The organism is Bacteroidota bacterium (assembly GCA_018692315.1).
Lineage (GTDB): Bacteria > Bacteroidota > Bacteroidia > Bacteroidales > JABHKC01 > JABHKC01.
Genome location: JABHKC010000088.1, coordinates 1 through 57,671, shown reverse-complemented (window position 1 = coordinate 57,671; position 57,671 = coordinate 1). Strand labels below are relative to the sequence as shown.

General features: G+C 33.5%; 39 protein-coding genes (1 of these 39 running past the window's edge). 29 read left to right on the top strand and 10 right to left on the bottom strand.

The features are described from left to right. The 15 genes from HN894_07070 to HN894_07000 form a co-directional block, all read left to right on the top strand. Window positions 1–845: the 3' portion of a TonB-dependent receptor gene (locus HN894_07070; GenBank protein ID MBT7143084.1), read on the top strand. Its footprint begins 2,254 nt before the window's first position; the window shows 845 of its 3,099 coding nt (coding positions 2,255–3,099); its start codon lies off the left edge, out of view; the stop codon is at window positions 843–845. Between the two features lie 11 nt (window positions 846–856). Continuing rightward, a complete protein-coding gene (locus tag HN894_07065) occupies window positions 857–2,410 on the top strand; it encodes a RagB/SusD family nutrient uptake outer membrane protein (GenBank protein MBT7143083.1) in 1,554 nt (517 codons plus the stop codon). 259 nt (window positions 2,411–2,669) lie between these two features. Next, a complete protein-coding gene (locus HN894_07060; GenBank protein ID MBT7143082.1) occupies window positions 2,670–4,934 on the top strand; it encodes a beta-glucosidase in 2,265 nt (754 codons plus the stop codon). A 19-nt stretch (window positions 4,935–4,953) separates the two neighbouring features. After that, window positions 4,954–8,430: a hypothetical protein gene (locus HN894_07055; protein ID MBT7143081.1), complete on the top strand. Its 3,477-nt coding sequence runs from the start codon at window positions 4,954–4,956 to the stop codon at window positions 8,428–8,430. Continuing rightward, a complete protein-coding gene (locus HN894_07050) occupies window positions 8,420–9,304 on the top strand; it encodes a glycosyl hydrolase (GenBank protein ID MBT7143080.1) in 885 nt (294 codons plus the stop codon). The genes HN894_07055 and HN894_07050 overlap by 11 nt, the downstream gene beginning before the upstream one ends. Before the next feature lie 36 nt (window positions 9,305–9,340). Next, window positions 9,341–10,828: a glycoside hydrolase family 30 protein gene (locus HN894_07045; protein ID MBT7143079.1), complete on the top strand. Its 1,488-nt coding sequence runs from the start codon at window positions 9,341–9,343 to the stop codon at window positions 10,826–10,828. A gap of 53 nt (window positions 10,829–10,881) precedes the next feature. Next, window positions 10,882–12,327 (top strand): MFS transporter, encoded by a 1,446-nt coding sequence (locus HN894_07040; GenBank protein ID MBT7143078.1) that lies wholly within the window; start codon window positions 10,882–10,884, stop codon window positions 12,325–12,327. Between the two features lie 24 nt (window positions 12,328–12,351). Continuing rightward, window positions 12,352–14,172, top strand: coding sequence for an exo-beta-1,3-glucanase (locus HN894_07035; GenBank protein MBT7143077.1), 1,821 nt, complete (start codon window positions 12,352–12,354; stop codon window positions 14,170–14,172). 36 nt (window positions 14,173–14,208) lie between these two features. Continuing rightward, complete coding sequence (locus HN894_07030; GenBank protein MBT7143076.1) at window positions 14,209–15,684, top strand: MFS transporter; 1,476 nt, start codon at window positions 14,209–14,211, stop codon at window positions 15,682–15,684. 84 nt (window positions 15,685–15,768) lie between these two features. Continuing rightward, window positions 15,769–17,568 (top strand): T9SS type A sorting domain-containing protein, encoded by a 1,800-nt coding sequence (locus HN894_07025; GenBank protein MBT7143075.1) that lies wholly within the window; start codon window positions 15,769–15,771, stop codon window positions 17,566–17,568. 477 nt (window positions 17,569–18,045) lie between these two features. Next, window positions 18,046–19,167, top strand: a complete 1,122-nt coding sequence (locus HN894_07020; protein ID MBT7143074.1) for an HlyD family efflux transporter periplasmic adaptor subunit — start codon at window positions 18,046–18,048, stop codon at window positions 19,165–19,167. Between the two features lie 48 nt (window positions 19,168–19,215). Next, window positions 19,216–22,380, top strand: coding sequence for an efflux RND transporter permease subunit (locus HN894_07015; protein ID MBT7143073.1), 3,165 nt, complete (start codon window positions 19,216–19,218; stop codon window positions 22,378–22,380). Between the two features lie 25 nt (window positions 22,381–22,405). Next, on the top strand, window positions 22,406–23,251 hold the full coding sequence (locus HN894_07010) for a hypothetical protein (protein ID MBT7143072.1): 846 nt from the start codon (window positions 22,406–22,408) through the stop codon (window positions 23,249–23,251). A 91-nt stretch (window positions 23,252–23,342) separates the two neighbouring features. Next, a complete protein-coding gene (locus HN894_07005) occupies window positions 23,343–24,476 on the top strand; it encodes a DUF1016 family protein (protein ID MBT7143071.1) in 1,134 nt (377 codons plus the stop codon). 62 nt (window positions 24,477–24,538) lie between these two features. After that, complete coding sequence (locus HN894_07000; protein MBT7143070.1) at window positions 24,539–25,846, top strand: TolC family protein; 1,308 nt, start codon at window positions 24,539–24,541, stop codon at window positions 25,844–25,846. A 14-nt stretch (window positions 25,847–25,860) separates the two neighbouring features. Here HN894_07000 and HN894_06995 read toward each other — a convergent pair whose 3' ends face one another. Then, entirely contained in the window at window positions 25,861–27,012 is a 1,152-nt protein-coding gene (locus HN894_06995; protein ID MBT7143069.1) for a tetratricopeptide repeat protein, read from the bottom strand. Between the two features lie 382 nt (window positions 27,013–27,394). Here HN894_06995 and HN894_06990 point away from each other — a divergent pair, with 382 nt between their 5' ends. Further along, complete coding sequence (locus tag HN894_06990; protein ID MBT7143068.1) at window positions 27,395–27,811, top strand: hypothetical protein; 417 nt, start codon at window positions 27,395–27,397, stop codon at window positions 27,809–27,811. Between the two features lie 87 nt (window positions 27,812–27,898). Continuing rightward, window positions 27,899–33,676, top strand: coding sequence for a hypothetical protein (locus HN894_06985; protein MBT7143067.1), 5,778 nt, complete (start codon window positions 27,899–27,901; stop codon window positions 33,674–33,676). A gap of 74 nt (window positions 33,677–33,750) precedes the next feature. On the opposite strand, the gene HN894_06980 is transcribed toward HN894_06985, so the two are convergent. The 7 genes from HN894_06980 to HN894_06950 form a co-directional block, all read right to left on the bottom strand. After that, on the bottom strand, window positions 33,751–34,833 hold the full coding sequence (locus HN894_06980; protein MBT7143066.1) for a ketoacyl-ACP synthase III: 1,083 nt from the start codon (window positions 34,831–34,833) through the stop codon (window positions 33,751–33,753). A gap of 682 nt (window positions 34,834–35,515) precedes the next feature. Further along, window positions 35,516–35,875, bottom strand: a complete 360-nt coding sequence (locus HN894_06975; protein MBT7143065.1) for a hypothetical protein — start codon at window positions 35,873–35,875, stop codon at window positions 35,516–35,518. Window positions 35,876–35,885: 10 nt separating this feature from the next. Continuing rightward, on the bottom strand, window positions 35,886–36,701 hold the full coding sequence (gene pyrF / locus HN894_06970) for an orotidine-5'-phosphate decarboxylase (protein MBT7143064.1): 816 nt from the start codon (window positions 36,699–36,701) through the stop codon (window positions 35,886–35,888). A gap of 222 nt (window positions 36,702–36,923) precedes the next feature. Then, window positions 36,924–38,000 (bottom strand): peptide chain release factor 1, encoded by a 1,077-nt coding sequence (gene prfA / locus HN894_06965; protein MBT7143063.1) that lies wholly within the window; start codon window positions 37,998–38,000, stop codon window positions 36,924–36,926. Window positions 38,001–38,108: 108 nt separating this feature from the next. After that, complete coding sequence (locus HN894_06960) at window positions 38,109–39,281, bottom strand: phosphoribosylformylglycinamidine cyclo-ligase (protein MBT7143062.1); 1,173 nt, start codon at window positions 39,279–39,281, stop codon at window positions 38,109–38,111. Between the two features lie 122 nt (window positions 39,282–39,403). Next, complete coding sequence (locus HN894_06955; protein ID MBT7143061.1) at window positions 39,404–41,425, bottom strand: OmpA family protein; 2,022 nt, start codon at window positions 41,423–41,425, stop codon at window positions 39,404–39,406. 220 nt (window positions 41,426–41,645) lie between these two features. Next, window positions 41,646–42,257, bottom strand: a complete 612-nt coding sequence (locus HN894_06950; GenBank protein ID MBT7143060.1) for an NUDIX domain-containing protein — start codon at window positions 42,255–42,257, stop codon at window positions 41,646–41,648. A gap of 1 nt (window position 42,258) precedes the next feature. Here HN894_06950 and HN894_06945 point away from each other — a divergent pair, with 1 nt between their 5' ends. From HN894_06945 to HN894_06890, 12 genes are all read left to right on the top strand, one after another. Next, window positions 42,259–42,888: an orotate phosphoribosyltransferase gene (locus HN894_06945; GenBank protein ID MBT7143059.1), complete on the top strand. Its 630-nt coding sequence runs from the start codon at window positions 42,259–42,261 to the stop codon at window positions 42,886–42,888. 91 nt (window positions 42,889–42,979) lie between these two features. Next, complete coding sequence (locus HN894_06940; GenBank protein MBT7143058.1) at window positions 42,980–43,390, top strand: hypothetical protein; 411 nt, start codon at window positions 42,980–42,982, stop codon at window positions 43,388–43,390. Window positions 43,391–43,472: 82 nt separating this feature from the next. After that, window positions 43,473–44,504, top strand: a complete 1,032-nt coding sequence (gene galE / locus HN894_06935; GenBank protein ID MBT7143057.1) for a UDP-glucose 4-epimerase GalE — start codon at window positions 43,473–43,475, stop codon at window positions 44,502–44,504. Window positions 44,505–44,523: 19 nt separating this feature from the next. Next, on the top strand, window positions 44,524–45,579 hold the full coding sequence (rfbB, locus tag HN894_06930) for a dTDP-glucose 4,6-dehydratase (protein ID MBT7143056.1): 1,056 nt from the start codon (window positions 44,524–44,526) through the stop codon (window positions 45,577–45,579). A 111-nt stretch (window positions 45,580–45,690) separates the two neighbouring features. After that, window positions 45,691–46,665, top strand: coding sequence for a polyprenyl synthetase family protein (locus tag HN894_06925; GenBank protein MBT7143055.1), 975 nt, complete (start codon window positions 45,691–45,693; stop codon window positions 46,663–46,665). A 119-nt stretch (window positions 46,666–46,784) separates the two neighbouring features. Next, complete coding sequence (locus HN894_06920) at window positions 46,785–48,740, top strand: tetratricopeptide repeat protein (protein ID MBT7143054.1); 1,956 nt, start codon at window positions 46,785–46,787, stop codon at window positions 48,738–48,740. Window positions 48,741–48,804: 64 nt separating this feature from the next. Next, entirely contained in the window at window positions 48,805–49,836 is a 1,032-nt protein-coding gene (gene mnmH / locus HN894_06915; GenBank protein MBT7143053.1) for a tRNA 2-selenouridine(34) synthase MnmH, read from the top strand. Between the two features lie 638 nt (window positions 49,837–50,474). Continuing rightward, the gene (locus HN894_06910; GenBank protein ID MBT7143052.1) at window positions 50,475–52,349 is read left to right on the top strand and encodes a T9SS type A sorting domain-containing protein; all 1,875 of its coding nucleotides are present in this window, start codon (window positions 50,475–50,477) and stop codon (window positions 52,347–52,349) included. Window positions 52,350–52,499: 150 nt separating this feature from the next. Further along, a complete protein-coding gene (locus HN894_06905; protein ID MBT7143051.1) occupies window positions 52,500–52,856 on the top strand; it encodes a hypothetical protein in 357 nt (118 codons plus the stop codon). A 223-nt stretch (window positions 52,857–53,079) separates the two neighbouring features. Beyond that, window positions 53,080–53,544 (top strand): pyridoxamine 5'-phosphate oxidase family protein, encoded by a 465-nt coding sequence (locus HN894_06900; GenBank protein MBT7143050.1) that lies wholly within the window; start codon window positions 53,080–53,082, stop codon window positions 53,542–53,544. Window positions 53,545–53,668: 124 nt separating this feature from the next. Beyond that, window positions 53,669–54,688 carry a family 10 glycosylhydrolase gene (locus tag HN894_06895; protein MBT7143049.1) on the top strand — a complete coding sequence of 340 codons (1,020 nt, stop codon included), beginning with the start codon at window positions 53,669–53,671 and terminating at the stop codon, window positions 54,686–54,688. 56 nt (window positions 54,689–54,744) lie between these two features. Beyond that, window positions 54,745–55,866, top strand: a complete 1,122-nt coding sequence (locus HN894_06890; protein MBT7143048.1) for a hypothetical protein — start codon at window positions 54,745–54,747, stop codon at window positions 55,864–55,866. A gap of 264 nt (window positions 55,867–56,130) precedes the next feature. Here the strand turns inward: HN894_06890 and HN894_06885 are convergent, their stop codons facing one another. Both HN894_06885 and HN894_06880 read right to left on the bottom strand, forming a co-directional pair. After that, window positions 56,131–56,898, bottom strand: a complete 768-nt coding sequence (locus tag HN894_06885; GenBank protein MBT7143047.1) for a TIGR02757 family protein — start codon at window positions 56,896–56,898, stop codon at window positions 56,131–56,133. Window positions 56,899–56,920: 22 nt separating this feature from the next. Beyond that, window positions 56,921–57,457, bottom strand: coding sequence for a DUF1697 domain-containing protein (locus HN894_06880; protein ID MBT7143046.1), 537 nt, complete (start codon window positions 57,455–57,457; stop codon window positions 56,921–56,923). Window positions 57,458–57,671: the final 214 nt, after the last annotated feature.

Below are 57,671 nucleotides of genomic sequence, written 5' to 3'. Positions count from 1 at the left end.
TCGAAATGTCAGTTAATTGGAGGCATACCCTAAGTGATATGAAATATTCATTCGGAGTAAATGCAGCTTATAATAAAAATACAATGACCCATATTGGAAACTCTGAGGGAATTATTTGGGGAGCCGACTGGGCAGTTGCAGGAACAATTACCCGTGCCGAAGAAGGATTACCAATTTCGCATTTCTACGGATACCAAACAGACGGATTGTTCCAAAATGAAACAGAAGTTTACCAACACATAGGTACTAATGGTGAATTATTACAACCTCTTGCCGAGCCAGGCGATGTAAGATTCGTAGATGTAAATGGCGATAATGAAATCACACCTGACGACCGAACAATGATTGGAAATCCTACACCAGATTGGACTTTAGGCTTTAATGGTTCGCTCGATTACAAACAATTTGATATATCATTTCTGATATTCTCAGCCATTGGCCACGACATTTTTAATGGCTCACAAAGACAGGATTTATTCTATACGAACAGAACAACAGAAATTTTAGATAGCTGGACCGGCGAAGGAACTTCCGATGAAATACCAAGATATACATGGAGCGATGTTAATAATAATTACAGAGTATCAGATCTGTATATTGAGGATGGCACTTATGTTAGGCTTAAAAATCTGCAGATTGGATACAATTTGCCAAATAGCATTTTAAATAAAATTAAAGCCACAAACTGGCGCTTCTATATTTCTGGTGAAAATCTGATTACTATTACAGGATACTCCGGAGCAGATCCTGAAATAGGTGCACGAAGTTCATTTGATATAGGTATAGATAGAGGTATTTATCCACAAGCAAGAACTTTCCGTCTTGGAACAACTTTAACTTTCTAAAATAAACAGATATGAAAAAAATAAATATATATATAATAATATCAGTAATTCTAATCGCATTTTCAACCGGATGCAGTGAAGAGTTTTTAGAGCGTTACCCATTAGACAGAGAAGTATCTTCAAATTTCTATCAGACTGAAGAAGATGCTATGCAAGCATTGGTAGCTGTATATGATGTATTGGGTTTTCAATCAAGCCCTAATGTCTCATGGGCTCCATTGGTTACAATGGCTGACATTCTCTCTGACGATTCTTATGCAGGAGGTTCTGATGCCAACGATGGTATGGATGAAAATGAATTAAATACATTTAATATTCCTACTACTAATAAAATAGTTCATGCTATCTATATTAAAAACTATAATGGAATTTATAGAGCAAATCTCCTACTCGAAAAAATTGAAGATATAGTAGTTTCTGAAGAATTTAAAATACGAACCATTGCAGAGTGTAAATTTTTAAGAGCCTATTTCTATTTCGAACAAGTAAGGTTTTTCGAAAATATCCCATTGCTTACCGAAACCATTAAAGGACCATCGGAATATAGCCAGACGCAAAATACACCAACTGAGGTTTACAACCAAATTGCTGCCGATCTGGTTGATGCAATTAATGATTTGCCCGAATCAATACCAACTAATGAATCAGGCAGAGTTACAAAATGGGCTGCAGAAGCACTACTCGCCAGAGTATATTTATTTTACAATGGCGTATATAAAACAGATCTCGATGCCAACGGTACTACTATTGACAAAGCAGAAGTTCTACTATACCTTGAAGACCTTATCACCAATAGCACCCATGATTTATTCGAAAATTATGAAACAAATTTTAAACTTGCCGGTGAATTTGGTGAAGAATCAGTTTTTGAAATATCCCACGGCGATTCTTATGCCTGGTGGGATTGGGATTTTGTACGTGGAGGAGACGGCAATTTGTCGGCCCAAATGCAAGGCCCTCGTGTTTCAGGTTCAGAAAATTGGAACAGAGGATGGAGCTTCGGTACGGTGAGCCAGAAATTAGTTGATGATTTACAAGGAGACCCTCGTTTATATAAAACAGTTTTGTTTGAAGATAGTCTTGATGGAGATTTGGTTCCAGGATATCAACATACAGGTTATTTTTCAAAAAAATATAGCTCCGATGCTGAACACCAAAGCGCAGACGGACAATTAGAGCTAAACCGTACATGCAACCATAGAGTAATCAGATATTCTGATGTTTTACTTATGGCTGCCGAGCTTGGAAGTGCTAATGCTCAGCAATATCTTGATAAAGTAAGAGCAAGAGTCGGATTGGCAAGCGTATCTGCAACTATTGATAATATCTTGAATGAACGTAGGTTAGAGCTTTCGCTCGAAGGAATTCGCTATTTTGATTTGATACGTCAAGGAATGAATGTTGCAAGTCAGGAACTTACTGTTGGCATATATGGTTCTCAATATATTGGAGATCAAGTGCTTTTCGATGTAACATTCGATGCCGTAACAAAAGGATTTTTGCCAATTCCTCAAACCGAAATAGATTTATCCGGTGGATTATTTGTTCAGAATGAAGGTTACTAAAATATAAATTAAAATTCACTAAAATACCTGTTTTTAATTAGTTAATAATAAATTGAAATACCAAGTGAGATTATTTAAATCTTATAAATGTAAATGGGTTGGTTAATAACAAAAACTGTTTATATTCTTTTTAAGCAGTTTTTGTTTAATCACATAAAATCAGTAATGGCATACTGATTTAGTGATATATACAGGTGTTTTAGTGATTTTAATTTACCTCAAAATTTACCATATAGAATAAAAGAAAATAAAATTAAATATGGGAAGATATTTATCTTCAATAATATTTATGAGCGGGATTTTGCTTTTCGTCTCTTGTGGAAATGTGAAGAATGAAGGGAAAAACAAAATTGAGGAGCTTATTCAGCAAATGACCTTAGAAGAAAAGGTTGGTCAAATGACTAATATTGGTCTAACAGCGGTTTGTAAAGGACCGTTTTGGAGCAATGCTGATTCGCTTGAAATTGATATTGAAAAATTAAATAAATTGATTTTGAAGTATCATATTGGCTCAATTCAAAACAAAGGAAAATATCCGCCAACAAAAGAAGAATGGTACAATATTATTAGTCAAATTCAGGATTTTACCTTAGAAAAATCTCGATTAAAGATTCCAATATTATTTGGAAACGATGGAGTTCACGGTGCAAATTATACAGCTTCATCAACATTATTTCCGCATCAAATTGCATGTGCCGCAACTTGGAATGCAAAACATGCTGAAAAAATGGGCGAAATTACAGCCTACGAAATGAGAGCCTCATCTATCCCATGGAATTATGCACCGGTGCTCGATATTTCATTACAACCATTGTGGGGAAGAATATTTGAAACTTTTGGTGAAGATACTTATTTGACTACACAAATGACAAATTCTTTCATTAAAGGATCGCAAGGAAATAGTTTGTCAGACAATACAAAAGCCGCAGTATGTTTGAAACATTTTATTGGATATGGAAATCCCAACAATGGAAAAGATCGTGGGACTGCAAATATTGTTGAAAATGAACTTCGACAATATTATCTGCCTCCATTTGAGGAAGGAATTCGCTCTGGGGCAAAAACAATTATGATAAATTCCGGTTCCGTAAATGGAATTCCAGGTTTAGTCAATCATCATTTAATAACTGATTTGTTGAAAGGTGAATTAGAATTTCATGGTTTTGTAATTTCAGATTGGGACGATCTTACAAAATTAGTATATGCTCATAATGTAGCTAAAGATAATAAAGAAGCTGCGAAATTAGCAGTTTTGGCAGGTATGGATATGTGTATGGTTCCTTACAATGAAAGTTTTGCAATAGATATTGTTGAATTGGTCAAACAGGGCGAAATCCCAATTGAACGCATAGATGATGCTGTTCGTAGGATATTAAAAGTGAAATTTGAGTTAGGATTATTTGAAAAACCTTATACATCACCAGAACAATATCCTTTATTTGCTTCAGAAGAATTTTCAAATGCAAGCTACGAAGCTGCCAAAGAGTGTATTACCTTATTAAAAAATGAAAATGAAACTCTGCCAATCGACAAAACAAAAAAGATTCTAGTGTGCGGACCAACTGCAAACTCAATAAACTTCTTAAATGGTGCATGGTCAAGAACATGGAGTGGACAGGAGGAGAATTATAACGATACTAACAAAGCTACCATTCTAGATGCAATTATAGAAAAAGCTGGGAAAAATAATGTACACTATGGACAAGGAACAAGCTTTACTGAAGATATAAATATTGATAGCACAGTTTTTCTTTCGCAAGAATGCGATATAATAATAGCTTGTATTGGAGAAAAACCAGCTACCGAAAAACCAAGCGACATAGAGGAATTGGAGCTTTCAGAAGTGCAATTGAAATTAATAAAAAATCTTGCTGCCACAGGAAAACCAATTGTTTTGCTACTTCTTGAAGGAAGACCAAGAATCATTCGTGAAATTGAAGTTTTGTCTAAGGCAATTATAATGGCTTATTTGCCCGGACAAGAAGGTGGAAAAGCTATTGCAGATTTGCTTTTCGGCGATTGCAATCCAAGTGGCAGATTGCCATATACTTATCCCCGATATTCAGGTTCAATCTTGAAATATAATTATAAAGGAATGGATGCTATGGATAAAGAATTTAGTCTTGGCGGTTTTAATCCTCAATATGAATTTGGCGAAGGACTAAGTTATACAAGTTTTGAATATTCCGAACCTACTCTAAGCGATAGTATTTTTTCAAAAGGAGATACAATTACCATCGAAGTGGAGATTACAAATACAGGAGAAATTTTCGGAAAAGAAGTTATTCAGTTATACACTCGCGACCATTTTGCAACAATTTCTCCAGATATAAAACGATTAGCAAGATTTAAAAAAATTGGATTGAAAGCCGGAGAGTCAAAATCTATAAAATTCAAACTAAGTACTGATGATTTTGCATTTGTAGGGACAGATAATAAATGGATAACTGAACCGGGAGAATTTTCAATATTAATTGGTGGCAGACCTTCGGAATTACAAACAAAAAGTTTTTTCTTAAAATAATATTCGAAACAAAAAATTGATGAATAACAGAACAATATATTTAGGAGAGAATAAAATAAAAACTCAATCATCTGAAATATCAGGGCAATTTGTAGAAATTGAAAATGAGAAATTTTATAAAATTCAGAATTATCATGAGATGCCTGACTTTTTTATAAGCATTGTCAGCGATTCCGATTTATGGATGTTTATTTCAAGTAATGGATCATTATCTGCCGGCAGGAAAGACCGTAACAACGCACTTTTTCCTTATTATACGGTTGATAAAATTCATGATTACAAATGTATTACAGGAAGCAAATCTTGTTTTCTTATACATAAAAACGAAAAAACTTTCCTTTGGGAACCATTCACCAACGAGTCTCAAAAAACATACGATATTACTCGAAATTTATATAAAAACATTTATGGCAATAAAATAATTTTCGAAGAAATAAATTCCGATTTAGAAATTAGTTTCAGCTATAGCTGGAATAATAGCGAAAAGTTTGGCTTCGTAAAGAAATCTTCATTAGTAAATTTAAGCCAGACAAAAACCAAAATTGAATTTATTGATGGAATTACAAATATTCTCCCATTTGGGCTCGATTATTTATTCCAAAACGAATATAGCAACCTTTTGGATGCCTATAAAAAAAATGAACGAATTGAAGGTAGTACCCTGGCTCTGTTTATGTTAAGCTCAATTCCGGTGGATAAAGCAGAACCGAGCGAAGCTTTAAAACTAACAACCGTCTGGTCAACTGGTATTGCCAAAGACAGCAAAATTCTGGTTTCCGAAAAGCAAGTTAATAAATTTAGAAATGGATTTGATATTGAATCCGAATATGATGTGAGAGCTTCGAGAGGGGCATATTTTGTAAATTCTCATGTAGATTTGAATAAAAATGAAAATAGCGATTGGTTTACCATTGCAGAATTAAATCAAGGAAGCACCGATGTTGCTAATCTTAACAATTTCATAATTAAAACTAAAAAACCTACTGACTTTCTAATTGCTGATATTGAACAAGGAACCGAAAATCTCAAGAAAATGGTCTCGTTTGCAGATGGTTTTCAAATGACAAATACAGATTTGTCTTACGCCCGTCATTATTCGAACACCTTATATAATATTATGCGAGGTGGTGTTTTTGTCAACAATTATTCAGTAAAGAAAGACGATTTCGAACTTTATTTATTACAAATAAACAAACTAATCACAAAAGAATATCAATCCTGGATTAGCCATCTACCTGACGAAATATCGTATTCAAATTTAATAAACCTTGCTGAACAAACAGGTGATACTGACCTTATCAGAATAACAAACGAATATTTGCCTTTGACATTTAGCAGAAGACACGGCGACCCAAGTCGTCCTTGGAATTTGTTTTCTATAGAAACAAAAAAAGAAGATGGGCAAACAAAATATTATTACGAAGGCAATTGGAGAGATATTTTTCAAAATTGGGAAGCCCTCTGTTTTTCATACCCGCAATTTATTGAAGGCATAATCAGTAAGTTTTTAAATGCTTCAACCATTGATGGTTACAACCCGTATCGCATCATGCGTGATGGAATTGATTGGGAATCGCCACATCCTGACGATCCTTGGGCATACATTGGATACTGGGGCGATCATCAAATAATTTATCTCCAGAAATTATTAGAACTTTCAAACAATTTCCATCCGGGCAAATTAGATAATCTTTTAGTAAGCGAGATTTTTACTTATGCAAATGTCCCTTATAAAATAAAATCGTACAACGAAATTGTTCAGAATCCAAAAGATACTGTCGTTTTTGATGTAGAACTAAATAAGAAAATAAGAACTGAGGTTGAACTTCTTGGAGCGGATGCAAGTTTGTTGAAATACAAGTCTGGCGACAATATTTATAAAGTCAATCTTACTGAAAAAATCCTTGTTTCCTTATTGTCCAAGTTGAGCAATTTTATTCCCGAAGCAGGAATTTGGCTAAATACCCAACGCCCCGAATGGAACGATGCAAACAATGCACTTGTCGGAAACGGAACATCGATGGTTACACTTTATTACCTTAGAAGGTTCCTTAAATTTTGGCAAAAGAAATTTCAAGAAATATCATTTTCTGAAATCAGTATTTCTATTGAAGTAGAAACTTTGTTTACGAATATTTATAATTTCTTTTTAGAAAATGTAAATCTTATCAATACAGGATTTTCTGACAAAGACCGAAGAAAATTTGCAAACTATCTCGGAGAAGCACATACAAAATACAGAAACGAAATTTATAATTATTCGTTTTCCGGCGAAAAGAGCAACATAAAAGTAAAAGAGCTTTTGGATTTTACGAAGGTGAGCCTGAAATATATCGACCAATCAATAAAAATAAATAAACGTAAGGACGGATTGTATCATGCCTACAATTTAATTTCCATCAGGAAAAAAGAAATCTCCATTCGCAATCTTTACGAAATGCTCGAAGGTCAAGTTGCAGTTTTAAGTTCCGGTTTGCTTACAGCTAAAGAAAGTCTCGATGTATTAGATTCGTTGAAAAACAGTGCGATGTTTCGGGAAGATCAAAATAGCTATATGCTTTATCCTGACAGACAATTGCCACGTTTTATCAATAAAAATATTATTCCTAAGAAATTTGTTGAGGAATCGGCTTTGTTTACAAAACTTATAGCTGACAAAGAAACTTCAATCATAAAAGTTGATAAAGAAGGAGAATTTCATTTTAATGGCACTTTTAGAAATAGAGAAGTGTTAGAAGAAGTTTTAAACGGCTTAAGAGTTGGTAGCTATAGTCATCTTATTGAACTTGAAAAAGATAAGATTTTAGATATATATGAACAGATTTTCGATCATCAATCCTTTACAGGACGCTCCGGAACTTTTTATGGCTACGAAGGATTAGGATCTATTTATTGGCACATGGTTTCAAAACTTTTATTGGCAACTCAAGAAAATTATTTTGCTGCAAAATTCGAAGGTGCAAATGCAAATATTATCAATCATCTTCAAGATCATTATTACGAAATAAAAGCCGGAATCGGTGTTTACAAATCTCCGGATTTATATGGAGCTTTCCCAACCGATGCCTATTCTCATACTCCATCGAATACCGGAGTTAAGCAACCCGGACTCACAGGGCAAGTGAAAGAAGATATTATTTCGAAAATCGGAGAATTAGGCCTAAGAATAAAACAAGGGAAGATTTTCTTCGAACCTACATTGTTCAATCACGAAGAAATTTTAGATAGAAATCGTGTATTTGAATATTACAACATAAAAGGAGAAAACTGTAAAGTTGAATTGAGTAAAAATCACATTGCTTTTACATTTTGCCAAACTCCCATTGTTTATACTTTTTCAGATAAAGAAAATATTTCGGTTTCATTCAAGAATGGAAATACAAAATATTTCAATGGAAACTCCATCGATGAGCAAACCAGCGATTTAATTTTCAGCAGAACTGGCGAAGTAGAATTAGTTGAAGTAACATTAAATAATATAAAAAATGCTGGCTAACAGAGACAGAGTATTATCTCTAACAGGAGAAAATGTTTTAAATAAAACAAAGAGTGAGCTTATTGAAATGTTTCATAAGGCTTTAAAAACCAAAATGCACGGCCTGTGTTTCAGCCCCTATCTTGATGGACAAATGCCCGGAACACCATTGTCTGAAAAGCAAATCAGAAGAAGGTTAGAAATAATTAAACCTTACACAAAGTGGGTGCGTTCTTTTTCTTGTACCGAAGGAAACGAAATGATTCCTCGAATTGCTCATGAATATGGTTTGAAAACCTTTGTCGGTGCATGGTTAGGCAAGAATGAAAAAATAAATAAGCAAGAAATTGAAAACTTAATACACCTTGCTAAAGATGGCTTTGCAAATATTATTTCTGTAGGAAATGAAGTGATGTACCGTGGAGATTTGACGGAGGAAGAATTGTTAGAAGAAATATATAATGTAAAAAAAGAAGTTTCTGATATTCCTGTTGGATATGTTGATGCGTATTATGAATTTGAAAATCGGCCAAAAATCACCGAAGCTTGTGATCTTATTCTGGCAAATTGTTACCCATTTTGGGAGGGGTGCAGCCTCGAATATTCACTTCTCTACATGAAAGATATGTTTCGCAGAGCAGTAAAAGCAGGAAATGGCAAAAAGGTAATTATCAGTGAAACAGGCTGGCCAAACAAAGGCGAAAAGTTTTATGGTTCGGTACCATCCGAAGTAAATGCACTGAAATATTTTCTGAATACGCAGCAGTGGTCTGCCGAAGACGATATCGATATTTTCTATTTCTCATCTTTCGATGAATCGTGGAAAATTGATGACGAAGGAGATGTTGGTGCTTTTTGGGGGCTTTGGGATATTGCCGAAAAACTCAAATATTAATTTTTGTTGGAAGAAAAATGTAATAAAAGATATAAAATGAAATCAGTTGGAAATTTATTAATCGTAATACTCATCGTAGTTTATGGAGGATGCAGCATGAAACAAAAAAAACTATCGCTTGAAGTTTACGAAACATCAGCCAGCGGAAATAAACTTAAACAAATAACTGATTTCCCGGAGGAAGAGTCCAAAGAAATCATCAAAATATTTCCTGAAACAAAATTTCAAACTATCGAAGGCTTTGGTGGCTCATTTACCGAATCTTCTGCATATTTGCTAAATCAGCTAAGCGAAGAAAAACGAAATCAAATTATTGATGCATATTTTGGAACAAATGGAGCAAAATATTCTCTAACACGAACACATATAAATTCCTGCGATTTCTCTTTGAAGAATTATTCTTATGCACCTGTGGAAGGCGATAAAGATTTGCAGAATTTCTCAATTGATGAAGATCGTGATGATATAATCCCAATGATTAAACAAGCCATGGAGAAATCTGAAAATGGTTTCAAAATAATAGCATCGCCCTGGACGGCACCTCCTTGGATGAAGGACAACAAAAGTTGGGTTGGAGGAAAATTATTGCCGGAATATTACGATACCTGGGCTTTGTTTTTCTCGAAATATTTAACTGAATATAAAAAAGAAGGAATTGATATTTGGGGAGTAACTGTCGAAAACGAACCTCTCGGAAATGGCAACAATTGGGAAAGCATGCACTTTAATGCCGAAGAAATGGTCGATTTTGTAAAAAATCACCTTGGGCAAAAACTTGAAACAGATGGCCACGACACGAAAATTTTCGGTTACGATCAAAATCGTGGCGAGGAATTAGTCGAGTGGGCGAAGATTATGTTTGCAGACGAAGAATCTTCAAAATATTTCTACGGAACTGCCATACACTGGTATGCAAGCACAACCGATTGGTTTCCCGAATCCTTAAATTTTACTCACGAAATTGCTCCAAACAAACATATAATTCAATCGGAAGCATGTGTCGACTCGGAAGTTCCACATTGGAAAGAAGACGAATGGTACTGGAAAAAAGAAGCAACCGACTGGGGCTTGGATTGGGCTCCAGATAAAGACAAACATAAACATCCAAAATATGCTCCTGTGTATCGATATGCAAGAGATATTATTGGTTGTTTGAATAATTGGGTTGAAGGCTGGATAGACTGGAACATGGTTCTCGACAGACAAGGCGGACCAAACTGGTTTAAAAACTGGTGTGTTGCACCTGTAATTGTCGATCCGGAACTCGACGAAGTTTACTTCACGCCTCTATATTACACTATTGCTCATTTTAGCAAATTCATAAAACCAAATTCGGAAAGGATAGGTTTTGAAAATACCGACAAAGATTTGATGCTTACAGCAGTAAAAAATCCTGATGGATCAATTGTAGTTATTGTCTTAAATATGAGTCTGAAAGCCAAAAACTTTAAACTTTCAATTGAAGATAAGCAAGCTGAAGTAAAAATTAGTCCACAAGCAATTCAGACAATTGTGCTAAAGTAAATGTGAGAATGAAAGATGAGAACTCTGAAAATTTATATAATAATGACAATTAAATGACACCTTATAAAATTGCCAATGAAGATATTGTTCCTTTCGGTCAGAAAATAGCTTTCGGATCGGGACATCTGGCAAACCAACTTTTTCCGGCAGCATTAGGAGTATTTATGATAATCCTTGTTTTGGCTTTAAAAATGGATCCATTTCTTGCCGGATTATTGGCAGCAATTCCACGCTTGTTAGATGCACTTACAGATCCAATTATGGGATATATTTCCGACAATACCAGATCGAAATGGGGAAGACGCAAACCATATATTTTTCTGGGAAGCGTAATCACCGGAATTACTTTTATGTACATGTGGCAGTTGTATCCCGAAAATGGACAAAGCTATAATTTCTATTTCTTTTTGAGTTTATCAGTGGTTTTTTATATAGGATATACAATTTTTGCAACCCCTCTAATAGGTTTAGGTTACGAAATGAGCCCAGACTATAACGAACGTACCAGACTGATGGCAGTTTCGCAATGGATGGGACAAATTGCATGGATGATTGCTCCTTGGTTTTGGGTAATAATTTACGACCAATCTCTGTACGACACTGCTCCCGAAGGTGCCAGGAATCTTTCAATTTGGGTTGGAGGCTTGTGCATGCTTCTCGGAATAATGCCTGCTCTATTTTGCAAAGAGCTTATTCCACCGGCTTCCAAACAAAATTCAAAAATGTCGTGGAAAGATCTAACTGAGAACACTAAAGGGTTTGTTAAAGGAATAAAACAGACCTTCGTAAGTAAACCTTTTTTACGTTTGTGTGGAGCTACCTTTTTTGTGTTTAATGGTTTTCAAACAATTGCACAATTTGCCTTCTTTATTATTATTTTTTACCTGTTTAACGGCGATACCGAAGCTGCCGGACATTGGCCTGCTTGGTTTGGTACTGTTAGTGCAATTGCAACTGCTTTTTTAGTGATTCCAATAATTACCTTTCTTTCTGAAAAAATTGGTAAAAAGAATGCTTTTCTTGTTGCTACAATTATTTCAATTATAGGATATGCCTTAAAATGGTGGGGTTTTAGTCCTGATAACCCATATTTGATGTTTCTCCCGATTCCTCTAATTTCTTTCGGAATTGGTGGATTGTTTACTTTGATGATGTCTATGACAGCCGATGTTTGCGACCTCGATGAACTAAATAATGGAACACGGCGAGAAGGCACTTTTGGAGCAGTTTACTGGTGGATGGTTAAATTGGGAACTGCTGTAGCATTACTTACCAGCGGAGCAGTTTTAAATTTAGTTGGTTTTGATAAAGATGTAACAGTTCAAACGGTTGAAACGATTACAAACCTCAGAATTGCCGACATTGTAATTCCGATATTCACTGGTTTGATGGCAGTAATCATGATGTGGAAATATGATGTTACCGAGAAAAAAGCTCGAGAAATTAGAGCAGCATTAATTGAACGTAGAGGGAAAGTAAAACATCAAGGTAAAAAATAATTGAGGACAATAAATCTACCGAAAATGAGAACATTTACGAAAGCAATATTATTATATTTTACAATAATTTTCACAAACAGTTGTATGAACAAGCAACAAAAATCAATAGAAATAGGAGCAGCAGACATTTTAGGAAATCCTGATTACCCGGCAATTTCATACGGAGGTTATAGACAAAACACACGAGAAATAGTTCCCTCTGTAGCTGAGCTGAAAGAAGATATGAAAATCTTATCTGCAATAGGGATAAAGCTGATACGAACATACAATTCTCAACAATTTTTGCAAGTTTCCAATCTGTTGGAAGCAATTAGTCAATTAAAAAATGAGGATTCAGATTTTGAAATGTTTGTTATGTTAGGAACCTGGATAGAATGCAAGGGAGCATGGACCGAAAATCGCAATCATTCTTTGGGAAATTTGAAAAATAATAATGCTGAAATTCAAGCTGCCGTAAAAATGGCAAACGAATACCCTGATATTGTCAAGATTATTGCAGTAGGAAACGAAGCTATGGTCAAATGGGCAGTTCAATATTTTGTGCAAGCCAAAATTATCCTTCATTGGGTCGAATATTTGCAAAATTTAAAAATGAATGGAAATTTACCTGCAAATATTTGGATTACAAGTTCTGACAATTATGAATCCTGGGGAGGCCGCGACAAAAGTTATCATACCGAAGACTTATCTAAATTGATAAATGCAGTCGATTATGTGTCACTCCACACGTATCCATTTCACGACAGCCACTACAATCCAACTTTTTGGATGGTTCCGGCAGAAGAGGAAAAACTCTCTACAGTAGAAAAAATTGATGCCGGAATGTTAAGGGCAAAAAATTATGCAATATCTCAATTTCAAACTGCGGCTGATTATATTTCCAGTATAAATACAGAAAAAACCATTCATATTGGCGAAACAGGATGGGCAAGCATTTCGTCTTCTTTATATGGAGAGGGTGGTTCGCAGGCTGCCGATGAATATAAACAAGCACTATTTTATAAACATATGAGAGACTGGACATTAGAGGCTGGAATGTCATGTTTCTATTTTGAGGCTTTTGATGAGAAATGGAAAGATAAAGCTGATACTTTGGGTTCAGAAAATCATTTCGGACTAATAAAATTAAACGGGCAAGCAAAATACGCATTGTGGGATTTAGTCGATGAAGGAATTTTTGAAGGATTGACCAGAAATGGAATTTCTATCAGCAAAACATATAATGGAGATGAAACCGTGTTTTTTTCTGAAATTCTTCCGCCGCCTTCAAAAGCTGAAATTGGGGATAAATCAATTACAACAACAAATATTAATCGAAAGCCCGGAGAAACTGTTTCGGAAAATACCTATGTTGTTCTTAGTGAATCTTTAATTCCTGATGAAACTAATGATATGACATTTCCATGTTCTGAACTAAAATTAAATTCATGGGAGGGAACTTGCGATATCGAACTGAACTCTTCAAGAATAATAAAAATTACCAGCGGACATGGAGATTGGTGGGGTTGTGCAATAGAATTAGAATCTGATGGAATTGGTGAGGATATGTCGAAATTTGTAAACGGAAATTTAAATTTTGAAATTAAAGGAAACACTAATTCTTCCTTCAAGCTTGGGTTTCAGACAGGTATATTTGCAAAAGGCACGCAATCAAACAACTATGTAATTTTTTCACCAGAAAGTAAATATCGAATAAAAGAAAACTGGGCAAGTTTTTCTATTCCAATTGCTATATTAGAAAAAGGAGCAAATTTAAATGATTTAACCGCTCTTTTGTTTTTTAGAGGAGTTGAAAACTTTGATGGAAAACAGATTTTTGTAAAAAATATTTATTATTCAAGATAGTCATACATTTATAAAAATTTATTAAAACTTTATAGGATGAGCAATAATTCAAAACTATCATTCAAAGAAAAATTCTCATACGGATTGGGAGATACTGCTTCTCATTTTTCTTGGGATATGGCTGGTATGTTTTTGTTTTTCTATTTTACAGATGTATATGGAATTTCAGCTGCTGCTGCCGGAACAATTATGATGGTAGCCCGAATTTGGGACGCAATCTCAGATCCTATGATTGGAATAATTGCTGACCGCACAAAAACAAAATATGGCAAATTTCGTCCATACATGTTATGGTTTGCAGTTCCATTGAGTGTCTCTCTCGTTGTGTTGTTCACTACTCCGGATTTGGAAGAGACCGGAAAAATAATTTATGCTACATGTGCATATTTGCTGCTTAGTACATTTTATACAGCTGTAAACCTGCCATTTTCAGCACTCTCCGGAGTTATGACTGCCGACCCGGGGCAAAGGACTTTGCTAAATCAGTATCGTTTCTTTCTCGGATTTACAGGAATGTTCATTGTTAGTTTTACAATGTATTTCAAAAATCTATTGATTTTAGATGATGTTTTAGCTTACGCAAAATCTATTAATCTTTCGCCAAAAGCATTAGATTTCATTAAGCTATATAATTGGGCAGATGCCAAATTGTTAGACTCAACCGGAACTCTGCAAGGAATGATAACACAATTTGAGCAAAATGCTTTTCAACTCATTGCAATTATTTTAGGTGTTTTGGGAGTTATTCTGCTTTTAATCTCATATTTTTCAACAAAAGAAAGGATAGAACCTCCAAAAAATCAAAAAAGCAATCTGAGAGAAGATATAAAAAATGTTTTCGGTATGAAAGCATGGATTATCCTATTTGTTTTAGGAATTATAACATTCGTGCTAATTCTCTTGCAAGCTGCAGTGATAAATCAATATTTCAAATATTTTATTAAATCTGAAAACGATGCAACTATCCTTTATACTTCAACTACTATAGCTTTAATAATTGGTGTATTGCTGGCTCGTCCGCTTACCAAAAAATTTGAGAAACGCGATGTTTATATTGTTTGTTCGGCTATTGCCGGAATATTCACTATTGCATTGTATATTCCTGGTCCCGAAGATTTCTATATGCTTCATACAATTAACATTTTATCAAAACTGGCTATTGCACCAACAATACCTCTACTATGGGCAATGATTGCCGATACAGCAGATTTTTCTGAGTGGAAAAACAACAGGCGAGCAACCGGACTATTTTTCTCGGCAACTACTTTTGCACAAAAACTTGGTGGTGGAATTGCAACCGGATTGGCTGGATTTATTTTAACAATAGCAAACTATGATGGAGCTGCAATTGAACAAACCGATGAAGCTATCCTCAGTTTGAGATTACTTTTTTCAATTATACCAGGAACTTTATATCTAATTACAGCAGTTTTACTTTTCTGGTATAAACTTGACGATAAAACTTTAGAAAAAGTAAAAATTGAATTGGAAGCAAGAAGAAATGGCAATTAAATTAATGCAATTTTGATCTTTATATTATATTTTATGAATAACTTTAAAAATTAATGAATTAATTAGTAACTAAAAATTGACAAAATGACAAAATTATTTACAATTTCTGCAATTTTATTAATTGCAACAATGCTTAATGCACAATCAATCTACAATGATTTTGATGGAAATCAAAATGTAGATTTTATTGGATGGCCAAATGTTCCTGCAATGGTAGCAAATCCCGATCAAACAGGTATCAATACCAGCGCAAATGTTGGAGAATGGCAAAGATCGCAAGAACAGTGGGCACATGTTTATGGCGAACTTGCCGATTATATAAGCTTCGATTCAAGCTCTATTTTTCAGCTAAAAGTTTATTCACCTATTGCCTGCGATGTGCTTTTTAAACTTGAAGATGCTGCAAATGCTGGGATTTTTGTAGAAGTGAGTGCAACTGTTTCAGCAGCTAATGTTTGGGAGCAGATAGAATTCGATTTTGCAGGCTCACAATCCGGTATTTATAATAAAGTTGTAATTTTCTTCGACTTTTCTTCCACTACCGACAATCTTTTCTATTTTGACGATATTGTGGGTCCATCATTGGGAATAGCCGTAGGTCCTAAACCATTATTAGCTGGAGATGTACAGGATAATTTCGAAAATGACGGATGGTCAACTATTAACACTTGGAAATTTCAAGATCCCGATTTAGTAGATATAACAATCATTGCTGACCCTGTTGAACCTACAAATCAAGTTGTTGACTATAATCGCACAGGTGTTTTCGAGTGGACTAATACTCAATTTGTCTTAGAACATAGAATGGACCTAAGTGAAAAGAATTTATTCGATTTGAAAGTATATTTCCCATCGAGCAATGATTATACAGGCGATTTAGCTCCCACAGCAGCAATCAAATTGCAAAATAGTTTGCTAGGAGGAAATGCATATACTACTCAAACAGAACTAATTGACACAGTCATCCTTTTTGACCAATGGCTAACTCTTACTTTCGATTTTAGCTCTATTGCCGATAGTGTAAACTATGACCAAGTGGTTGTTCAATTTGGTGGTGAAGGACACTTTGCAACAGGCCAATTCTATTTCGATGATATTGAATTATATAGCCTTGTTGCAGGCCCAAAACCATTGTTAGCGGCTGATGTGCAAGACAATTTTGAAAATGACGGTTACGGAACAATCAATGATTGGAAATTTCAGGATCCGGATTTAGTGGATTTGACAATAGTAGCCGACCCTGTAGATGCAAACAATAATGTTGCAGAATACAATCGTTCGGGCAGCTTCGAATGGACAAATGCCCAGTTCATTTTAGATCATAGGATGGATCTTACTTCTAAAAATATTTTCAGTATTGATGTGTATTTTCCGTCAACTAATGATTACACCGGAGATTTGGCTGCGACAACTGCCATAAAATTGCAAAATAGCTTGATGGGAGGAAATGCGTGGGCTTCACAAACCGAGATAGTTAACACAGTTAGCGATTTTGACCAATGGGTAACTCTCCAATTTGATTTCAGTACAATTCCCGATAGCGTAAACTACGATCAGGTGGTTGTTCAATTGGGTGGTGAAGGACATTCTTCCAGCGCAATGTTCTACTTCGACAATATTGTTTTGGCAGAACCATCTGCAATTGGAGAAAACAATTTTGAGACAATTCAATTATCTCCAAATCCTGCATCAGATTTTTTGAATATCAATAATTCAGAATTGGTACAATCTATTGAAATTTATAATATTTTAGGTAAAAAAATAAATATTCAAGAACTAATTAGCAACAGATTGAACATAAGTAATCTTGATGCTGGTTTATATTTTATTAGAATTCAAGAAACTACCGGGAAAGTATTTAGCGGACAATTTCTTAAAAACTAATATCATCATTTTTGAACTTTACTGAAGGTTTTCTATAAAGTTTATTATTTATTTAATGTATCTTTTTTTATTAAAAGAAAAAATTAGGAGTTCTTTTTTGAGGACTCCTTTTTGAATTTAAAAGACCATATATTATCTGATAAAACTAATTGTTATTATTTTTAGTCAGAGCTTAAATAGTAGTGAGATAGTGACTCAAAGCCACCCTCTCACTTCATCAATTTCATTCTTCAAAAATAAAATCAAACACCAAACCATAGAAAAACTTCATAAATATTACTATAAAATGCAATAATTAAAATTAGTCTCGTCTTTACATATATCTTTGAAAATAGAGTTGGAAAATTTTGATACTGACTTGATATGGCATAAAATTTGTAAAGTCCAACGCTTTTTTAATAAAATATTAACAATAAATCAGACATTTTACTAAATCAAATTTATAGTTTTACAAAAATTAATAATAAAGAAAGAGTAATGAATAAACGAGTATTAACTGTAATAATATCAATAATTGCAATTCTAACAATTTCAGTTTCCATGATGATGCTTTTTGCTAGCATGAAAGAAGAGCAGCCAAGAGTTGAAAAAGAAGAAATGAAAAAATATATTAAAGTTGAAAGTATTAAATATTCAACTTTAAGTTCAAGCGTCGAGGCGCATGGCAGATTAGAGTCGCGACAATATATTGATTTAAGTGCTGAAGTTCAAGGGAAAATCCTTTCAGGAAAGATTTCTCTAAAAAAAGGACAAAGTTTTAAAAAGGGCGATTTATTGATGAAAATTTATAGCGAGGAGTTTATACTGGCTCTGCAATCGAAAAAGAGCCGTTTTCTAAATTCAATTGCCAACTTGTTGCCCGATTTGAAAATTGATTATCCGAATATTTATGAAGAATGGTCAGATTTTTTTGTTGCAATTAAAATGGATAAACCCCTGCCGGAAATTCCAGAAACTAAAACTAAACAAGAAAAGATTTTCCTTGCCAGCAGAAATATTCTAAGCGATTATTTTTCGATAAAAAGTGACGAAATCCGACTTCAAAAATATTCAATTTATGCACCATTTAATGGCTCTTACACTGATGTTTTTGCCGAAACTGGAGCAATAGCATCCCCGGGAATACGATTAGCTACAATTATTCGTACTGACGAATTAGAACTCGAAGTCCCGCTCGAAATTGAAAATGCAAAATGGGTTAGAGTTGGACAAGAAGTGGAGGTTATTGCAGCCAATCATAAATTGCCATGGAAAGGAAAAGTGGTTAGAAAAGCAAATTATGTAGATCCTACTACACAATCTGTTAGCATTTTTATTAAAATAGTAAATAACAAAAATCTTTTATTAAAAGGACAATATTTAAAAGCTCGTTTCACTGGCATAGAAATGGAAAATGTAATGGAAATTCAAAGATCTTATGTTAATAACAATGATGAAGTTTTTACGATTGAAGATAACAAACTGAAAAAGAGAAAAATAAATGTTCATAAAATAAATGAAAAAACTTTGCTTTTCTCAGGATTAGAAGAGGGACTTAAGATAGTTGCAGAAGCACTTGTAAATCCCATTGAAGGTACCGAATATGAGATCATTAATTGAATTATTAATTTCTAATTTCCAAATACTTATCACTAATCCTCTTAATAAATGAGAAAACTTGTAACAATATTCGTAAAATATCCATTTTATGCAAATTTGATAATTGCCGTTCTACTAATTGGAGGTATAATCAGCATCTCAAGTATGAGAATGTCATTTTTTCCTGAAACTTCCTCAAAAAATATTTTCGTTTCAGTAGCCTATCCAGGAGCCTCGCCAATAGAAATGGAAGAAGGAATTACCACACGAATTGAAGAAGCCATAAGGAGCATTACCGGAATTAAAGAAATTAATTCTACCTCTATGGAAAATTTCGCTACTGTAACCATTACAACCACAGGAGATTACGATTTAGACGAGACATTAATGGATGTGAAAAATGCTATTGATGCGATAAATTCTTTTCCTACAAATTCCGAAAAACCAATTGTATATAAGCAAAGAAATATTACGATGGCTGGTTTTATGGGTTTATCGGGCGATGTCGATCTGATGACACTTCAAAAACTTGCCGAAGAAATTGAAAATGACTTTTTAAATTCTGGAATAGTATCGCAATTGACCATTACCGGATTTCCTGACTTGGAAATATCTGTTGAAATTACCGAAGAAAATTTGCTAAGATATAATCTTACATTCAGCGAAATTGCAAATGCTATTGCTCAGAACAACATTGACTTATCCGGCGGAATGATAAAATCTGATGAAGAAGAAATTCTTATTAGATCGAGGTCGAGAAGCGTTGATCCTGCAAAAATATCTGATATTATTCTGAGAGCAAATCCTAATGGTAGTTTTTTGCATATCAGAGATGTAGCAACAGTTAAAGTTCAATTTGCCGATGTTCCTGGCGAATCTTTCATGAACGGCAAACAGTCTGTTTCGTTTCAGGTGAATAAATTGCCAAACGAAGATTTAAGTACAATTTCAGAATATATAAACAACTATGTTTCAGAGTTTAATGCAAAACACGATGCAGTGAAACTTGATATTACATACGACTTTCTTGAAATGCTTAAACAAAGACTATTGCTTTTAAGAGACAATGGTGGTATTGGTTTAATATTAGTGATTCTTGCACTTGGTTTGTTTCTTAATTTCAGACTTTCGCTATGGGTAGCCTGGGGTATTCCGGCTTCATTTTTTGCTATGTTTATGGTTGCAAATATTTATGGAATTACTATCAACATGATTTCTCTTTTTGGAATGATACTCGTTATCGGAATTTTAGTTGACGATGGGATAGTTATTGCTGAAAATATCTTTGCACATTTCGAAGCAGGAAAAAGTCCAAGGCGGGCTGCTATAGATGGAGCAATGGAGGTGATTCCTGCTGTAGTAACCTCAGTTTCAACAACAATAGTTGCATTTTCTCCATTATTTATGCTTGGAAGCATGATGGAATTTATGTTTGAAATGGCATTTGTTGTAGTTTTTAGTTTATTCTTTTCGCTTTTTGAGGCATTTTTTGTATTACCTGCACATCTCGCAAGTCCCCACGTTCTACGCCATGAGAGACGTTCAGGACGTGGAATGAAAATTAGAAGAAACTTAGACAAAGGAATTAATTATGTAAAAGAGAAAATCTATGGATTTTTATTGATAAGAATCATAAAATTCCGCTGGGCAATGGTTTTTTTGCCATTAGGCTTGTTTACTATCACAGCCGGTTTGTTTCAGGGTGGATTCATTCAATATACATTTTTCCCAAGTATTCCGTTCGACCAATTTAATATTGATGTTGCGTTTAAACCAGGTACTGGAGAAAAAATTACTTTTGAATATGTTAAGAAATTCGATGATGCAATTTGGGAGGTTAACAAAGAACTAAAAGAAGAATTAAGCGACACGGTTGATTTTGTAAACTATACATATATGTCTGTTGGAATGGCTTTCAACGGGCAAGAAACCGGTTCACATGCAGGAAATATTTTTGTTCTTCTTCGCGATTTGGAAGACAGCGGTACATCAAGTTTCGAAATTGTGAATCGTGTATCTGAGAAAATTGGTGAAACTCCACAAGCTGAAAAATTTTCGGTAGCCGGAAGAAATACTTTTGGCGATCCAATCTCAATTAGTTTGCTCGGCGAAAATTTTGCAGAACTCAATCAAGCAAAAGGTTTTCTTGAAAATGAAATGAGATTAATGCCAACCCTGACAAATATTACTGACAATAATGCGGTTGGTAAACAAGAAGTCAGATTGAAGCTAAAACCTAAAGCATATTTCTTGGGTTTAAATCAAATATCAATTTCTAATCAAGTTCGTCAAGGATTTTATGGCGATCAGGCACAGCGTCTTCAAGATGGTAGAAATGAGTTGAGGGTTTGGGTTCGGTATCCAAAACAAGACCGATTAAATATTGGTCAATTAGAAAAAATGAAGATAAAAACTCCTGCAGGAAATTTCCCCTTGTCGGAATTGGCAGAATATACTATCGAACGAGGTCCAGTTTCAATAAAACGATACAACGGACAACGTGAAATCAGAGTTACAGCAGGAGTAATAGATCCTTTAGAACCAGTCCCACCATTACTTGGAAAAATAAAAACTGAGATTATACCTGTATTATTAGAAAAATTCCCATCGGTGAGAGTTGACTATCTTGGGCAACAGAAAGAAACAAACGAAGCCATGGGAGACCTGCAGAAATATTTTGGAATTGCTTTATTAATAATAATATTAATCATTACAGTTCATTTCAAATCCGTTTCTCATGCTTTAATTATTATCCTGATGATTCCGATGGGATGGCTTGGTGCAATATGGGGGCACGGTTTCGAAGGAATTCCTGTTTCAATGCTTAGTACCTGGGGAATGGTTGCCCTATCGGGAGTAATTATCAACGATGCTGTTGTGTTTCTGCAAAAATATAACAATCTGTTATTAGAAGGAAAAAAAGTATTGATTGCTGCACAACTTGCAGGAAAAGCTCGTTTTAGAGCTATTCTGCTTACAACCATAACAACAACTGTAGGCTTATATCCAATCATTTTGGAAAAAAGTTTTCAAGCACAGTTTCTCCGTCCTATGGCAGTTTCTTTAGCCTATGGCGTAATGATTGGGACTATTTTTATACTTCTGTTTTTTCCGGCACTTATTGTTGGCATTAACGATGTGAAAGTTTTGATAAGATGGATACGAACAGGTAAAAAGCCATCAAAGGAATCTGTTACAAAAGCAATAATTCATAAAAATGTAACTGTTGATTAAGTTTGTTTAATTTGAATTGTGAATTATGAATGAAACTAAGGTAAAATTATTTGATCAGAACAAAGTTCGCACACATTGGAGCGAAGAAGATGAGAAATGGTATTTTTCTATTGTGGACGTAGTTGGAATACTTAGCAACCAAACTACCCGTCATGGTAGCAGAAACTATTGGAAAGTCCTAAAACATAGGCTTTTAAAAGAAGGTAACCAAACGGTTACAAATTGTAACCGTTTGAAAATGCAAGCAAGCGATGGCAAAATGCGAATGACCGATGTAGCTGATACAGAACAACTTTTGCGACTTATACAATCTATTCCTTCGCCAAAAGCTGAGCCTTTCAAACAATGGCTGGCAAAAGTTGGTACAGAAAGAATTGATGAAATTGACGATCCTGAATTGGCTTTTGATAGAGCAATGGAAACCTATCTGAAAAAAGGTTATAGTAAAGATTGGATAAATCAGCGTTTCAAAAGTATAGAAATTCGCAAAGAACTTACTGACGAATGGGACGAAAGAGGTGTGAAAAAAGGTTTGGAATATGCAATTCTTACCAACGAAATAACAAAAACATGGAGCGGTTTTACCACAAAAGAATACAAAGATTATAAAAATCTCAAAAAAGAAAATCTTCGCGATAATATGACAAATTTGGAACTTGTTTTCAATATGCTTGCCGAAGCTTCAACTACAGAAATCTCAAAAAAGAAAGAACCTGAAAATTTCAATGAAAATAAAGAAGTAGCAAAAGAAGGCGGCAAAGTAGCCAAAGCTGCCCGAAAACAATTAGAAAATACAACCGGTAAAAAGGTAATTAGCGATCATAATGCAAAAGCAACAAAAAAAGAAGAAAAAAACAGACTTAAAAGCTAATAATTATTAAACTAATAGAGGTTTCAAATAAGATAATACTCATTATCAGGTATATCCAAAGCTTTATTCGAATAAAAATTACATAAATCCAATGCAGCAACAAGAATATTTTGAGTTTATTTCGGAAATAAAAAATGTAATAGTAAAAAGTAGATATAAAGCAGCATCGTTAGCAAATAGAGAAATGCTCTTACTCTACTATTACACAGGCTCTAAGCTATCCGGGAAAATTAAAAAATCTAATTGGGGAGCAAAAATAGTACGAAATATTTCTGATGATTTGCAAAAAGAATTATCAGGATTGAGAGGTTTTTCATATAGAAATTTGCAAAAAATGAAGCAATTTTATGAAGAATACGAAATATTCAAGGATGTTTTACTATCTGCAATGAACCATGAAATTATTATTGTGCCATTGGCAACGGCACAATTCGCAAATAGTGAATTTATGCCGTTGCTAACTGCACAAACCGGCGAAAAAGAATTATCAAGGCAAATTGAAAGGTTTGCTGAAAATAGGCTCCTCAAAATAGGCTTTACCCATCATATAACATTAATTAACAAATGTAAAGACTTAAAAGAACGATTCTTCTATTTGCAAAAAACAATAGAGCACCAATGGAGTAATTCTACACTCGAATATAACATTAATAGCCAATTGTATGACCTGAAAGGCAAAATAATAAATAATTTCGACAAAACCTTACCTAAAAACTTGCAAAAACATGCAACCGATGCCTTCAAAGGCGAATATCTACTCGATTTCATAAATATAGATGAGGAAGATAATGAAAGAATAATAGAAAATAAAATTGTAGTGAATATAAAAGAATTCATAATGTCATTAGGTAACGACTTTTCATTCATTGGTAACCAGCATAGAATGATAGTTGGCGAGGAAGAGTTCTTCATTGATTTACTTTTTTTTCACAGGACACTACAATCGTTAGTGGCAATTGAGTTGAAAAGCGGAAAATTTAAAGCCGAATACGCCGGAAAAATGAATTTGTATTTATCAGCATTGGACGAATACCTAAAAAAAGAACATGAAAACCCGTCAATTGGTATAATCCTTTGCAAAGAAAAAGATGACAAAGTAGTAGAATTTGCATTTCGAGATTTTAACAAAGCAATGGGTGTAGCAAAGTTTAAGACAACTAGAAAAATTCCGAAAAAGTATAAAGGAATGCTACCTGATACCGATATATTAAAAAAACTATTATAAAAAATGAGTAAACCCTCTCATCAAAAAAATAAGTAGAATAATTAATTGATAATCAAAGTCATATGTTAAGAATAAAAAACCTTATTTTCATCCTGTTCATCTCAGCGAATATATTTTCCCAACAAAACCTGTCGCTGTCCGAGGCAATTATAAAAAGTTTAGAAAATAATTATCAGGTACAAATTTCGGAATTGAATTTAGAAATTGCAAAAAATAACAATTCGTGGGGACAGGCCGGCAGATATCCAAGTCTGGCATTTAGTCTGGCTCAAACAAACCGTTTCGACGATGCTCCAAGCCAAACCGGTACAGGCAACGATCAATATTCGTCGAATATGATTATGCCCGGCATTCAGTTAAACTGGATTTTATTCAATGGATTTTCAATAAGTCTGAACAAAAAAAATCTGCAATTGCTTGAAGATATGACCGAAGAGAATTTTTCCATTGTAGTTGAAAATACAATTCAAGCAGTAGTTTTGGCATATTATAATGTGCTTGTAGAAAATGAGAAACTGGATATTTTGCAAGAAGTAAAAAGTTTGTCGAAAGACAGATATGATTATTTGCTCGCAAAAAAGGAGTTAGGAAATTCGGTTACATATGAAGTTTTGCAGGCAAAAAACTCATTTTTGAGCGATTCGTCTAATGTTTTGCTGCAAAGTCTGAATTTGAAAAATGCAAAAATGAACCTGAATTTATTGCTTGGAGAATCAATTGAAACTAATTATTCTTTAACTAATAATTTAGAAATTCCGACTGAGGATTACGAAATTTCTGACCTTACATCAAAAATGTTTGCCAATAACAAAAACTTGAGAAATCAATATATAAATCAAAAAATCCTTAGAAATAATATTTCTCTAAAGAAAAGTTCACTTTATCCTACAATTTCTTTAAGCTCGGGCTACGATCGTTTAAATTCAGCTATAAAATATGAAGGATTGGACAGAATGACCAGTAATTCTTACGATTATTATGCAAACTTTGCTTTAAGTTACAATTTGTTTAATGGCGGAAATGTAAAAAGAGCCATCAAAAATGCACGAATTGAGCAAGAAATTGGCGATATTCAACTTGAGGAAATAAAAAATAGTTTAAGTATTCAGCTAATAAATACTTTCGAGTTTTATAATATTCGCAAACAACTGTATTTAGTTTCTGAAGAAAGCATGAAAGCAGCAGAGTTGAATCTTCAAATCTCTAATGAAAAATTTAAATCAGGAGCAATAAATTCGTTTAACTTTCGCGATGTACAGCTTATTTATCAAAATACTGCAATCAATAAATTGGAAGCCATTTACAATTTGATTGATTCTAAAACCGAACTTCTTCGATTGACCTCGGGCATTATTTCCGTTTATAAATAGCTATTCTTAAAATCCTACTTAAGCTTTTTCAGCATTTTTTCAGCATTTTCGTTGTCGGGATTTAATTTCAGCGATTTTTTATAATATTTCATCGCTTTTTCCTTTTCAGTTTTCATCAAGTAAGCTTCAGCAAGGCTGTCGTAAACATTCCAAGAATTGGGATATTTCTGGGCATTCATTTCAAAAATTTCCAAAGCCTTATCAGTATTTTTGTTTTTGTATAATTCGTTGTATCCCAGCATGTTTAAAACGTCTTCAGGAATTTCGACATTGTAGCCTAAAGCCGCTGAAAGCTTTTTATAATGCTCTTTTATGGCTGGCAATCCTTTGGCATATGTTTCTTCAGAAAATTGCCATTTCTCGAAAATGCTTTTTATTCCATAATAAAAACTTATGTGTGGAGTAGTCATATGACTTTCGTCTTCGAAACTTTTAAAATTGAAATTTAGATTTTTCGGATTTTTTTTGTGAATTATTGACTTATATTGTTCAATTGAAGGCAGGTATGATTTTTCATCTGCAAGTGTCATGAAAAAGTTAGTCATGTTTGCAAAACTTTCGGGTAGTTTTTCCTGTGTCATATTCACCACAAAATCGTTGTCGAACGCAAGATAAGGGCTGATTGCCATATAAGAATTAAATAATTCGGGCTTTTTCAGCAAAGTATAGCTTGCAAAAACGCCACCAAGCGAATGCCCGACAAGAATTCTGTATGGCTCTGTATTGAAATTTTTGTCGATATATGGTATCAATTCATCGGCAAGAAAATCTAAAAACTTATCGGCACCACCAGTAGTTTTTATTTTTTCGATAGATGTTGGAGTAAAATCACGATCTCTGTTTACATTTCTAATTCCTACAACCAACATATTCGGAATTACTCCGTGCGATGCCAAATAATGCACCAAACTCGCAACATGCCTAAAATGCGATTCGCCATCTAACAAATAAATTACCGGATATTTGTAATCGAACATTTGTGAATTAATGGGTTTACTAATAAGTAAAACCCTGTCCTCGTCAAGGATTTTCGATGAAATTTTTATTGATTCTCCAATTTCAACTTTCTTGCTGTGTTTGCCTTTTTTTTGAGAATAAATATTACTATGAAAAGCAAGGCTAAAACTTAACAACAATCCTACGAACAAAAAATAAAACTTTTTCATATTTCTTTTCTTAATTAATAAATAATTTTCATCCATTGTCAAATTATTGACCAAAACATTTACTTATTTACTATGCTTGCATATAGCTATAAATAAACATTTATATTCTTCTACTTGCGTTCGTTTCCGAACATTACTGTTCGATTTCGTACTATTAACAATTTATTTTTCATTTCTATAAAAAATAATTCATTTCTCAGACAACGAAACTTAAAGCAGTTTTGTCAAATAAGCAAATTGAATCGAGGATAAATATATTGATATTTTGAGTAGATTTTTTTGTAATATTGCAGGTTTTGTGAATTGTAAATTATGATTTTTTTCATAAATAATATTAGGTTGATAATTAATAAATAGTAAATAATAATAAAAATTAAATAATATGAAAAAGTTTAAAACCCTATCTATTCTCATTTTATGTATGAATTTTCTGTTTGTAAATAGTTCATTTTCACAACAAAAAGGCGAAACATTATCAATTGTCGTAAAAAGCCCTGACAACTTTTTTGTTGATGAAGGTTCGGATTTTTATGCCTCTTTCATTTTTAAAGGCATCAATGACAATTTCAATACAAAAGAAATTACATCGAAAGTAAACGCACTTGATGGAGTTTTTAAATTCGGAATTAAAAATTCGTCAGACAAAATTGCAAACCAAAGAAGATGCTACATCAGACTAAAAAAGGATAATTATTTAAGAACATTTTCTAAGGTACTGATTTATATGAATGTTCAAAAAGTAGAAGTGAACGATAAATTGATGGATGCTGATAAGTTTATTCTCAGTTTGAAAAAATAGTAAATCTATTAAACTGAAATTTAGAACATACAAGTTTTAATTTCTTTATTGATAAAATATTTAATATCAATTATATAAAAATAAATAATGATGAAAAAGAAAGTTTTTAAATTAGTGAACAAAGTTGGTATAAGTCTTTTTGTTCTATTGGTTTTTGCAAATATTCAGGCGTTTTCTCAAAGTCCTATTATTTGGGCAAATCCAGGCATCGAGCAAATTCCAACTACATATACAAACCCAAATCTTGACCCAGATCCAATTTTTATTTTTTGTGCTGAAGTTGGGCAGGATTCAGTTGGTGAACTAAATATTACAGGAGGATATGCAACATGTACATATACATGGGGAAAGTACGATGAAGATGATCAATCGCCAACATACCAACAATTTGTAACAATTCAGGATTGGGGAACAGGATTTACTGATAATATCACAAATATACCTAATGGGTTTTATCAAGTGGTTGTGAATTGTGGTGGAACGAAAACCTGTGCAAGAGCTCATGTTTTTATTAATCAAAGCATTGTAGAATTTGATGCAATTGCTGCTGGTTGCGATACATTTTCGCTTACAGGTGGCTACATTGACGAAGTTAATGATATAACAATTTATGACCCACCTGCCAGCCCGTTCATAGTAGATTCTTTAACTGAAATTACAGTTTGTTTTTCGGCAGACCATACTTATGTTTCCGATTTGGGATTTTATCTCGTAGCTCCCGATGGTGTAACTACCGTTGAACTTCTTCCTTCAGTTGCAGGCTGGAATAACAGTACTACTCTTGATGCTTCACAAGTTCTTTTGTGCGACTCAAACGAAGTAAATACTAATTGTAATAGCGGAAACGATGTTGACGAATTTTGTTTTTCTACAGGAGCGATAAATAGTGGTTTACCTTCATTAACACCTGGCGATCCGTATATGACTGCCTGTGTTTGCAATATGTCAACACCACTTAGCGGAACATTTGCATCTGCCGGACCTTGGTCGCCGCTTTGGTTAAATGGTTCGTTCAATGCAGCAGAAGGTGGTTGGGCAGTACAAATCTATGACTGTATTGGTGCTGATGTTGGATTTTTAAGCGAAGTTTCAATTACTTTTAAAGGTCAATCGGATTGTGGATTAACAATCATCGACTATGATTCAGGACCAATAAATTCTGCTATTAACGATAATTCTTGCGATCCGACAACAGCATCAATTTATGTTGTTCCGCTAAAACCAACAAGCAGTTATGTGCTTCACGATTCTGTTACTGCAAGCTGGTCTTGCTCGCCGGTTACTTGGGACCCTTTATGGGGAAGTCAGGATTTTTATACAAATCCAAATCCATTTATTAATCCCGAACCTACTACTACTACTACTTTTACATTAACAATACAAGATCATCTTTATGATACTCTTGGAAACGAAATTACTGGTTACACTCCTTGTCATCCTTCAGCATCGAATACCTACATAACACTTCCTACAGATGCTAGTATTTTATCATTTCCATCAGTGATTTGCCAAACCGATCCTCCTGTTCAATTAATCCCCGAATATTATGGTGGAGTATGGGAAGCTTGTGGTTCCGGTGCTGCTTCCGCCTGTATTTCAGGTGGAGGATTTTTCTTTCCGGCAATTGCAAACTTAGGTCCTAACGAAATTTGCTATGAGTTTGGAGGTGTTTGTCCGAGTGATACTTCGGTAATTATAGATGTTGTTGATGCTCCAATGGTAATTAATCTGATAGAAACCTGCGATCCAACTAACCAATTTTATACAGTTCAATTTCAAATTATTGGAGGAAATCAGGCAAGTTATTATATTTGCGATACTAATGGGTTTTGCACTCCTTCGGCTGTAGGAACCATTAATGGAGGAATCTTTATTAGCGATCCGATACCTTCAGGAACCGCTTATGTATTTATAGTTGATGATAACTTTAGTTGTAATCCTGTAACAGTTTCCGGATATAAAAATTGTGGTTGCACTTCATGGGCTGGAACAATGCCAACTACACCAATTGAAGTATGTCAATATCTTCCAATTTTGTCAGAAACAAATGCAGATACAACATATGATGGAAACGATGGATTTGAGTATTATCTACATACAAATCAGTTTGGAACTTTTGTTGGTTCAGATATAATTGCTCATAATACCACAGGACAATTCTATTTCCAACCCGGAAACATGGTTTACGGACAGTGGTATTATATTTCAGGAGTAGTTGGAAATAATATTGGCGGATCAGTCCCTGCAAGTAATTTAGTTGATATTAATGATAATTGCTTGTCAGTTGCTATAGGAACACCAGCAAGATGGATGGAGCTTCCAATTGCAAATGCAGGACTTGACCAACAAATATGTGGTGAAACAGTTCAGCTTATGGCAGACACTACTCAAAATTATGTAGGAATAGGTGCATGGGACGCATCTGTTGCGGTGAATTGGGCTCCAACCTATGATATTCCGGATCCATCCGTAACCATTTCTGACTTCTTAACAAATGCAAATAATAATCCAATTAATACAAATGTAGTTTTTACCTGGACAATAACTAATGGACCTTGTACTCATTCCGATAATGTTACTGTTACTTATAAACCAACTCCAACAGCTTTCGCTGGAAATGATACCACAGTTTGTGGACTTACAGTTGATTTAAACGCCATTTATAGCCTTGGTGGACCAACAGCAAGTTATGGAAATTGGTCTGGTTTAGGAAACTTTGGCGGTGGTGGTGTAAGCTCTCCGAATGCCTATTTAACAGTTTACAATTTTGGTCAATTCACTTATATTTGGAGAGAAAACAATGAAGAATGCTTCGATCAGGATTATGTAACTATTGAATTTTTACAAAATCCTAATGTTGATGCCAACCACGATGATACAGTTTGTGGAAATTCCTACGATTTAAATGCTATTTCCACTATGGGAGTAGGAGAGTGGCTTGGACCTTCAGGCTCTAATTTCGTGAATCCGGCCACACCCGGAGTTTCAAATAGTGGTGTAAATATGCCAAATGCAACAGTAATTCAAGCTTATGGCACAACTTCTTACACAGCAACTTATACATGGCAAGAAGCTAACGATTTTTGCAATTCGCAGGACGATGTGCATATAACTTATGCAGTTTCGCCAACATCCTGGCCCGGAACAAACGATGAAATTTGCGGAAATGTTTACGAATTTTCGGCAGATGTAACCGGTATGACCTACGATGAAGCTACCTGGGGTACAGACCTTCTTGTAGCAACATACGACGATGCACACAACCCGGAAGCAGAGGTCTCAATTCCTAATACCGGTTCTATGCCCGGTGCACCAATAAGTGGTAGTTTTGGAGATACTTCACATGTTGCGGTTCCTTTTGTGTGGCAAATAGAATATATGAGATGTGTTGATATTGACACTGTTTGGATAATATTCTACCAAATACCAGTTGCAGATGCAAGCTATAACTTCCCCACACAGGAGGATACTATTTGCGGATTGGAATACGATTTTAATGCTATATATACTATAGGAGCTTCAACCGGACAGTGGGTTATGTCCACAGGCTCAGGAACTGCAAACTACCTGAATGGAGACAATGCTGATCCAAATGCTCATGTTACTGTTTCGCAAGAAGGAACTAAAATGTTTATCTGGACCGAAAGAAATTTTTATAAACCAAGTTGCCTTGATAGAGATACTGTTTATATTCATTTTGTTGACTATCCGCTTGTAGATGCCGGTGTAGATACGTTTATTTGTGGTTTAGATTACCAGTTGAATTGCACTACTGGAGGCGGAGAAGAAGGCCAATGGATGCAAAACAGCGGTGTTTCTTTCCCAAATGGTGATTATATGAATGCTTTTGCGGAAATTCATGTTGGTAGTAGTAGTGGAAATCCAACCTATACACTCGTTTGGACGGAATCCAATTGGCACTGTATTGGAACAGACTCGGTTGATATAACCTTTATGGAAGTTCCTGACGCTACGATTTATTGGCAATGGCCTGATCCGCAAATTCCTTCGATGGATTGGAGTGACTCAACAGTCTGTGGATTATTAGATTCATTATTATTAAGTGCCGAACCTGTTACAAACCCAAGTGCTACAGGATATTGGACAGGACTTGATGTAGATTTCTTTCCGAATCCGAACGATATAGATGCTGATGTACTTGCAGGTTCATATGGAGTACATGAAATTTGGTGGGTGATTGATAATATTGAAGCGGGAGGAGATTATCTTTGTAGAGACTCTTCTGACTATCCAATTGTAATTAATTTTATAGAGGTGCCTGTCGCAAATGCCGGTGGACACTGGAATTCTTTAACAGACGTAAATACTGATACTTCTTGTGGCTATTCATATATTTTAGATGCGATTCGCTCTGTTGATACTGCCTATGGGTATTGGTCAACTGATAATGGAGCAAATATAAATTTCAGACACGATGAAGATTCTGTAGCATACGATACCGTTGATGTTAATTTCCTTAGCTACGACAACCCAACCCAACCATATTATGAATTGGTTTGGAACGAGGATAATCAATGGTATGGGCAATCTTATGGATGCGCTGATAAAGATACTCTTGAAGTTACATTTGCTCCAGTTCCAGAAGGAATATATACAATATTTGATCGCCCGTTCTGCTTAAACGGTGAAGATCCATTATCTGAATATGCACGAGTTCGTGCAAACGATGATTTTGACGATTACAAATATATTATAGATTGGGATTGGGGATTAGATAATGGAATTCTTGATACTGCTGCTAGTGGTGTAACAGCTGATAGTATTGGGCAAGGAGAATTTTGGATTACATGGCCAAATTCAGAAGCTGCTGATGAACATTACCTTACTCTGATAACTCAGAATAATTTTTTATGTTTTTCTTCTACATATGTTGATACCATTGTTGAACCCGATGCGGTTTACAGAGAAGAAGAAATAAAAGAATCTTATTGTGGTGGGGCAAATGGAGAGATTTTCTTGTCACCTACAAATGGAGAACAAGTTAATAATTATGTTTGGTTAGATACTTTGTTTAATGGCTCTGTTGACGATAACCAAATTGAATTGTTACCTGGAATATACACATATTCAGCAAGAGCAAAATCGACTTTAATACCAAATCCTGAAAACTACAAATGTGTTGATACCTTTACTGTAGAAATTGTAGATACCGGATATGTAATTGCTGACTTCGAATTTGTTAATGAAGAGGATACTGATGGAATTGCACCTCATATGGTTGGTTTATCAGATGTTTCTTACTGGGAATGGACTGATCCTGAAGATTCTACTACAATTACAGATTATGAAGTTGGAGATGGATTTGAATGGCGTTTTTACTATATAAAATATGATACAAACTATGCCGATTTACTGCATCCTGCTGAAATATTCCCTGATGAAGACCCATATATATTTCCAAATGGCGAAGAGATTATTGAAGGAAGCGACCCTCAGGTAGAATTTACAAAAGCAGGTTACTATAAATATATGTATGTTGTAACAAGCGAATTTGAATGTACCGACACCTTAGTTGGCGGGTATATATTTACTGATGCCGAATCTATGGTTGAATCTTCAAATGTTTTCACTCCGAACGGAGATGGCGAGAATGATGTTTTCAGATTCCAAACAGAGACTTTACAATTTATGGAGGGATATATTTTCAATCGCTGGGGAAAACAAATCTTTTCCTGGACATGGAACGAATCGGAAGACGAGCCGGATCCAGGTTGGTGGGACGGAAAATTAGATAGCGGAAATGAAGCCTCACCCGGTGTATATTTTTGGGCATACAAAGCAACTGGAAAAGACGGACATACCTATGAAGATAAAGGTGCTGTTCATTTAATTCGAGCGAAATAGATTTTACTGAAAAAATGAAAAAGGCACATAATTAAATTATGTGCCTTTTTTATTTAAAAACTATTTTGGTTTAGTTAGACTTTATATATCATCACATTAATATTCATGCCGGCACCTACTGAGGCAAAAACAATAGTATCACCATTGTTGATTTCATGCTGGTCTAAATTTCCTTTTATAATCAAATCGTACAAAGTTGGTACTGTGGCAACAGATGAATTTCCTAACCACGAAATTGTCATTGGCATAACATTTTCAGGAATATCAGTAATTTCATAAAGTTTATAAAGTCTTTTTAAAATTGCATCGTCCATTTTTCCATTTGCTTGGTGGATAAGCACTTTTTTTATCTCACTAATATGAATGTTGGATTTTTCAAGACAATCTTTTATTGCTTGCGGAACATGTTCAAGAGCATATTGATAAAGTTTTCTTCCATTCATTTTTAAATAAATATCATATTTATTTTCAATGTCAGGATTATATGATTTGCCCATATACAACATTTTCGAGTACAAGAAGGTATCGGAACGTGTTTTGTGAGCTAATATCCCAATTGGATTTTCGCTTTTTCTTGATTCTAAAATAGTTGCCCCTGCACCATCGGCATACAACATACTGTCTCGGTCGTGAGGGTCAGAAACTCTTGATAAAATATCTGCACCAATTACAAGTATTTTTTTAGCATCGCCGGATTTAATAAAATAATTAGCCTGAATAATTCCTTGCAACCAACCCGGGCAGCCAAAAGGGATATCATATGCTACGGTATATGGGTTTTCAATTTCTAATTTGTGTTTTACCCGAGCCGCAATACTTGGTACAATATCTAATCTTTTATTTTCGGTTTTTACATCGCCAAAATTGTGAGCAACAATAATATAATCTAATTCTTCTTTATCAATATCGGCAGATTTAATAGCTTCAATAGCTGAAAAATAAGCTATGTCGGAAGTTAATAAATCGTCAGAAACATACCGTCTCTCGGCAATGGTTGTAATTTGCAGAAATTTGTCGATTATTTCCTGAGTGGGTTTTTCTATTTTACTACCATCAGCTTCGTAAAATTCATTATTTAAAAAATCTTCATTTTTTATAGTTTTTGGTGGTATATAATTTCCCGAACCTGTAATTACACTGTAAATATTATTGTTCATATTTGTTGTTAATATTTAATAAATTGGCTTTATTAAGCCATTATTGTCTGTTTTGAATGATAAAGGTTTCGATTTCTATATTTATTTAAATAATATACATCTGATATTTTCATAACAATATTAATATTTCAATCAAGTACTTAAGAATCCATTCATCAAAACGCAATAAATTTACAAAGGAAAACTATTTTAGAAGAAATCCAATATTCCTTTAAATTATAAGTCTTGTAAAAAGTGCGTTTGGAGAATCTGTAGTACGTATGTTTGCAATTAGTTGTGAGTATTTATAAAGCCAGCAAAACAAAATAAACACTATCAATTACATTTGCCATTCTTCTGATATCGAGAGTATCCAATTTGTCTCCTCTATTATGATAAGGGGACTTCTAAAAATATCAAATTTCAAGACGTAAGAGATTTTAAAACCGCAGTTTACCATTGTAAATGAGGATTTTAAAATTTTGAAACAACGAAGAAATTTGCATTTTTAGATGTTCCCATAATTATTATTCCTATAAAAGACTGTGTCCGTAATCATCATTGCGTCATAACCAAATCCCCAATAATTAAGGTGGTCTGAAAAATCTATTCCGGGCAAATAGCTTGGACCTGTAAATATTTTTGTCCTAATAAATTTAAAGTTCAGCAAATTATACTTCTCTATGGAAATATTTATTTGAATTTATTTTCCGGTGAGCAAAAACTTAATTCCATCAAATTTTAGATTAGCATTCCAAATTATATTTTTTCTGGGTCGGTGAATGTCTTTTTCTTTTTTGAACAGTTGCCACCAGCTTTGTTTAGCTTCTATATCTTCGATTTCCTTAATATCTTTGTCGATACTTCTGAAAATATCATTAGTGTTTATTGTGTTGAGTCCGTTTTGTGGAATATTTGAAATGAGTTCGCGGCACGAATTTACTTTTGTCATATATTCGTAAAACTCATTATCAGTAATTTCTCTACATGTCATATCCTTTCCAACAGCAAGTAGGTCATCTATTTCATTCAGTGCTTTTTCTTTAATTGACATAGCAAGCAACAACAAAATTTTAATTACACAATAAATTTTCCATCAACTTTTTCACCTTCAAAGCATTTGCTCTCGCAAATTCGGCAAAATTTTCATCACTTTTCGCAAAGATAATATTTCTTGAAGAGTTTACAATTAATCCACAGGATTTATTTTTGCCATTTTCAAACACTGCTTCTAAACTTCCGCCTTGAGCACCAATTCCGGGAATCAATAAAAAATGCTCCGGTATGTTTTTTCTTATTGTTTTTAAATGTTCCGATTTTGTTGCTCCAACCACATACATAATATTTTCTTCAGAGCCCCATGTTTTCGAAATTGAGAGAACCTGATTAAATAATTTTTCATTATTTGTGTCTAACATTTGAAAATCGAAAGCTCCTGAGTTTGAGGTGAGTGCCAAAATAATTACCCATTTATTTTCATAAGACAAAAAAGGTTGAATCGAATCTTTTCCCATATATGGAGCAACAGTAATTGCATCGAATGGCATATTTTCAAAGAATGCTTTTGCATACATTTTCGATGTATTTCCAATGTCGCCTCTTTTTGCGTCTGCAATTAAAAATATCTCCGGATAATTGTTTTTTATATAGAAAGCTGTTTTTGAAAGACTTTCCCAGCCTGCCGATCCTTCACTTTCATAAAATGCAATATTGGGTTTGTATGCTATAGCTAAATCGTGAGTAGCATCTATTATCTGTTTATTAAATTCGAATATTGGGTCGGAAAATTTCAATAGATGCTTTGGAATTTTATTTACATCAGAATCTAATCCTATGCACAAAAAACTTTTTTTTGCAATAATGCTTCGATATAAATTTTCTCTTTTCATAAAAAATAAATAGTTTTCATTGAAATACTACTATGTAGTTTTATTAAAAAAGTTTCAAGTAATTTACAAATTGCAACTTTTAAATTATAAAACTACAAATTTTCCTATATAGTGGTTCAAAGAAAACAGGCAATTTTTATAAAATAATTTATTTTTGAACTGTTTTCTTAGAGGCACTATATAACTTTTCGATTTGAATTTCATTAATTGATATTTTGTATATTAGCTGATGCCACTATCTTTTAGTCTTTCAGCATTTTCAGCAACTTGAAGTTTGTCAATTAATTCCTGAATATCTCCATCTACTATTGCTTGTAAATTATACATAGTCAGGCTAATTCTATGGTCGGTAACTCTCCCTTGTGGCCAATTATATGTTCTGATTTTTGCAGATCTATCGCCAGTAGAAACCATAGTTTTTCTTTTCGACGAAATTTTATCTAAATGCTTTTGATGTTCAACATTATATAATCGAGTACGAAGTTCTGCCATTGCTTTGTCAAGATTTTTTAATTGAGATTTCTGGTCTTGACAAGTAACAACTATACCGCTCGGAGTATGAGTTAGCCTAACCGCTGAATATGTGGTGTTTACTGACTGTCCTCCGGGACCTGATGAGCAATATGTATCTTTACGAATATCCTCTGGTTTAATTACGACATCGAATTGGTCGGCTTCGGGCAAAACAGCTACAGAAGCTGCAGATGTATGAACTCTGCCTTGGGTCTCGGTTTTTGGAACTCGCTGAACGCGATGGACACCGGATTCATACTTTAAAATTCCGTATGAACCTTCGCCGGTGATTTTCAAAACAATTTCTTTATATCCGCCCACTGTTCCTTCTGAAATTCGTACATTCTCAATTTTCCATTTTCGCGAGTCGCAATATTTCACATACATTCTGTATAAATCTCCTGCAAAAATACTTGCTTCGTCTCCTCCTGTTCCGGCACGAATTTCCAGAAAAGCATTCTTGTCATCTTCTGGATTGGCTGGCAATAGCAGAATTTTTATTTCTTCTTCAAGAACTATTTTATTCTTTTGTAGGTCGTCGAGCTCCATTTTTGCCATCTCTCGCATCTCCTCGTCTTTTTCTTTCGAAAGTAAACTTTTGGTGGAACTGATATTGTCAATAATGTTTTTATAATCTTTGTGTGCTTTAATTATTGGTTTTAGGCTCTTAAATTCTTTGTTCAGCAGAATATATCTCTTCATATTCTGCATTATTTCCGGCGAACTTATCAGCTCTTCAACTTCTTCGTATCTTGTTTTTATTCCTTCGAGTTTTTCAATTATCATTTCTTTATTTTTTATTAGATTTTGTGTAGTTAAGTTGTTGTCAATTAATGTTCTATTTTCAATTTCCTGAATTTTTTAGACTATTGACATTTGTTATTCAACTTTTACCTATGTATATGTAAACTTTCCTTTTTCGCTAATGATGGAAAGTTTTTTACCCACATTTTTTTCGCAGTGCCCAACAATTTTTGCATCGATATTAAATGATTTTGAAATTTCTATTATATCATTGGCAAATTTTTCTGGTAAATAAATTTCAAATCTATGCCCCATATTGAAAACTTTGTACATTTCTTTCCACTCAGTTTCAGATTGTTGCTGAATAATTTCAAAAAGAGGTGGTATTTCAAACATATTGTTTTTAATTATATGCAAATTTTCAACGAAGTTTAAAATCTTTGTTTGAGCTCCACCCGAGCAATGTATCATCCCGTGAATATTTTGTCTATGCTTTTTCAAAATAGATTTTATAAGTGGTGCATATGTTCGAGTTGGCGAAAGAACTAATTTTCCGATAGTTGTCTCCAATTTAGTAATTTCATCGGTAAGAAAATATTTGCCGGAATATGCTAAATCTTCTGGAATATTCTGGTCGTAACTCTCCGGAAACTTCTTTGAAACTAATTTTGAAAAAACATCGTGCCTTGCAGAAGTTAAACCATTGCTGCCCATTCCGGAATTATACTCATTTTCGTAGCTTGCTTGTCCGCTCGAAGAAAATCCTACAATCACATCTCCATCAGCTATTTTTTCATTTGAAATAATTTCTTTTTTCGGCATTCGGCAAATTACTGTAGAATCAACAATTATTGTACGAACCAAATCGCCAACATCTGCAGTTTCGCCACCTGTTGAAAAAATTGAAATGTTAAGTTTTCTAAGCTCTTCAATAATTTCTTCGGTTCCATTTATAATTTCAGAAATTACTTCTCCCGAGATTAGGTTTTTATTTCTTCCAATTGTTGAAGACAGTAAAATATTTTCGGTGGCTCCAACGCATAGCAAATCGTCAATATTCATAATAATTGCATCCTGTGCAATTCCTTTCCAAACAGAAAGGTCTCCGGTTTCTTTCCAATAAATATATGCCAGAGAAGATTTTGTGCCGGCTCCATCGGCATGCATAATATTGCAGTAATCGGGGTCGCCACCAAGAATGTCCGGAATTACTTTGCAAAACGCTTTAGGAAAAAGTCCTTTGTCGATTTTTTTGATAGCATTATGTACATCTTCTTTTGAAGCCGAAACCCCTCTGTTTTCATATCTTGATTTTGAAGACATTTTATTTAATTTTTTGTAAAAAAAAACGTCCCTGATAGAATCGGAACGTTTTAGTAATTAGTTTATTAACAATTGTTTCTTATACTTATCAAATATCTTTCATTCTTGTTTTTCTTGATAAGTTATTGTTCTTCAATATTTTCTTGAGGAAGGTTTGCTGGGATGTAATCGGTTGTTAAAATGCTAAATGATGTTCTTCTATTTAGCTGATTTGCACCAAGTTGTTGTTCCTCAGTTTCGATAGATTTAATAAATTCTTCGCTTAAAATATCGCCTTCTTTTAGGAAAGGATAAATGACAGCATCATCTTTGGTTACAGTTTTTGGACTCGATTCTCCAAAACCTTTAGATTGCATTCTGTCAGAAGCTATTCCTTTTGATACCAAGTAATTTACTACAGATTGAGCTCTCTTATTAGATAGAGTTATATTGGCATCATCACTACCAATATAATCTGTATGAGAATTTAATTCTATTGTAATAGTTGGATTATCTTCCATAGTTTCAACAAGTTTATCTAATTCAACCATAGATTCTGGTCGGAGTGTTGCTTTATTATAACCGTATTCGATATTTGGAAGGGGAATTTCCGTAAATTTCACTATAGGAGAAAGTGTAAAATTTGCATAAAAATCTTTATTTTCGTCAAGACCTTTTGTCGATTCGTTAATTTTCCCCAATAAATATCCTTCCATTTGTGCAGTAATCACATAGTCAACTTCAGGTTTAAGCTTAAATTTGAATGAACCATCTGCTTCTGTTTTCATTTCGAGTGTAAAACCGTCATCGCCCATAATTTTTACTTTCGAGCCCAAAATTACTCCATCGGTTTTTTCATTTTTCACAAAACCTTCAATAGAAAAAAGTTTTGGTGGAAGCATAAATGAATATATGTCGTCTCCACCTTTTCCACCTCTACGATTCGATGTGAAAAATCCTTTATCTTTAGTTCCTTCATAAATTGCTCCAAAATCGTCTTTTGCAGAATTTATAGGATATTGTAGATTTGATATTTTCCATTTTTCATCTTCTCCTTTTTCTGCAACAAAAATATCAAGTCCACCCATTCCGAGATGATAATCGGACGAAAAATATAGGTTCCCATTTGAATGAATATATGGAAAAGCTTCGTTTCCTTTGGTGTTGATTTCCGGTCCCAAATTTATTGGTTCGCTAAAAGGTTTATTCTTTTTTTCTCTTTTTGCCATCCAAATATCTCTGCCTCCATATCCTCCGGGCATGGTTGCTGTGAAATACAATGTTGTTTCGTCTGCAGATAGCGATGGGTGTTTCACATCGACACTATCGGGAGCAATATTTAATAATGTAGGAACATCCCAATTTACACCTTTCTTTTTGGCAGAATAAATTTGACAGCCAAGTTTTTTATTTTTTTCAAAGCGGCAACGGGTAAAAAACAATGTGTTTGCTTTTTTGTTTAGTGAGGAAGCTCCTTCGTCGTATTCAGAATTTATAGTTTCTACGAGAGGAGTTGGGATACTCCATTTTCCTTTCCTGTCGAGTGCAGTTTGGTATAGGTCGGTATAATATTGTCCGGTAAGTTTACTGATTTTTTCGCCGGTAGAGCCTTGCCGTGAAGATGTAAAATATACAATTTTAAAATCTTTTTTTGCAAAAGTGGGACTAAAATCACCTTCTTTGGTATTAAAAAAAGCCATGTTTTCGACAATATGACGGGTTGGATTATTTTTCCATTCGGCTGAAAGTTCACAAGCCTGTTCTCCATATGCTCCTCGTTCGTCGTCAGGAACTTTCTCTTTGTAAATTTTATACTGAACAACTGCTTCCTCATATTTTTCGTTCATGCGAAGCATATCTGCGTAATACATATAAATTACCGGATCGGGATATTTTCTCTTAATTGCTTTTTTATACCATGATTCTGCTTTTTTTGATATTCCTGTATAACGATAACATTCGGCAATTTTAAAAGTAACTTCAGCCTTTTTTACCTTGTCGCTTTGAAGTTTTCCGTACACTTTTATATAAATATCTTTTGCTGCATCAAATTCCCGAATAGAGTATGCCTGATCGGCTTTTTCTAATTCTCTTTTTTGTGAATACAGATTAAGTGAAAACAATATTATTAATGTTCCTATAATCAATGCTTTACTGTTTCTCATAGTTTTAAAAATTAATCAACAAAATTTTTTTGCAAAAGTACAAAAGTTTTCATTTTATAAAATCAATATTTTGATTGTTTAGTATATTCTTCCTATTATTAATTTTATCGGTCAGTTTTTTAGCCTGATATTTTATTTTCGTTCAAAGCTCTATTTTTGTTTTTCCGGTGTAGTTACCATTTGTGAAATAACTTTTTTGGTTTTAGATTTAATTTTCAGCTTATTTGCCTTTTGTAGCCTCTTTTATTATGTCTATTAAGGAATCATAAGTGTTGTCTAAAACTGTCTGCGTCATTTTTTTGTTGAACCAGCGTGCATCTGTGATGTCTTCTTCAGTTTGCGGGATTAAGTTTTCATTGCCAGAATATTCCATTTCAAACCAGTATGTTTTTTTTAAAATGTACTTAGCTTTCAGGAAATATATATGATAACTGTTTTGTAATTTAGAGCTTATTCGGAGATTTGAAATTCCGCATTCTTCTTCAACTTCACGAATAGCGGCACGTTCAGGAGTTTCATTATTTTCAATTTTTCCTTTCGGAAGATCCCATTTTGCTAATCTGAAAATGAAAAGAATTTCGTCTTTTTCATTTTTGACTATACCTCCGGCAGCTTCGATTTCTGAAAAATATGATTTAAAATTCTCAAAAAGGTTTTCTAAATCGTTGCCGATAACATTCAAGGAATTCATTTTTTCATTTAAAATGAATATTTCTATTTCTTCGAATAGTTTCTCTTTGTTTTCGAATTTGTAATATTGATCAATGTTTTTAAGTTTGGTTTGGCTTAAATAAACGATTCTACTGTTAAAAAAAACTTTATACTTTTGCATTATGGAAAATTTAGAAAAACAAATTGCTGAACATTTATTGCAAATTAAAGCAATAAAATTGCAACCTTCAAACCCTTTTATTTGGGCATCGGGCTGGAAATCGCCAATTTATTGCGACAACCGAAAAACTTTATCTTTTACAAGTACAAGAAATTTAATTAAAGAGCAATTCGCAAAGATTATTTCTGAAAAATATCCTGATGCTGATGTGATTGCAGGAGTCGCAACCGGGGCAATAGCAACCGGGGCTTTAGTAGCAGATTATTTGAATTTGCCTTTTGTTTATGTCCGGTCTTCAACCAAAAAACATGGTTTAGAAAATCTTGTCGAGGGGCATATAGTTGAAGGACAGAAGGTTGTGGTGATAGAGGATTTGATATCGACCGGAGGTAGTAGCCTAAAAGCTGTGGAAGCTCTGAGAAAAGCTGGTTGCGAGATTTTAGGATTATTAGCAATTTTTTCATATGGTTTTGAAATTGCAAAACAAAATTTCTTAAATTCTAATTGCCAATTGACTACTTTATGCAACTACAATGCAATGATTGATACAGCTTTAGAAACTGAATTTATTTCTGAAAATCAGATTGAAACATTGAAAGAATGGAGAAATAATCCTTCTGAATGGCAGTAGCTTTTTAATTGTGAATTAATAATAAATATATAATCCATAAAATCCTGATGGCTATCGGGACAATAAAAAATCTTCAAAAATCAATAAAAATATGACAAGATACGAAAGTCATCAATCAAGAATAAATCAGCCTGCAAGCCTGATTTATAGTAAATTGTCGAACTTCAATAATTTGAAATCAATGTTGCCATCGGATGTAAAAAATTGGCAATCAACCGAAGATACTTGCTCCTTTGAAATAAATATGATTGGATTTATTTCAATGAAAATGCTTGAGAAAAAGGAGTTTTCTTTAATAAAAATAGTTCCGGATTCGAATACAAAATACGATTTTAAATTTTGGATTCAATTGAAACAAATTTCAGAATTTGATACTCGCATGAAATTTACTCTCGATATTACATTAAATCCTATGTTAAAAATGGCTTTTGGCAGTAAGCTCAAAGATTTTATGAACACATTATCGGATAGAGTTGCTGAGGGGTTTAATCAAATTAATTAGAGAAACAATTTAATTATGATTCAATTTTCATTAAAATAGATTATTTTTAGCAGTTTGTTATTAGAAATTAAAGAATATAAATATGAAAAAACAAATATTAGTTACCGGAGGCACAGGATATATTGGTTCACATACTGTTGTTGAATTACAAAATAGTGGTTTTGAAGTAATTATTGTTGACAATTTGTCGAATTCGCAAATTGAAGTTTTAGATGGGATTGAAAAAATTTCTAAAGTTCGTCCAGCTTTTGAGCAATTCGATTTGGCTGAAAAAAGTAAAGTAGATGATTTCTTTTCAAAATATCAGAATATTGAAGCAATAGTGCATTTTGCAGCCTATAAAGCCGTTGGAGAATCGGTTGCCGAGCCTTTGAAATACTACCACAATAATTTAGCTTCGCTTATCAATTTGCTCGATGCTATGATTAGATTCAATATTAGCAATTTTGTTTTTTCATCGTCTTGTACAGTTTACGGTCAGCCCGAAAAATTGCCTGTAAACGAGGAAGCTCCAATCGTTAAAGCAAATTCTCCTTACGGAAATACTAAACAAATTTCTGAAGAGATAATTCAAGATTCTATAATAGCTTCAAAGAAAATTAAGGCAATAGCACTACGATATTTTAATCCTATTGGGGCTCATCCTACGGCACACATTGGAGAATTGCCAATTGGAGTTCCAAACAATTTGGTTCCGTTTATTACACAAACAGCAATCGGATTAAGAGAACAACTTAGTGTTTTTGGCGACGATTATGATACGCCTGATGGCTCTTGCATTCGAGATTATATTAATGTTGTAGATTTAGCAAAAGCACATGTTATTGCTATCCAGCGATTGGTCGGAGAAAAAAATAAACTTGATTTTGAATATTTTAATCTTGGAACCGGAAAAGGTTCATCGGTGTTTGAAGTTATCAAATCGTTTGAAAAAGTTGCAAAACAAAACTTAAATTATAAGATAGTGCCGCGGCGAGCTGGCGATGTAACAGCAGTGTTTGCCGATACCCGATTTGCAAACGAAGAACTTGGCTGGCAAGCAGAAACAAATCTGGACGATACAATGCTTTCGGCATGGAAATGGGAACAAAATATTAGGAAAAATAAAAATTAAACTATAAAAAATTACAAGGATGAACAAAACTATTCTAATAACCGGTGGTGCTGGATTTATTGGTTCGCACGTAGTTCGATTATTTGTTAACAAATACCCAAATTATAAAATCATTAATTTAGATGCTTTAACATATGCCGGAAATCTTGAAAATCTTAAAGATATAGACCAAAAGCCAAATTACGAATTTGTGAAAGCCGATATTAATAATGCTGGCTTGATAGATTTTCTATTTGGAAAATATAAATTTGATTCAGTAATTCATCTTGCCGCCGAATCGCATGTTGACAGATCAATTTCAAATCCATTGGAATTTATTCATACAAATATTGTAGGAACAGTAAATCTGTTGAATTCTGCTAGGAAAGTCTGGATGAACAATTTCGAGAATAAAAGATTTTATCATGTTTCAACTGATGAAGTATATGGTTCGCTCGGAAGCGAAGGCTTTTTTGTTGAAACAACTCCTTACGACCCAAAAAGTCCTTATTCAGCTTCAAAAGCAAGTTCAGACCATTTGGTGCGTGCCTATAATCATACATTTAAAATTCCTGCAGTAATATCAAATTGCTCAAACAATTACGGAGCAAATCAGTTTCCTGAAAAGTTAATCCCACTTGCAATAAATAATATCAAAAATAATAAGCCGGTACCAATTTATGGAAAAGGCGAAAACATTCGCGATTGGCTTTTTGTTGAAGATCATGCAACAGCAATCGACATTATTTTCCATGAAGGAAAAGATAGTGAAACATACAATATTGGTGGCAACAACGAATGGACAAATATTAGTTTGATAAAGAAACTTTGTGAAGTAATGGACAAAAAACTTAGTCGCCAAGCCGGAACTTCAGCTAAGCTAATAACTTTTGTAACCGACCGTGCCGGGCATGATATGCGCTATGCAATTGACTCTACAAAACTTAAAAACGACCTCGGCTGGGAACCATCGCTGCAATTTGAGGAAGGTATCGAAAAAACAGTAGATTGGTATCTTGCCAATGAAAAATGGTTGAATAGTATTATTTCTGGCGATTACGAAAAATATTATGATGATATGTACAAAAATCGTTAATCTGTTTTTGACTGCAATTAAAATCTAATTATTCAAAATTTTTCAAATCTTTTTATAAAAAGTACCGGCTAAGTTAATTAGCTTTTATTGTTGGTCGGAGCACAATAAAATATGTCTGCAATAGATAAAATTACAGCTACCATTGCTGATGAAATGGTAAAATTTGAGCCATATTTCAGGAAACAATTGAAAAGTAAAGTTCCTCTGTTTGGCTTAATTACAAACTATATAATTCGCCGTAAAGGAAAACAAATGCGACCTGCGTTTGTTTTCCTTTCGGCAAAACTTCATGGAGAAACAAATCGTTCGAGCCATACTGCGGCTGCGATGATTGAACTGCTACATACAGCTACACTCATACACGACGACGTTGTAGATGAGGCTTACGAAAGACGTGGTTTTTTCTCAATAAATGCTCTTTGGAAAAATAAAATTGCTGTTCTTACAGGCGATTTTTTACTTGCAAAAGGACTTTTACTTGCTGTTGAAGAAAAAGAATTCGATTTGCTGAAAATTGTGTCGGACTCGGTGCAAGAAATGAGCGAAGGAGAATTGTTGCAAATCGAAAAATCTCGCAAACTTAATATTACTGAGGAGGTTTATTTTGAAATAATCAGAAAAAAAACGGCTACACTAATTTCTTCATGTTGTGGTGCCGGTGCAAAATCTGCTGGAGCTGACGACAAGACAGTCGAAAGAATGATGCTTTTTGGAAAATATGTTGGCATTGCATTCCAGATAAAAGACGATATTTTTGATTATCAGTCTAAAAATTTGATAGGAAAACCTACCGGAAACGATATTAAAGAAAAAAAACTTACGCTTCCTTTGATTCATGTTTTGAACAATGTTTCGTCTTCCGACAAGAAAAAATATTTGCGCATTATAAATCGACATAATAATAATTCAAAAAAAGTAAAAGAAGTTATAGACTTTGTTACAAAAAATGGAGGCATAGATTATTCTCACACAAAAATGATAGAATATAAACAAAAAGCTTTGGATATTTTATCGGAATTTCCTGATAGCAAGGCTAAACAATCGCTTTCCGAGCTTGTTGAATACACTACTGAACGAAAAATATAGCTTATTTTTGATTGATTTTTTTACTTCTATGTAATCACATCCAACAAAACTGACAATCGAAAATGAAGTGTAGTTTGTTGGTATTCAGTGCTTAATAATTTTGCAAAACATTTTTTGGCATGAAAAAAAAATATAAAAAATCATTGGCTAACAAAATTCCAAAAAATAAATCTAAAGTTCAAACCAAAATTCAGGTAGAAAGTAAAAACAAAAAATTTCTTTTGATTGCAATTCTTTTATTGACAATTATGGTTTACTTTCCAACGTTCACCAGCGATTTTACGAATTGGGACGATGGGGGTTATATTACCGAAAATCAACTAATTCATAATCTTTCTTTTGAAAATGTTAAAACAATTTTCACTGAGTATTTTATTAGTAACTATCATCCACTCACGCTTTTATCCTTATCTCTTGATTTTCAAATAGCCGGACAAAATCCTTTTGTTTTTCATTTTGTAAATGTTTTGTTGCATCTTATAAATATCGTCTTGGTTTTTTGGATGATATTTTTGATTTTGGAAATTATTGGTTTGTCTAACAAAACTGAAATTGCATTAATCACTGCTGCCTTATTTGCTGTACATACACTTCATGTAGAGTCTGTTTCGTGGATTTCTGAAAGGAAAGACTTGTTGTATTCTATGTTTTTTTTGGCTTCAATAATTCAGTATTTAAAATTTGTAAAAAGCAAAAAGAATAAAAATTACATATTTTCCCTTCTTTTTTTCATTCTGTCCTTGTTGTCTAAAGGAATGGCTGTTTCGCTTGCACTCAGCCTGATAGCCATCGATTTGGTTTTGAAACGCAAAATTCTAAGCAAAAAAGTATTACTTGAAAAAATACCATATTTTATCCTGTCATTAATTTTCGGAATTGTTGCACTACATGCCCAGCAAACAGGTGATGCTATTGCAGATGGCAGCGTTTTTAAGTTTTATGAAAGGATTTTATTTGCGTGCTACGGTTTTTGTCAATATCATTTCAAGTTGTTGATGCCAGTAAATTTGTCGGCAATTTATCCATATCCAATCAAAATTGGAGGTGCAATTCCTGCAAAATTCTACTTCTTTTTGATAATCTTTATTGCTCTTTCTGTAGGATTGATTTTGACAATTAAACGCTCGCATTTTGGTCGTTTTGGAATTTTGTTTTTTTTAGCAAATATCATCTTTGTTATGCAAATAATTCCGGTAGGAAGTGCCATGTTTGCCGACAGATATACATATATTCCATCCATCGGTTACTTTTTTCTTGTTGGATTTTTTTTCCATCAAATAAATCAAAAATATCGAAATTTCAGAAAATTTGGCATAGCAATAATTTCTTTATATATTTTAATACTTTCAGTTTTAACTTTTAATAGAACAAAAGTTTGGGAAAATAGCATGACCCTTTGGGATGATGTTCTATCAAAACATACCGAAGCTCCAATTGCATGGATAAATCGTGGAAATGCGAAATACAAAATAAAAAAATATCAATCTGCAATAAAAGATTATAATCAAGCACTTGCACATAAACCAGACCAAGCGCAGGCTTATTTAAACAGGGCTACTGCAAGAAAAGAAACTGGTGATTTGATAGGGGCTGTTAAGGATTATAACAAATCTCTCAAACTAAAACCAAATCAAGAAAAAGCATATTATAATAGGGGAGGAGCTTTTTTAGATTTGGCAAAGTTTTCGCAAGCTCTCGAAGACTATAATAAAGCAATTGAGCTGAAACCAGATTATGCTCAAGCATATTCGAACAGAGCAAATGTATATTTAAATCTGCAAAATCTGGAAGCTGCAATGAGCGATTACGATAATGCAATATTGCTCAAGCCAGATTATTCCGAAGCGTATGCAAATCGCGGAATAGCCTTTACTATTGAAGGAAACGACAATGCTGCAATAAGCGATTTCTCGAAAACAATTGAACTGAACCCCAAAGATGGCACAGCATATTTCCTAAGAGGAATGTCGAAAATAAAAATTGGGAAAAAAGACGATGCTTGCAAAGACTATTATAAAGCACAAAGTCTGGGTTTTGCCGAAGCAAGTAGGGAAATTCAAAAATATTGCAAGTAAGTGCTTAATTTTCAGCCTAATTCTGTATTAACTATTATGGGAAGCTTCCAACAAATAAAACAAAATGACAAAAATTGAAATTGATGAATTCTTGAAACTTTCGGAAAAGCACCCTGTGATTGACGTTCGATCTCCAGTGGAATTCGAAAAAGGACATATTCCGAATGCTATAAACATTCCGTTGTTTACAAACTCAGAAAGAGAGCAAATCGGAAAAAAATATAAAGAGTCGGGCAATGAAAAAGCTACTTTGCTGGGACTCGAAATGGTTGGGCCTAAATTGACTGTCTATATCAACAAATTAAAAAAAGTAACAAAACAGAAAAAAGTTCTACTACATTGTTGGCGTGGCGGAAAAAGAAGTGAAAGTATGGCATGGCTTTTCAGTCAAGTAGGTTATGAAATTTTAGTTCTTGACGGAGGTTATAAAAGATTTAGAAATTTTGTTTTGTCGAGCTTCTGCAGAAAAGCGAAAATAATAGTTTTAGGCGGAATGACCGGAAGTAGAAAATCGGAAATTTTGAGAAAAATAGAAGAAAAAGGGCACCAGATTCTCGACCTCGAACTACTCGCAAATCATAAAGGATCGGCTTTTGGTTCAATTGGTAAAGAAGAGCAACCAACGGTAGAATATTTCGAAAATCTTCTTTTTGAGAAATGGCAAAAATTCGATTTTTCAAAGCCAATTTGGTTCGAGGACGAAAGTGCAACCATAGGTAAAGCACGCATACCGAACGAATTATATAAACAGATGAGAAATAGTCCGGTACTTAAAATTTCTGTGCCAATAGAAAAAAGGATTGACAAATTGATTGAAGAATATGCTGATTTCGATAAGAAAATCATTTTGTCTTCAATTTTAAAAATTGAAAAACGACTCGGTGGTTTAAATACAAAAAGGGCTATTGAGGCGCTTGAAAAAAACGATTTTTATACTTTAGTTAATTTAGTTTTAAATTATTACGATAAAGCCTACAACTTTGGTTTATCTCAAAGAAATACCGATACAATGTTTTCATTGAAACTAATCGATGAAAAGATTGAGAAAAATGTTGAAATTGTTCTGGATTTTGCAAAAGAGAAAATGTATTTGTGAATTGCAATTTTTCTTGAAGCAAGATTATTAGACATTTTCTTGTAGAATAAAATTCAAATATCGCCATTTGATTATGGCATCCCCCTCATAGTGTTCAAAATAGTACATCGAACTGTTCAGATATGTACAATTATTAATTTTTTATTTTGAAATTTGTGTTGTATTCTTTTGAGTTCACGAGTTTTACGGACTATGGCATATGTATTGAAAGATTTTGTGCTTTAAAAAATATTGCTTTATGGGATTAAAATATGAGACAAAAATTGCGAATAAATAGATGCTTTAAAAAAAGACCCACAATCATTTATTATAATAATTCACAAATTTCCATTTTATTAATTGAAGACAATTCTTTTGTTGATAAATTCAAACCTCCGTAGTTTTAAAAATTTTTATAACAGTTATATTCTTTAATTTTTATTGAGAATTGAAGAAAATAACATTCATAATATACTAATGATTTTTATATAATAATTATTAACTCATGGCAACCAATAGTATTTAATAACACGGATACTAAATTATAAAAATCATTTTGTAGGGGGTAGCTGGCAACTCAACTCATAATAAAACTCTCACCAACTATCCCCCTACTTTTTCAAATAATCTATTAATAAATTATTTTACATAACAAAGATATGAAAAAATTAATCATCTTAACATTTTTAATAGCAATTGGCATTAGCTCATTTGCGCAATCTTACACAAATAAATCGAAGAAAAGTAAATTTGATGAAACTGATATGGCCAGCCGAAGTGCTGACAATGTACCATGCAGAACCGATACAAAGTATATAAAAAGTACAACCACCACTCTTTTGTCAGAAAGTTTCGATACATGGCCGCCGGCCGACTGGACTTTTGTCAATACAAGTCCTAATAAAAATTGGGTACAATCCAGTCAATACGGTAATCCTACTCCATCAGCAACAGTAAATTGGGATGATGTTGTTCCTCCGCCAGCACAAGACGAATGGATTATTACTCCAACAATTGTACTTCCGGCTCAGGCAATCACAATGAAATTCGATTTTAACACCAGTTATTATTGGTTGTTAGAACCCAATGATAATGCAGATTTGATGGTGAAAATTACATTAGATAGTGGTCTTACATGGACAGATGCTATTTGGATTGAAGATAATGAAGAAATGTGTAGCGCAGCCTTTTGCTGGCCCTGGGACAATTGGGAATGGAAAACAGCAGTTCTGGATTTAAGTTCATATTCCGGACAAGGAATACGAATTGGATTTCAATATTTTGGCACGGATGCCGCAGATTGTTCCATCGACAATATTGAAGTGTTTGAAACGCCAGATGTTAACATCTATATGAAAGAAGTAGTTCCGAGCTTTTTTTATACAAATTTTGGCTTGATCACAAAAATTCCACTACGCCAAATCTCGGAAGCAATAGAAGATAATAATGGAATTATGTTTCAGGGAGTTGCTACAAATATTGGTGCAACAACTCAAAATGTTTCTGTAAAAATTGATGTAGCCAAACAAAACGATACTATTTTTACTTCTTTTGGTGATACTTTAAATCTTTTGTCGATGACATTAGATACTTCAAAACTAATTGAACCGGCATTTTTCCCAAGCGAAATAGGTGAATATACCAGTTATCATGAGCTGGTTTTCGATGACACGGAATTAGTTATTGAAGATAATTTTGGTGAGATCGAATTTGAAATTACCGATTCTGTATTTGCCCGCGATACTGATCCTGCCAGCCCAACCGGAGCATACACTGGCACTTATATTTCAGAAACAGCAAACTCTGGCGATGGAGATGCCTGGTGCGTAAGATATTATATTTCGGTGGCAGGTGACCCTCTCGATGAAAGCACCGCTGCTGCTTCGGTTTCAGTTTTTGTACATGAAGATACTCAGGAAGGATCTACTATTATTGCAAAAATATGGGATCCGGAAACCGAGAATTGGCCAACCATGCTCACCTCGGACGAATATGTAATTTCAGCCACCGATATAGGAAGATGGATAGATATTCCATTCGAATTCGATGCTCAAAGCGAATATCTTCGAGTCGGATTAATTAATGTTGGTATAGAAACTTATGGCCCGGATTTTTATGTAGGAAGCGACAATTCTTTCTCTCATATTCCGCAAACTGCATATATTTATTTAGTGTCTGATGGCGATTGGGGTTATATTACTGATGATCTGCCTATGATTCGTTTAAATTTTGGAATACCACCGGAAACATCAAGTGTTGCAGATTTGCAAAATCAAGAATTTGTGCTCAATCAAAATACTCCAAATCCATGTTCAGGCGAAACTGAAATATCATTTTGTATTTCAAATTCATGCGATGTGAACTTGAGTATTTTCGATATAGCCGGAAAAAAAGTAAAAACTTTTGAGCTTGGTGAAAAAACCGGAGGAAAACATAGAATTTCAATTGACCTTAGCAATTTGCAAAGTGGTATTTATTCATATACCTTAATAGCAGGCGATAACAAGCAAACTAAAAAACTTCTTATCAAATAGTTTTTTTCAGATTCTATAAAACTTTTTGCAGTTTTAAAGCTCAATTGTATGATTTACAATTGAGCTTTTTTTTGGCATATTTCAAAAATGAGGATTTGGTTTTGTATTTTAATTTAAGAAATTTATACCCGAACTAAAAATATTTAAATTATGAAAACCTTAAATTTTCAAAAAATCAGAGCGAACATAATTATTTCAATATTTGTAGTAATAGCTTCATTATCAGCTGTGCTTGTGCCTTATTCTTTGTTGTTTGGGTGGAATGTTATAAGTGTCATAGTCTTTTGGTTTTTTTTGGTGCCATTAGTTTCAATTGCCGCAGCCAGATTTTATTTTAATGAAAAGAAGCAATATTTAGTCAGTATTGTTGGCTGTTTTCTTTTCTATATGTGTATGTTGTTTATGATTTATGAACATTACTTATCCGATTTTTTTGTGATGATGATGATAAGTATGATTACATCATTGATTGTAATTACTTTGGCAGAGATTTTTTATTTGAAGTAGTGGCTCTAAGAAAACGACAATAACTGCGTTATGCTTGAATTTTGAATCAGTCATTTACAAAAGTAAACTCCTGAGTTCCAAATTCTTCACAAGCCTTGTTCTTGCCGTTTTCTTAAAGCCATTTGAATAAAATGGAGTTTTCTTAGAGGAACGAAGTATATTCAAAATAATCAGCAATATTTATATTTTTGACAAAATTTTAATTATAAACAGGAATTTTATAATGAAACAAAAAGAAAAGAATTTTGATAGTTCTGCTGAATTTAGTCAGGTTTTTCAAGATGCTGATATTTGTAGAATTGCTTTGTGCGATGGAAATTTGCCATATATTGTTGCAATGAATTTTGGATATTCAGTAGAGAAAAAATCAATATATTTTCACACGGCAAAAAAGGGCAGAAAACTTGATGTGATTTCTAAAAACAATAATGTTTGCTTCCAAATTGACACTGCTCACAAATTAATAATTTCTGATTCTGCCTGCCAATGCACCATGAATTTTAAAAGCATTGTTGGAAATGGAAATATTTCAATTGTTCAGGATGAAAAGGAAAGAAATTACGGGTTGAATATGATTATGGAACATTACACTAACAAATCCGATTTTTCGTTCGAGAGTAGAATTTTGAACAGAACTTGTGTGCTGAAATTAACAATTGTAGAAATGACCGGAAAAACAAAAGGGTGAAGCCAAGCAAAACTATCAACTAATTCTTATATGAAAATTTAGATTTCTGACAATGAAATATTTTTTGGTTATTATTTTAGCATTTACATTTTTTTCTTGCAAAGAGTCCAGCGAAATTTCTCAATTGAGCACTAAAGAAACTTCCGAAAAATTCATTTTTGCTGCTTGGGCCCATGGTGGAAAAACTTTTGAAAAAGAAATTTGGATTGATAAGTTAAACTATTATCGAGAATTGGGAATATCTGAAATATTGCTTAGCGGAAGTCCCGAATTTTTTAATAAGTTATTGCCATATGCCAATGAAAAAAACATAAAAATCCATGCTTGGATGTGGACACTAAACAGACCGAACGATTCAATCGCAAAAAAACATCCAGAGTGGTATGCAGTCAATAGACTTGGGCAAAATTCATTAGAGTATAGAGCCTATGTCGATTATTATCAGTGGTTAAGTCCATTTCATCCGGACGCATGCAATCATATTAAAAATATTGTAAGAAAGCTAACAAAAGTTAAAGGACTGGCATCTATTCATTTAGATTATGTGCGTTATGTAGATGTAATTCTTGGTGCCGATTTGCAACCAAAATATGGCTTGATTCAAGATCATGAAATGCCTGAATATGATTTTGGCTATCATCCTATTGCACGAGAAGGGTTTAAAAAGATTTTTGGCAAAGATCCAATTGATTTTAAAAATCCTGAATTAAGTACAGAGTGGCGACAATACAGGCTTAATGCAATTACAACTTTAGTAAACGATCTGGTTAATATAGCCCACAGCAACGACACCAAAATGACTGCGGCAGTTTTCCCATTTCCGGAAATGTCGCGTCAAATGGTACGACAGGCTTGGAACGATTGGGATTTAGATGCTGCATTTCCAATGCTTTATCAAAATTTCTATAATGAAAATATAAATTGGATAGGATTTGCCACGAGGCAGGGTGTGAACGATGTGGATTTTCCAATATTTTCGGGATTATATGTTTCTGCATTGAGAGAACCATCAGATTTAAGGAATGCAATAATTCTAGCAAAGGAAAACGGTGCAAAAGGAATTTCATTTTTTACCGCAGATAACCTTACGGATAATCAGAAAAATGTTGTTATTGAACTAAAAAATGAATTTAATAATGAATAAATTGTTGGTATTTAAATATTTTTTTGCTTCAATTGAAATTTTAAATTTTCACAGAAATGAAAACTAAAATATTATTTCTTATTGTAATTCTTTTACCGACAGCAGGAATTTGCAATTCGGAAATCGACGGTAGGTCGAAGTCTGTGCCTGATTCTTTGCAAACTATAGAAGAAATATCTACTTATTTATCAGAAAATCTCTATTCCGACAAAGATAAAACCCGAGCTTTTTATGTATGGATAGCCCATAACATCAAATACGATTTAAAGCAAAAAAACATAGTTCGCAGATACTTTTCCAAAAGTGAAATAATTGATGAGGCTCTTGAAAACAGACAAGGAATTTGTCAGCATTATTCTGAAATTTTTCATGCAATGTGTGTGGTTCAGCAGATAAAATCATATGTGATTCGAGGATATGCCAGAAATACAGATGGAAAAATAATAAATTTGAGTCATGTTTGGAATGCTATACTAATCGATTCCAAATATTACAATATTGATGTAACCTGGGCAGCAGGATATGAACAAAATGACAGATTTATACATAAATTTTGCGATGAGTACTTCTTGATAGAGCCAAAAATATTTGTAAAAACACATATTCCTTTCGACCCAATTTGGCAGTTTTTAGAAAATCCGATTAACCATCAAGATTTTTACAATCAGGATTTCTCAAAGATTGAACAATCGGGTAGTTTTGAATACAAGGACTCAATAACAAAACATGAACAACTTGATGTGGTTGCGGCTTTGGAACAATCGAACAAGCGAATTATACAATCCGGAATTATCAATGAATTAATTAAAATTCAGATAGATGAAAATTATTTTCAAATTGAAAACACAAAATACAATATTGCAATTGATACTTTAAACTATGGAATAGATATCTACAATCTGTATATTTCTTATAAAAACAAACAATTTCTGAAAACAAAATTGCCCGACAGCACATTAAAAAAAATGATTTCAGATATTGAGACAAGTATTTATGCTGCAGACAAAATGTTTCAAACTTTAGTGTCGAACAATAAAGACTTGAATAAACTAATTTCAGATTCAAGAAAAAGGATGCCTAAACTAATTTCAAACATGGAGCGAGAAAAAGATTTTGTTGAAAAGTATTTGAACAGTTCTAAGCCAAAGCGAATGTTTATGTTTATAAAAAAGACCTGAAAATCAGGAGGTAAATTTCACTAAGGCTTTGCTACGAAATAAGTTGACCATGCAAGCGAAGTTATTTTGTACGATAACAAGGCAAAAAACACAGGCATAGCCATAGCTACGGCGAGTATTTTTAACGAAGTTTGCGTGCAAAAGAGCAAGCTTGAATGGGCAAGTTATTTCATAGCAATGCCTAAGTTTCTAAACTTTGCCAAAGTAAATGGAGTTTTAAAACAATTTTGATTTTTTGTGTCTATCTAATGCCAAGCGTTCTTTCTACAAATCATCATTCACGCCAATACCAAACAAAGCAAAATCGTATTTTACAGGATCTTGATCATCGAACTCCTTTAGTTTGTTTGTGAGTTCTGAAACAGCTAACCAATCGTTTTGTTTCCTGTGAAGTAAGTTCAGTTTTCTACCAATATTTCCACAGTGAACATCTAATGGGATATATAATTTCGATGGCGAAAAATTCTCCCAAAGTTCAAAATGAACAGCTCGATTGTCGTTTCTTATCATCCACATTAGAAATAAGTTAAGTCTTTTTGCGGCTGATTTTTTTTCGATATTTGAGATGTGTTTTGTTGTTCGTTTCGGATGATTTAATTGAAAAAAAACTTGCCTGAAATATAACAAACTATCTTTTATTTCCTGGTTTTGAGAATATGCCTTATAGAAAACATTTTGTAAACCACCGTGATTTTTATATATATTTTGAAGCGATTTGATGAAATACATGCAATCTTCACCATTAAAAGTTCGATGTTTGAAATTCTCAAAAATTTTCAATTCTTTTTCCGTAACATTCAAAACAAAATCAAAAGGGCTGTTATCCATTAAATTAAGAAGGAACTTTGCGTTTTTAATAATAGTTTTTCGTTGCCCCCATGCAATAGTTGACGTTAGGAATGCAGAAATTTCGATATTTTCTTTTTTTGAAAACATATGCGGAATTTGAATGGGATCGCTTTCAATAAATTCGGGCACATTATATTGATAATATTTTTCGTCGAGAAATTCTTTTAGTTCAGTTTGTGAAATCATATTTCAGTAAATGAATGAGTTATAATTTTGCTAATTCTAATAATCTATTAACAGTTTTCCAATTTCTTGAAGTTGCCGAGATTTTCAATTTGTCTTCAAAAAATTTGTTTGTTAGTTTAGTATCACTATATTTTCCTGAAAAATAGATAAATATATTGTTTTCAATTACTTGAAATTGGTCAGGAGGATAACTTATTTCTTTCAATTTTTCAAGCAAGTTGGCTTGTGGAACGTCTGACAAAAAGGTCAAACAAAGATTTTCTATTTTTACATTTTCTAATTTCAGATATGGATTATTATCAATTGCCTTCTCAAGCTCTTCATTAGTTCTAATAATTACAGGTAGATTAAAACCAAATCTTTCGAAAATTTGATTTGAAATTTTATCTGCCAAACCTTCTTGTTTTTGATTGGTGCTAAAAACTACATTCCCACTTTGAATATATGTGGCGACATTCGAAAATCCTAAATCTTTGTAAAGGGCTCTTAAATCAGCCATTAAGATTTTTCTTCTCCCACCAACATTTATCCCTCTTAATATTGAAATGTATTTCATATTAGTAAATTTTAATTAGCAAATGCTCATGGGTACACCAATATATTCATTACTAATATATTTTGAATAACAATTCTAACCTGAATAATTCATAAATTTTCGTCTCGAAAGTTCAAAATGTGTGTCAGATTTGAACTACCACAGATTTTTATTTTTGAGTAATAGCGAGCTATTTTGATGGAATAAAAATTGAGGACGGTCAAAGATGATGTGC

Excerpts from the sequence above, each read along its gene's own strand:
- HN894_06945 (MBT7143059.1), top strand. The coding sequence starts at position 42,259 with ATGGAAAATTTAGAAAAACAAATTGCTGAACATTTATTGCAAATTAAA.
- HN894_07040 (MBT7143078.1), top strand. The coding sequence starts at position 10,882 with ATGACACCTTATAAAATTGCCAATGAAGATATTGTTCCTTTCGGTCAG.
- mnmH (MBT7143053.1), top strand. The coding sequence starts at position 48,805 with ATGACAAAAATTGAAATTGATGAATTCTTGAAACTTTCGGAAAAGCAC.
- HN894_06890 (MBT7143048.1), top strand. The coding sequence starts at position 54,745 with ATGAAAACTAAAATATTATTTCTTATTGTAATTCTTTTACCGACAGCA.
- pyrF (MBT7143064.1), bottom strand. The coding sequence starts at position 36,701 with ATGAAAAGAGAAAATTTATATCGAAGCATTATTGCAAAAAAAAGTTTT.
- rfbB (MBT7143056.1), top strand. The coding sequence starts at position 44,524 with ATGAACAAAACTATTCTAATAACCGGTGGTGCTGGATTTATTGGTTCG.
- prfA (MBT7143063.1), bottom strand. The coding sequence starts at position 38,000 with ATGATAATTGAAAAACTCGAAGGAATAAAAACAAGATACGAAGAAGTT.
- HN894_07050 (MBT7143080.1), top strand. The coding sequence starts at position 8,420 with ATGCTGGCTAACAGAGACAGAGTATTATCTCTAACAGGAGAAAATGTT.
- HN894_06990 (MBT7143068.1), top strand. The coding sequence starts at position 27,395 with ATGAAAAAGTTTAAAACCCTATCTATTCTCATTTTATGTATGAATTTT.
- HN894_06955 (MBT7143061.1), bottom strand. The coding sequence starts at position 41,425 with ATGAGAAACAGTAAAGCATTGATTATAGGAACATTAATAATATTGTTT.
- HN894_07065 (MBT7143083.1), top strand. The coding sequence starts at position 857 with ATGAAAAAAATAAATATATATATAATAATATCAGTAATTCTAATCGCA.
- HN894_06925 (MBT7143055.1), top strand. The coding sequence starts at position 45,691 with ATGTCTGCAATAGATAAAATTACAGCTACCATTGCTGATGAAATGGTA.
- HN894_07010 (MBT7143072.1), top strand. The coding sequence starts at position 22,406 with ATGAATGAAACTAAGGTAAAATTATTTGATCAGAACAAAGTTCGCACA.
- HN894_06905 (MBT7143051.1), top strand. The coding sequence starts at position 52,500 with ATGAAAACCTTAAATTTTCAAAAAATCAGAGCGAACATAATTATTTCA.
- HN894_07045 (MBT7143079.1), top strand. The coding sequence starts at position 9,341 with ATGAAATCAGTTGGAAATTTATTAATCGTAATACTCATCGTAGTTTAT.
- galE (MBT7143057.1), top strand. The coding sequence starts at position 43,473 with ATGAAAAAACAAATATTAGTTACCGGAGGCACAGGATATATTGGTTCA.
- HN894_07030 (MBT7143076.1), top strand. The coding sequence starts at position 14,209 with ATGAGCAATAATTCAAAACTATCATTCAAAGAAAAATTCTCATACGGA.
- HN894_06995 (MBT7143069.1), bottom strand. The coding sequence starts at position 27,012 with ATGAAAAAGTTTTATTTTTTGTTCGTAGGATTGTTGTTAAGTTTTAGC.
- HN894_06985 (MBT7143067.1), top strand. The coding sequence starts at position 27,899 with ATGATGAAAAAGAAAGTTTTTAAATTAGTGAACAAAGTTGGTATAAGT.
- HN894_06980 (MBT7143066.1), bottom strand. The coding sequence starts at position 34,833 with ATGAACAATAATATTTACAGTGTAATTACAGGTTCGGGAAATTATATA.
- HN894_07035 (MBT7143077.1), top strand. The coding sequence starts at position 12,352 with ATGAGAACATTTACGAAAGCAATATTATTATATTTTACAATAATTTTC.
- HN894_07060 (MBT7143082.1), top strand. The coding sequence starts at position 2,670 with ATGGGAAGATATTTATCTTCAATAATATTTATGAGCGGGATTTTGCTT.
- HN894_07000 (MBT7143070.1), top strand. The coding sequence starts at position 24,539 with ATGTTAAGAATAAAAAACCTTATTTTCATCCTGTTCATCTCAGCGAAT.
- HN894_07005 (MBT7143071.1), top strand. The coding sequence starts at position 23,343 with ATGCAGCAACAAGAATATTTTGAGTTTATTTCGGAAATAAAAAATGTA.
- HN894_06920 (MBT7143054.1), top strand. The coding sequence starts at position 46,785 with ATGAAAAAAAAATATAAAAAATCATTGGCTAACAAAATTCCAAAAAAT.
- HN894_07055 (MBT7143081.1), top strand. The coding sequence starts at position 4,954 with ATGAATAACAGAACAATATATTTAGGAGAGAATAAAATAAAAACTCAA.
- HN894_06880 (MBT7143046.1), bottom strand. The coding sequence starts at position 57,457 with ATGAAATACATTTCAATATTAAGAGGGATAAATGTTGGTGGGAGAAGA.
- HN894_06910 (MBT7143052.1), top strand. The coding sequence starts at position 50,475 with ATGAAAAAATTAATCATCTTAACATTTTTAATAGCAATTGGCATTAGC.
- HN894_06900 (MBT7143050.1), top strand. The coding sequence starts at position 53,080 with ATGAAACAAAAAGAAAAGAATTTTGATAGTTCTGCTGAATTTAGTCAG.
- HN894_06960 (MBT7143062.1), bottom strand. The coding sequence starts at position 39,281 with ATGTCTTCAAAATCAAGATATGAAAACAGAGGGGTTTCGGCTTCAAAA.
- HN894_07015 (MBT7143073.1), top strand. The coding sequence starts at position 19,216 with ATGAGAAAACTTGTAACAATATTCGTAAAATATCCATTTTATGCAAAT.
- HN894_07020 (MBT7143074.1), top strand. The coding sequence starts at position 18,046 with ATGAATAAACGAGTATTAACTGTAATAATATCAATAATTGCAATTCTA.
- HN894_06940 (MBT7143058.1), top strand. The coding sequence starts at position 42,980 with ATGACAAGATACGAAAGTCATCAATCAAGAATAAATCAGCCTGCAAGC.
- HN894_07025 (MBT7143075.1), top strand. The coding sequence starts at position 15,769 with ATGACAAAATTATTTACAATTTCTGCAATTTTATTAATTGCAACAATG.
- HN894_06950 (MBT7143060.1), bottom strand. The coding sequence starts at position 42,257 with ATGCAAAAGTATAAAGTTTTTTTTAACAGTAGAATCGTTTATTTAAGC.